This window comes from Alcanivorax hongdengensis A-11-3, from assembly GCF_000300995.1.
In the GTDB taxonomy this organism is placed as follows: Bacteria; Pseudomonadota; Gammaproteobacteria; order Pseudomonadales; family Alcanivoracaceae; genus Alcanivorax; species Alcanivorax hongdengensis.
Map to the genome: position 1 here is coordinate 57672 of NZ_AMRJ01000010.1, position 50500 is coordinate 108171.

Consider the following 50500-nt stretch of genomic DNA (forward strand, 5'->3'; position numbering starts at 1 on the left):
GGGCCCAGGTTTCCAGTTTGTCGTTGCCGAACTGGTGCGCCAGCCAGATCACCGGCAGGTTGGCGGCGATCATGCCCAGGGTGGAACCGCCCAGCACCGACCAGAACTGCCCCTGGAACTGTACTGCCAGGGCGACCGTGGCCAGCTGGGTCTTGTCGCCGATTTCGGCGATGAAGAACAGCACCAGGGTGGTCAGGAAAGGCCCGAAGCGGTTGTTGCTCCCGACGTCTTCGTCCTTGTCCGGGATCAGCATCCACAGGCCCAGGGCGATAAAGCTGCCACCGAGAATCCAGCGCATCCAGTCCATTGGCACGGTGTCGGCCAGCCATTCGCCGAACCACACCGAGGCGCCGTGGTTGACCAGGGTGGCAATCACCACGCCGGCGAGAATCGGCCAGGGTTTGCGGTATTTGAGAATCAACGCCAGCGAGAGTAGCTGGGTCTTGTCGCCGATTTCGCCCAGGGCGACCAGCATCAGTGAGCTGAGTAAGGCGTCCATGACAGGTTCCTGAGGGGCGGGATTGCGAACACAGAGACATCACCGGCCAATCCCGCCCCTAGCGGAATACCAGCGATGTCTCAGGTCTCGTCAATCCGTCGGGACGGGCGTGGACGCCATGCGCATGAGGCGCAACTATGTTGACGGCCACCAGGAGGCGTAACGGAATGGATCCGCTGCGTCGAGCGACTACTCCCCCAAGACGGGGCAAACCTTAGCGGCAAAGGGGCGCAGTGGCAAGTACAATGGGCGGGTCACGTCACCCCGTGGGAGCTTGCCTGCAAGCGATGGTCCTCCGAAAAGACACCCTCGCTTGCAGGCAAGCTCCTACAGTCGGTTGGGGGATATTCTCCTGCCCGCCATAGAGAGAGCCACCATGAGTGAAGAACGATTTCTGGATATCGAAACCAAGCTGGCCTACCAGGAAGACCTGGTCCATGCCCTGAACAAGGTGGTCAGCGACCAGCAGCGCCAGATCGACGAGCTGGAAAAGGCCTGCCGCAAGATGGTGGACCGGCTGGTGGATCTGGGCGAAGCCTTCGCTGCCGCCCAGGTCGAAGACGCCCCGCCGCCGCATTACTAGTCGGCAAGATGAGACAAACAAAGAGGCCGCGCCCAATGTTATGGGCGCGGCCTCATCCTCTCTGCTGGCACTGACCTTTCGCGCGCAGCTATTCACTGTTAATTATTCATTGCCGTTACTCCGTATCCTCGATGCTCAACCCGCGGGTGGCCACATCCAGGCTGGAGGCGTCCGTCTCGTTGCCGAGCTTGATCATCAGGCGCAGGTCGTTGGGCGAGTCGGCGTGCAGCATGGCGTCCTCGTAGGTGATTTCGCCGGCGGAGTAGAGGTCATAGAGCGCCTGGTCAAAGGTCTGCATGCCCTGTTCGCGGGACTTGCGCATCAGCTCCTTGAGCGCGTGCACCTCGCCCTTGCGGATATGGTCCTGCACCAGCGGCGTGCCCAGCAGCACTTCGATGGCGGCTCGGCGGCCCTTGCCGTCCGGGGTGGGGATCAGCTGCTGGGCGACAATGCCCTTCATGTTCAGGGACAGGTCCATCCACAGCTGGTCGTGCATGTCCGCCGGGAAGAAATGGATGATGCGGTCCAGCGCCTGGTTGGCGTTGTTGGCATGCAGGGTGGCCAGGCACAGGTGGCCGGTTTCGGCGAAGGCGATGGCCTTGTCCATGGTCTCGCGGGTCCGGATCTCGCCGATCAGGATCACGTCCGGCGCCTGACGCAGGGTGTTCTTCAGGGCCACGTCGAAGCTTTCCGTGTCGATGCCCACCTCGCGCTGGGTGACGATGCAGCCCTGGTGCTGGTGGATGAATTCGATCGGGTCCTCGATGGTGATGATGTGGCCCTTGGAGTTCTTGTTGCGGTGGCCAATCATGGAGGCCAGTGAGGTGGATTTACCGGTACCGGTGGCACCCACGAAGATCACCAGGCCACGCTTGGTCATGGCCAGTTCCTTGATCACCGGCGGCAGGCGCAGGTCATCCACGTTGGGAATCTTGGTTTCGATGCGACGCAGCACCATGCCTACCAGGTTGCGCTGGTAGAAGGCAGAGACCCGGAAGCGGCCCACGCCCCGGGCGGAAATGGCGAAGTTGCACTCGTGCTTCTCGACGAATTCGCGGCGCTGGTTCTCGGTCATCACGCCAAACACGATATCCCGGGTCATGTCCGGGGTCAGCGCGCTCTTGGTCACCGGCAGTATCTTGCCGTGCACCTTCATGCTGGGCGGCACGCCGGCGGTGATGAACAGGTCCGAGCCACCCTTCTGGACCATCAGTTTGAGAAGTTCTTCAAATTCCATGTCGTTTGCCTGCCTGCCCGGGGTTGTTAGCCCGGACGGTTGTTATCTGAGTTACCGGGTCAGATTGAGTCCGGGCTCTTGGCTTTTTCACGGGCCACGTCACGGGCCACCACCCCTTTCTGCACCAGGCCCTGCAGGCACTGATCCAGGGTCTGCATGCCCAGCGCGCCGCCGGTCTGGATGGCGGAGTACATCTGCGCCACCTTGTCCTCGCGGATCAGGTTCCGAATCGCCGGGGTGCCGATCATGATCTCGTGGGCCGCCACCCGGCCGCCGCCGTTCTTCTTCATCAGCGTCTGCGAGATCACCGCCTGCAAGGACTCGGACAGCATGGAGCGGACCATGGATTTTTCCTCGGCGGGGAACACGTCCACCACCCGGTCAATGGTCTTGGCGGCGGAAGTGGTGTGCAGGGTGCCGAACACCAGGTGCCCGGTTTCCGCGGCGGTCAGCGCCAGGCGGATGGTTTCCAGGTCCCGCATCTCACCTACCAGAATGATGTCCGGGTCCTCCCGCAGGGCCGAGCGCAGGGCCTCGGCGAAGCCCAGGGTGTCACGGTGCACTTCGCGCTGGTTGACCAGGCACTTCTTGGATTCGTGCACGAATTCGATCGGATCCTCGATGGTGAGGATGTGCTCGTAGCGGGTGTTGTTGATGTAGTCGAGCATGGCCGCCAGGGTGGTGGATTTCCCGGAGCCGGTGGGCCCGGTGACTAGCACGATACCGCGCGGGAATTCCGAGACCTTCTGGAACACCTTGCCCATGCCCAGATCTTCCATGGTCAGTACCTTGGAGGGAATGGTCCGGAATACCGCCCCGGCGCCGCGGTTGTGGTTGAAGGCGTTGACCCGGAAACGGGCCACCCCCGGCACCTCGAAGGAAAAGTCGGTCTCGAAGAACTCCTCGAAGTCCTTGCGCTGCTTGTCGTTCATGATGTCGTAGATCAGCGCGTGGACTTCCTTGTGCTCCATGGCCGGCAGGTTGATGCGGCGCACGTCGCCGTCTACCCGGATCATGGGGGGCAGGCCGGCGGACAAGTGAAGATCGGACGCGCCGTTTTTGGCGCTGAAGGCAAGCAGCTCGGTAATATCCATGGATGTTCCGCTATTGATTCTTGGTGTTGAAAGGGCGGTTTGCCGGGCCCTTTGTTATTATGGCGAGGGGGCTCGATTCCGGGCCGCCTCAGAAATTCGTCGCATGTCCTAAAGTAACCCGACCTTTTGAGCCATTCAATCATGACCCATCCCAAACCGCCTCTGGAAGGTATTCGTGCGCAAATTCGCTCAATTTGTGACCAGGCGGGCCGGGACGCCGACAGCGTGTGCCTGCTGGCGGTAAGCAAGACCTGCACCGCAGCGGAGCTGGCGGCCCTGGCGGACCAGGGCCAGCGCCATTTCGGCGAGAACTACCTGCAGGAAGGGCTGGACAAGATAGCGGCCCTGACGGGCCGGGATCTGGTCTGGCATTTCATCGGCCCAATCCAGTCCAACAAGACCCGCGACATCGCTGCCCACTTTGACTGGGTGCACTCGGTGGATCGCCTCAAGGTGGCCCGCCGGCTCAGCGAGCAGCGCCCGGCGCAGCGTGCGCCACTCAATGTCTGTATCCAGGTCAATGTGGATGACGAAGCCAGCAAGAGCGGTGTGTCGCTGGCCGAGGTGGCGGCCCTGGCCGAGGCCGTGGCGGCCCTGCCCAACCTGCGTCTGCGGGGGCTGATGGCCATTCCCCGGGCCGACAGCGACGACCACAACCGGGCCGCTTTCCGACGGCTCGCCATGACACTGTCACATTTGCGCAATACAATGCCGGCCCTCGACACCCTGTCCATGGGCATGAGCGCGGATTATCCGGTGGCCATCGAAGAGGGCGCCACCGTGATCCGGCTGGGCACCGCCCTGTTCGGCCCGCGCCCGGCCCGCCAGTAACGGTGTCGTCGCGTCACCAATAAAAAGGATTGCGCAGTTATGGCTCAACAACTCATCGGTTTCATCGGTGCCGGCAACATGGCGACCAGCCTGGCCGGCGGCATGGTGGCGAAAGGAATTCGCCCGGCCCGCATCTGGATGAGCGACCCCTCCCGGGATCGCCTGGACGAGGTGGCCCAGCTCCATCGTGTGCACGTGAGCAGCGACAACCGCGAGGTGGCCGGCCGCGTGGACGTGCTGGTGCTGGCGGTGAAACCGCAGATGATGAAGGACGTGTGTGAAGGCCTGCGCGATATCATCGCCGACCGCCAGCCGCTGGTGATCTCCATCGCCGCCGGCGTGACCGTGGCCAACCTGCATGCCTGGCTGGGCGAAACCCCCACCGTGCGCTGCATGCCCAACACGCCGTCGCTGGTACAGGCCGGCGCCACCGGCCTGTACGCGGCGGACGGTGTCAGCGACGAACAGAAGGCCATGGCCAAGGAGATCCTCGGTTCCGTGGGCCTGACCTTCTGGTTTCAGGCGGAAAAGGAGCTGGATGCGGTGACCGCGGTGTCCGGTTCCGGCCCGGCCTATTTCTTCCTGCTGATGGAGTCGCTGATCGAGGCGGCCAAGGCCCAGGGGCTGGAGTATAACGCCGCTCGCCAGATGGTGCTGCAGACTGCCTGGGGCGCCGCCCAGCTGGCCATCACCAGTGAAGTGGGCCCGGATGTGCTGCGCCAGCAGGTCACCAGCCCGGGCGGCACCACCGCTGCCGCCCTGCAGGTGTTCGAAGAGGCGGGCTTCCGCGAACAGGTACAGGCCGCCGTGGCCGCCGCCCGCGAGCGTTCCGAAGAGCTGGCCGGTTAAGCCGGGTTTTGCCGGTGCGCCGCTGGCGGCGCGATTTCAATATGGCGATCGCGCTGCCAGCAGGGCTCCCGCCTGCGGTGCCCCTTTGAAATTTCCGCCCCTTGCCCCAAACTCTGACCCCAGTTGTAACCAACGGAGTGATCCATGAACCCGCAGGGTGCCCTGGTTTATCTGCTGGACTTCGTGTTCAGTGCCTACATCTTTATCGTTCTGACCCGTTTCGTGCTGCAGCTGGCCCGGGCGGATTTTTATAACCCCATCTCCCAGTTCGTGCTGAAGGCCACCAACCCGCTGCTCAAGCCGCTGCGGCGCATCATCCCCGGCTATGGCGGCCTGGATATCGCCTCGCTGGTGCTGGTGGTGGTGCTGATCATCGTCAAGGTGGTGGTGCTGAGCCTGCTGCTCAGTGGCGCGGTGCCGTCGCTGGCGGACCCGCGGCTGATTCTCTATACCCTGCGAGAACTGGCGGCCCTGATTCTCAACTATGTGTTCTGGGCGGTGCTGATCCGGGTGATTCTCAGCTGGGTGGCGCCGGACCCGTACAACCCGGTGGTGCGGGTGATCGTGCAGATCACCGAGCCGATCATGGCGCCGGTGCGCAAGCTGCTGCCCCCCATGGGCGGGTTTGACCTCAGCCCGCTGCTGGTGTTGCTGGGCATCCAGTTATTGCAGATATTGTTCAAGCTACACTGACCGGGATCATGGATCGGAACAAAAGGCGCCTCTGGCGCCTTTTTTATTGGCGGCGAACGCGCTATGCAGTAAACAGAGTATCAATGCCGTCGTGCTGGCCGGTCCCCGGCCATCTGGCCGTAATGGATGAGGTGCCATGAGGTTCAGTCTGGAAGGTCTGCGTGAACTGCACCGGCTGTCGTTAATGCCCACGGACGACTTTGCGCAGCTTTACCAGGCCTACCTGGAGGTGGGCTGTCGCATGCTGGGGCTGTCGGTGGGTATTGTCAGCCGTATCCGCGACCAGGATTACCAGGTGCTGGCGGTGCAGCCCGCCGATGATGGCATCCGGGCCGGCGATCATTATGCGCTGGGCGACACCTACTGTTCGGCGGTGGTGAAAAAGCGCGGCAGCGTGGCACTGCACCATGTCGGTGAGCTGGAGCACATGCTCAACCATCCGGTGTATCTGGCCAAGCAGCTGGAGTCCTACATTGCCACGCCGATCTTTGTACAGGGGCGCATCTTCGGCACCCTGAACTTCAGCGATGTGACGCCCCGGGACGAGCCCTTCCGGGTGGATGAAATGGAGTTCCTCGAGCTGATGGCCCGTTCTCTGGGTCGCACGCTCGCCCTGGATCGGCTGGAGCGCCAGCGTCGCCAGGCCATCCGTCGTATGGAAGAGAGCGTGGCGCTGTTCGAGGGGGCATTCCGCCATGCCGCCATCGGCATGGCCATTGTCTCGCCGGACGGCAGCTGGCTGCGGGTCAACCCGGCTCTCTGCCGCATTCTGGGTTACGCCGAGGAGGCGCTGCTGGAGATCGACTTTCAGTCCATCACCCACCCGGATGACCTGGAAACCGACCTGGAGCATGTGCAGGCCCTGCTGGATGGCAGCAAGAACAGCTACTGGATGAAAAAGCGCTATTTTCACCATGATGGTCACGTGGTGTCGGTGGTGCTGGCGGTATCCATTGTTCGCAACGAGGATGGCTCGCCCCGCTATTTTCTGTCCCAGATCGAGGATATCAGCGCCCAGGCTTCCGCCGAGGAAACCCTGCGAGAGCAGAAGGCCCAGCTGGAAAAACTTAACCGCAAGCTGGCGGACATGGCCCGCACCGACCCGCTCACCGGCCTTTGCAATCGCATGGTATTGATGGACGCCCTGCGTCGGGAATACCAGCGCAGTCTGCGTTCCGGCGAAGCCCTGACGGTGGCGTTCATGGATGTGGACTATTTCAAGCAGTACAACGATGACTTCGGCCACGCCGAGGGCGACCTGGCGCTCAAGGCGGTGGCCGCCGTGCTGCAGACGGCAAGCCGCGGCAGCGACTTGCTGACTCGCTACGGTGGCGAGGAGTTTGTCGCCCTGCTGCCGGGGGCGGGCATCAACCAGGCCCGGGCCGTGGCCGACCGGCTACGGGTGGCGGTGTCGCGTATCGGTGACCTGAAAAGGCCCATCACCCTCAGTGTCGGCGTGGCCACCCTGCTGCCGGCGGAGTCGCCCTCGCGCTCCCCGGAAACGTTGCTCAGGGCGGCGGACAAGGCCCTTTATGCCGCCAAGGAGGCGGGCAGAAACCGGGTGGAGGCTGTGGTGATCTAGCGACAGGATACGGTGGCAATTGTAAGTTCTAAAAAAGAACCTACAATGGAGGGCCGCTGATTCTGATACCGAGGTAAACCATGAACCCCGCCACCCTGACCGGCCTGCAGATCATGCAGGCCTTTGCCGCCGGCAAGATTCCCCGCGCCCCCATTTCCGAAACCATCCCCATGGACCCGCACATCGTGGAAGAGGGCCGGGTAGTGTTTATCGCCACCGCCGACGAGCGCCACACCAATCCCCTGGGCGGTGTGCATGGCGGCTTTGCTGCCACCGTGCTCGATTCGGTCACCGGCTGTGCCACCCACACCACCCTGGCCGCCGGCGAGAGCTACGGCACCACTGACCTGAACATCAAGATGTGCCGGCCGCTGCCCTTCAATACGCCGCTGAAAGCGGAAGGCAAGGTGATCAACCGGGGGCGTAGCCTGGTGATCTCGGAAGGGCGCATCGTCGATGACGACGGCAAGCTCTACGCTCACGCCACCTGTACCTGCATGGTGATCGCACCGCGCTAACACCACCCTTCTGCCACTTGTGATGGTGTACCCCCTGTTTATGGGGGGTACACCCATGGGGCGGCGGCCTAGGATTGTGACCTGGTACTCAAAACACTAGAGGGAAGGTCATGAAGGCTAAGGGAGAAGGCCGCAGGGCAAAATGGTTGCCGAGCGCTGGCGTCATCGGATTCGGATTGCTGCTTGCCGCCTGCGGTGGAGATAGCAGCAGTGGCAGCCAGTCATCGTCACCCGGAGACAACAGTGGCACGCCGACGACGGACGCCACGCTGCAAGGGACCGCTGCCGTCGGCCAGGCGATTGCGAACGCCACGGTTACTGCGACCTGCAAGGATGGCTCCGGGTTCACCCTTTCGCCCGTTACCACCGATAACAACGGCAAATGGAGTGGCCAGATCGACAGCGATCAACTGCCCTGTGTACTTGAATTGAGTGGCGGCACGCCGGCGATTGATCTGACCAGTATGGCGTTTGCACCAGGCACCACCAATATCAGCCCGCTGACCCAGCTGGCCCTGGCCATGGCCGGTACCGATGCGAACCTGAACTGGAAAACCTCCGTTGCCAACTGGCCCACCAAGGCCCAGGTTGATTCTGCCGTTTCCGATTTTATCCAGGCGTTGAAAGAAAAAGGCTACGTGCCGGCATCCCTGAAGGGCGACCCGTTCGCCACCCCCTTTGACGCCAATGGCACCGGCTGGGATGCGGTGCTCGATAGCATTCGGGAGCTGGTGGAAAACCCGTCAGGTTCCATTGATGGCTATGAAGAACTTGCCCAGCTGCTGGCTGAGGGCAATCTCGATAGCCTGCCGGATTACGATACACAGGGTGACCCTGAACTTCCGGCCAACCTGGATGTGCTTACCGACTATGCGGGGACGTATACCGTGATGGGGTCGGGCAGCGGGGACCCGGGTTACTGTGGCAGTTGCGGTGTTGCCAATCGTGATCATAGTCGCGGTACCGTCATCATCACGGCCCAGGGGGATATCGATTTTGACGACGGCATCCTGCTTCCCGCTACGGATATTGTTGCCATCTATGATCGCAAAAATGTCGATACGGATCGACGCATAGCGGTCAACTTCGGCGAGTCCGATAGCGACGAAAGGGTTCGGTTGTACCTGAATGCTGACCTGGAAGTCATGGAAATCATTCACGATGACGGCCAGGGCACAACTACCCGTGCACGGATTCAGGAAGAGGCAGCGGAGCCCGCTGTTGAGGCCAGTGTCGATAGTGCCGATTTGGGTGGCAATTCCAGCCCGACACAAGCCGAGTTCCTCACCCTGATGACGGCAACCTGGCCGGTTGCCATTTATGAAACACCGTCATCCAGCCCGCAATGGTATGGCCAGGGCGCATTAACCATCAGTGGATCGACCACCAACTGGATGATGGAGCTTCAGGGCGCGGATGGCAGCACCATTTCCAGCGTGCATTCCAGTGGTGCCTTGCCCGGTACCGTGCTCACCCCCTTCTCTGAAACGGATTACGGCTTTGGCCCCATCTACATGCCGGGTCACCTTTTCATCAATCAGGGCACGGCGATTACGGAATTCCTGAACACCTATGCCGAATGGGACAGTGGCCTGATCGAGGGCAGTGCCGGCGGTAATGGTGAAGTGAAATTCCGCAACAGCATGGTGGCTTATGGCGCGGCAGTGCCGGACGTCTTTACGGATCTGGCAGGGACCTGGAGCGGAACGGCAAGCGTGGCATGCGGAGGTAACCCTTATGTGATTACCGATACGGTTACCAACACCATGACGATTACTGCACAGGGCCATTTTACCCTGCAAGGTCAAACCCAGTTATGTGGCGGGACCTTCCCCCAGGAAATGGAATGGGGCGGCAATGATGATTTCCTGATTCCGGGCCCCGAGGAAAGTGACGGTGCCTACCTGATGCATATCGATGCGCAGGACTTTGCCAATGTCAGTGCCGGGAAAATACAGATCCGTTTCAACGATGACATGACGGTAAAAAGCTTGAGTGCCTGGGTCAACGGTGAGCTTTTCGAGATGAAAAACGCCACCCGGCAGTAAGGTTTTACAGGGAATAAATTAACAACATTTTCAGGAAAATATTATGAACATGACCTTATGGGGAAAGGCGCTGCCGGCAGTTACCTTGGTTGCCATGGTGTCGGGCTGCGCCACTTCCGGCGGTGACGCTCCCGAGTATGATGCAAAGGGCAGTGCCGCAAGTCAGGCGGACACCTTTATTGAATCCGAAAACGAAAAGTACATGGCCAATGTCGACAAGGTTGGTGTGCTGTCATGCAATGTCATGTTTGGTGTGAAGAGTGCGGCATCCGCATCCACCAGCGGCGGTTTTCGATCTGATGCTACCCGGGCGACAGGCACGACACGGCGCTCGGATGTCAAGGTAACGGTCACCTACACGGCTGAAGGGGTGACCGAGTCGCAAATGCAAAGCCTGGCCAACCGTGCCTGTGACAATGCGGAAAAGGCGCTGGCAAGCGCCGGTTTCCAGGTTACGCCCCATGCGGTTATCAAGGCGAATCCCCATTACCAGGCGATGCATGCTGGCGGAAGAGAAAGTCCCTTTGAGTATAAAGGCAGTGGAGACACCCGTTATCTGGTAATGGCCCGTGATGGCGAAACCATTTCCGATCCGCGTTACATCGGCGCCGCGGGCGGCTTCGCTCAGGCGTTCAAGTCCGTCGGCGGTGATGCGTCGTTGCAACATGAAAGCCTGTTGATCAAGGATCTGGGTGTCACGGGGGTGAACATCAATATTCTGATTGATTTCGCTCAGCTGCAATCCGATGGCCATGGCAGCTTTGGCGGCTTTGCCAGCAAGAATTCCGCCAAGGTGGATGGCAAGGTGCAATTGGCGGCCACCGGCGACTTGCGCTTTCTGCCCATCGACAAGCAGAAATGCTGGAGTCAGTTCGGCAAGGAACAGTGCATGATCAAGACCAATCACCAGCCTGTGTTCAGCACCCGACAGGCGGTTGCCAGTTCCGGGACTTTTTACAGCAGCATTGAGGACGTAACCACGACCACCGACAAGGCAACCTCCGGTATCACCAAGGCCATTGGTATGCTGAGTGCGTTTGGTGGTACCTCCAGCAGTGTTGCCCGTGATATTACCCGTTATCAGGTCAATCTGATCCCCGCCTCCTATGATCAGGAAACCCGAAAACTGTCTTCCGGGGTGGTTGCCATGGCGGCAGAAAAGGCCGCCGCTTCGCGCTGAAGCAATAATCCTTGTAACAAAAAGGGGCCGCAACGCGGCCCCTTTTTGTTTTTCAACTCAACGCCTTTTCAGCTGAGACGGGATGCAAGAGGAATGCAGAGTATCAGCCGCCAACGATCACTATGGCTTTCATGGCGAAAGCTGCCGCCCAGCTTCCGCGCCCGGCTTGTCATGATGTCCATTCCTCTGCCTTTTTTCAGTGCCTGATCCACAGCAACGCCATCGTTTTCAATCGTCAGCTCCAGTGTCCCTGCCTGGCTATCCAGAGTGACAACCAATTCCGTGGTTGATGCGTGCTTGAGGGCATTGGTGACCGCTTCGCGAAGGATGCGCGTCAATTCGCTGAATTCACTGGCACTCAATACGGTGGCGCTGGTGCGTGTCTGCCACTGTAGTTTAGTGCCATGGTCATTGCAGCGTTGCTCGGTTTCTTCGTACCACTGCAGTACGGCAGCCTCCAGGGAGAGGGACTCTCCTTCCATGTCTTTCAGGAGGTCACGTAAATCCTGAATGGCCTCTCGTACCAGGGGCTTGGTGCCGTCTGTTGAACGATGCAGGAGCTGAAGCAGTTTGGCGCCCAGATCATCATGCATGTCTCGCCGGATGCGAAGCCGTTCTTCCCTGGCGCCCAGGGCATGGGCTTCATGGGCCTGGTTGACCAGCTGATTCAGGGAAAGCACCAGGCCGGCGGTACGTATGTCATCGCGGTTGAATACACGCTCTCCCTGTTGGGCGTGATGCAGAGACCAGGTTCGGCGCGCCAGCGGATCCGGAATATTGAGGGTTTCTCCCCGGTCATGGATGCTGATACCGGTATCCGTCAAGGGCTGGCTTTCCATGGCGAGAGGTTGGAACACGGCTTGAAGGGCTTCCTCCATGCCGGACTCGGACTGTGTTTTGCGTTGCACCTCCAGCATGGCGGGCAGCGCCTGTGACAACCAGGCCTCCAGGCCCTGATGGTTGCTCAGGAAGAGTGTCTTCCAGAGATGCTGGCGCAAGGGGAAATACAGCCAGCCAATCAGGGCAACGGACAGCGTCAGGGTTACCGGGCCGGAAAGACTGAGAATCATGGCCAGCACCAGGTCGGTGAGCATGATGAACAGCCCGCCCAATAGCCAGGACCATAATGAAAACCACCACTTTTCCAGGTTAAAAAGGCGATGCCGTACCACCCCCAGGGCCATGCCCAGATACATCAGCAGGAAGGTGGTGAACAGTATCCCCTGGGAGGCGGGTTCGGCGACCTGAAGCATGGCCGGCAAGATCATACCTCCGGCAAAGAATACGGTGCCGGTGATGATGGAAATAACCACCCAACGCAAGGCTGAGCGGTGCTCCGGTTGCTGTCGGGTTTTTAGCCACTGCCAGACCGCGCCAAGCAGGCCGGCAAGAAAAATAGCCATGACCCAGGTATGAAAGCCTTCCACCGGGCTGGTGACCAGCTGCAATTGGTCTATGGCAATGGCGATGGCGAATGCCAGGTAAAACCCGGCGGTGATCCAGACGGAAGGTGCCTTGCGCGGATAATTCCAGAGAAACGCGCCAAGTGAGGCGGAGAAAAGTAGAGCGCCAAAATGATTCAGCCCTGACAGCCAGACGAAAAGCGGCCCGGCCATGAAAAAATCACGGGTGCTGTAGATAGCCGCCGCCGAGGAAAAAAGCACATAACTCAAACCGGTAATGGCAAAGGAGTTTATCGCCACTTCCCGTTTTGCCGGCACCCAGACAAGCACGCAGATCACCATGCCGGCCAGGCCGCATAAAAGCTGCAGCCAGAACAGACCGGGTAAATGGGTTAGTGTACGAGCCTGGGGGCTGACGACATGGGGCTGCCCCCTGTCGTCGATAATGAAAAGGGCGTCATTGGCCAGCCATGTGGCCAGCTGCTGGTGAATATGGAAAAAGCGGTTCAGGTCGTCATAGGTGGCAAGCACATCCGGCTCTTCCAGTAACAGGAAGGTATCGGCAGGTAGTTGCGATGTGCCATCGCTAAAGGCGGTGACAGTAATAGGCGGGCTTGCCGGTGGCTGCGCCAAAAGCTGGCTATCGCTTTGGGAAAATACCTTATTGCTGGCAGGGAGATTCACCGCCATGCCGATAATCATAAAGCCATAAAGGGCCACCAGGGTAAGCCCGATAATAATTCTTGTCTTGAGTGACAGCATGCCTCTTCCCTGTTTGCGAGGGCCTTAATCCAACCCCCTTTTTCGGGGGGTTGATCCCCGGAAAATCACCGATAAGCTTCACAGAATAATCTGTTTTTATGACGTTCAAGAATATATGATTTCCGTTATTTATTTCACGATTTATATTCAGTGATTTCAGGAGCAATAGCATGGATGCAATCAGGCAGGTATTGATTGTGGAAGATCTGCCTGATGTGGCCGACTGGTTGCATTTACAGGTGACGCAGTTGTTGGCACCGCAAGCCATTGACCTGGCGGTCAGCCGGGAAGAAGGGCAAGAGAAAATTACTGGCAAGGACTATGATCTGGCCTTGATCGACCTGGGGCTGCCCGATGGCAGTGGCATGGATCTGGTTCGTCCTTTTAAGGAAAAAAACCGCCATTCATTGTGTGTGGTAACCACCATTTTTGATGATGCCGAGCATCTTTTCGGTTCACTGAGGGCAGGGGCTGACGGGTATCTTCTCAAGGATGATGTGGAGTCAGAATTCAGCCAGCAGTTATCCGGTATTCTGGCCGGAAGACCGCCACTTTCTTCATCGATAGCCCGTAAATTGCTGGAGCAGTTTCACCCCATTTTCGGTGAAAAGGAGGTGACACTGACCCGCCGCGAAAAAGATATACTGACCCTGATCGCCAAGGGGTTAAGCGTTAAACATACCGCGGAAAAACTGGGTATTTCGCACTATACTGCCGCTAGCTACATGAAAGACATTTATGCCAAATTGCAGGTTAACAGCCGTGCCGAAGCGACCCTGAAGGCCATCCATATCGGACTGGTCAATCCTACCTGAAAACGGCCCCTCCCCGGCCGATTCCCCCCCCCTTGTTTATGGGGTGATGAAAAAATATCCCTGCTCTTATTCTGATGGAATCCATTTCAATCGATCAGCGTGGGGAAAGGGAATGAGGCCAGTAAAAGGAACGTTAATCGTGGGGGCCGGACTGCTGAGCATCACGTTGGCAGTGGCCGGTTGTGGCGGAGATAGTGATGGCCGTGGTGGGACTGGTACGAGTGGCGACGGGCCTTCCGCGCCTTCCACTTCGACCCTGGCAGGCACCGCGGCAGTGGGTGCCGCAATCCAGGCGGGAACAGTCACGGCAACATGTTCCGATGGCAGTGGTTTCACAGCCGCGGTCACCACGGGCAATGACGGTTCCTGGAGTGGCCAAATCGGCAATACGGCCTTGCCCTGCGTATTGAGCGTTACCGGTGGGGCGCCGCCGGTCACCCTGCGTAGCTATGCGAGCCAGGCCGGGACCATCAACATCACACCGATCACTGATATGGTGCTGGCTCTGGCCACGGGCGTTGCGGACGGTAGCTGGGTGGCGACGCCGACCAGCTGGCCGAATGCCGGCGCCATCGCGTCTAGTCAGGCCGAGCTGCTGACCGCCATGACCAATGCCGGCTTCGCGTTGCCTCCCGGTGGTCCTTTTACGACAGCCTTTAATATCGGCGATGCCTGGGACAGGGTGCTGGACGATATTCAGGACGCTATCGATGGCGATGGCAGCGTGGCCGACTATGCCGCGCTGCTGGACCTGGTCAAAGACGGCAATCTCGATTCGTTCCCGGATGCGCCAGAGGAACCCCCCACCGACCCGGAACTGCCCGCCAATCTGGATGTACTGACTGACTATGCCGGTACCTATACGGTTATCGGTAGTGGCAGTGGCGATCCGGGTTACTGTGGCAGTTGTGGCACGGCCAACCGGGATCATCTGCGTGGCACCGTGATCCTTTCCGCCCAGGGGGATATCGACTTCGATACGGGCATCACTTTTACGGCCGCTGACATCGTGGCCATTTACGATCGCAAAACCGTGGATACGGATCGTCGCGTGGCGGTGAACTATGGCCAATCCGACAGTGACGAGCGCATCCGCCTGTACCTCAACGCGGATCTGCAGGTGATGGAAATCATTCATGACGATGGTCAGGGCACGATTACCCGAGCGCTCATCCAGCAGGATGTCACGGAGCCTGATCCGGAGCCCGGCGAGGAGCTTCTCGAGGGGCGAAATGGTGTAGCGGTGATGCATGAGGGGCATGTCTGGGCCATGGAACAGCCATTCATTGAAACCTTCATGGCTACCACGGCAAAACGCCAGATTCGCGCCAACAACTATGATGCCAGCGGCACCATCCTGGATAGCACGCCATTTGCCGGCGAAGAACTGGTCTGGGCGCAGGTCAATGTGGCACACGGTGCACTGGGCACACAGCTGTGTGGTGACGATACCGGCGTATCACTGATGACCATCAACACGGATGCCTCGCCGCCCGTACAGAAGATCTGGACCGCCACGCAATGCGAGCTGGATGTGGGCTATCACTTCAGTAATGGCGCCACGGAAGGGCGACTCATCAGCGCCACGCTCGGCAACGACAAGGATGCCGCACAGGTTAGCCTTGGCGGTGGTCAGTTCCGCATATACATTCATACCGGCAAGGAGGGCGAGGCTCCGGCGCTGACGGATGATATTCGCGATATCCTGGTGGTAGACAGCGGCACCCGGGAAATACGCTCAGGCTATTTTGTGGCGGGTAAGCCCCTGGAGGATGGTTCTCACCCGGACCATTACATTGATTTTGTGGCCTCTGCGGGAAGTTCCAACCCGGCGGTGGGCGACTATCTCTGTGGTGAATCCTCCGCGTCGGTGACGTTGCGAATGGGCTGGGTGACCACCTCGGGGCCACTGTTCAAATTCCAGACCGCGAATGGCGGCGCCTGCACCGTCAGCATTGAGCAAAGCGCGGGCCGCAAATACGTGGGCTCCTACAGCGCCACCCTGAAGGGGCCAAGCGCCAGCGCGTTTGGGTCCGGCCTGGCAGCGGGCGATACCGAGTTGCCGGAAGCCGAACGCACCCTGGTTGTGCATGGCAAGTTCCGCAATTTCACGACCCAGACCTTCCACGCCGGCAACAACGGCGATGAAGGGCCACTGGGCAGTGACGCGCAGGGCATTACCCTGACCATTGATGATGGCAACACCCATTTTCAGGCCGGCGAGACGTTCCTGCTGACGTCAGAGCCGTCATCCAACGGCAATAATGGCTATTTTTATCGGTTGTTTGATGACCTGGAGGCCCCGAATAATCAGCTACGCATGGTGTGGTCGGGTATTCCGCTGGCGGTGGGCAGCTATGCCTGTAATGACGACGTGGGGGGTCAGAAGCCGACCATGAGCCTGTCGACACCGGCGAACATACCCTACGGGGTGACGTACACTCAGTCCGGCTCGCAGAACCTGACGGAGGGGGCGTCGTGTACACTGAATGTGACCAGTGTGGCGGACGGTGTGGTGTCGGGGACGTACATGGCAACGCTGGTGGCACGGAATATAGCGCCGGTACTGCCCGGCAATGACGGCACGATTTCCGTCTCCGGTGAGTTCCGTTATGCCAATCAGGCTCTCTGAGCTTGGCTGAGGGTCGATAACACCGGGCAGCGTCGCTGCCCGGTGTTTTTATTGGTGCATTACCACAGACAGGGCGTCTTGCCCTGTTTCTCCTGGGAGGCCATCCAGTCAAGAATGCGCCCGCCCAGCGGTCGTTGGGTGGCCTGCTGGGCCAGGGCCACGGCGGCGCGCAGTTTTTCCACATCAATCCCGGTTTTCAGGCCGGCACTTTCCAGCAAATAGACCAGATCCTCGGTGGCCATGTTGCCGGTGGCGCCGGGCGCGAACGGGCAACCGCCCAGCCCGCCCACGGAGGCATCAAAACGACGCACGCCCAGGTCCGCGGCGGCCCAGGCCATGGCGGCGGCCAGCCCGCGGGTATCGTGCAGGTGCACGTAGAACCGTTCGGCACCGAATTCGCGGATCAGCGGTGCCATGATGTCTTTCATTTGCTGCGGGTTGCCGGCACCGATGGTATCGGCAATGGCGACCTCGTCGGAGCCGGCGGCAATCATGCGCTCGGTGAGCTGCTGGGGCAGGGTCACCGGCACCGGGCCGTCGTAGGGGCAGGCAAAGGCGCCGGAAATATAGGTACGGGTAGCCAGGCCGTCGGCCCGGGCGGCGGCGATGATGACCTCGCAGCTCTGCGCCGCCTGTTCCAGGCTCATACGCAGGTTGCGCTGGTTGAACGAGTCGGTGGTGGACAGTACCAGTGCCACGGTTGGGTAGCCCGCGTCCCGGGCCAGCTGGTAGCCCTTCAGGTTGGGCACCAGGGCCGTGTAGTGTAGAGGGAAATGCAGGTCCTCGCCCCGGGGCAGCAGCGGCGTCAGGGCGGCGGCATCGGCCATCTGCGGGATCGCCTTGGGGCTGACGAAGCTCACCGGCTCGATATAACGCAGGCCCGCGTCCACCAACAGCTGTGCCAGCTGTGCCTTGGTGGCGGTGTCCACGGTCACCGGCTGGTTTTGCAGGCCGTCGCGCAGCCCTACCTCGTTGATGATTGCCTGGTCTGTCATATCGCTTGCCGCACTGCCTGTTGGGGGCTGCAAGTGTGCCACCGCCGGCGCGCAGCTGCACGCCGGGCTGACAAGTGGCCAGAACTGACAAGTTCTTGGTGGTTTCGGTTTTCAGTTCTCAGGCCCGCTGTGGCATCAATGGCGGCAGCATAGAAACAATAATCAGGAGCCCGCCATGAGCAGCCTGCCCCCCTGCGCCATGCTCAAGCATGTGCATCACAGCGCCTACCGCTGTCGCGATGCGGAACAGACCCGCTGGTTCTACGAGGACGTGCTGGGCCTGCCGCTGACCCTGGCCATGGTGTTCGACGAGGAGCCGGGCACCGGTCGCAAGATCGACTACATGCACCTGTTCTTCAGGATGGGGGACGACAACTTCATCGCCTTCTTCGATGCTCCGGAGGGGGCCGACGAGATGATGTTCCGCCCGCGCAGCGCCTTCGACCTGCACCTGGCCTTCGAGGTGGATACCCGCGAGGAACTCAAGGACTGGCGGCGGCGCATCAACCAGGCCGGCCGGCCCTGTTTCGGGCCCATCGACCACGATTTCATTCATTCCATCTATTTCTTCGATCCCAATGGCATCCCGCTGGAAATCACCATCAAGGATGCCAACTACGATGCCGTGGTTGCCGAGGACGCCGCCAACGCCCATGAAGTTCTGCAAGCGTGGACACAAAAGACCCGGGCCATGAAGGAGCAGGCCTTCGGCAAACAGGCGCTGGACATGCGTGGCCTGGATATGAGCAAGACCGATTTCTCCGGGGTGAAGGCGGCCATGGACAAGGGCACACAAGACGCATCGAAAAAGGACGCCTGAGCATGAGCAAGCATTACCACCGCACCCCGCACCTGATTACCTTCACCGAGACGTCCAGCTTCAAGGACACCTATGCCGGCCCCATGGATCTGGTGGCCCTGGAGGCGCATCTGCTGACGCCGAAAGCCGGCCCGGGCAAGACCGTGGTGATCTTCATGCACCCGGTGGGGGGCGGTGCCTACCTGCCCATGGTGTCGGCGCTGGCCAGGGCCGGGCTGTCGGTTATTTACTGCAACAGCCGCTATCGCGGCGCCGACAGTGCCCTGTTGATGGAAAAAGTGGTCGCTGACCTGGGTGCCTGTGTGCGTTATGCAAAAGAAAAGCTGGGCTTCGAGAGGGTGGTGCTGGGCGGCTGGTCCGGCGGTGGTTCACTGAGCCTGATGTATCAGGCGGAGGCAGAAGATCCGCAGATCACCGAGACCCCGGCGGGCGATCCCTATGACCTGGTATCGCAAAAGCTGATCCCGGCGGACGGCATCATGCTGCTGGCCGCCCATGTGTCCCGGGCCATCACCATGACCGAGTGGCTGGACCCGTCCGTGAGGGACGAAAACAACCCGGACGACCGCGATCCGGCGCTGGATATCTACCATCCCGATTGCCCCAATCAGCCCCCCTACAGCGACGCCTTCGTGGCCCGTTTCCGCCAGGCCCAGATCGATCGCAACCGTCGTATCACCGCCTGGGTAAAGGACAAGCTAGGGGACTTCCGGCGACGGGGGCTGGCCAATGAGGAGTTCGGCTTTGTGGTGCACCGCACCATGTGTGACGTGCGCTGGCTGGACCCGACCCAGGATGCCAACGGGCGCCCGCCGGGCACCTGTTATCTGGGCGATCCGCAAACCGTCAACAATGGTCCGGTGGCCCTGGCGCGCTTCAATACCCTGCGAGGCTGGCTCAGCCAGTGGAGCTATGACGACTCCCGTGCCAATGGCCCGGCCTGTGCCGCGCGTATCACCGTGCCGGCGCTGGTGATCGGCAATACCGCCGACAATGCCTGCACCCCCAGCCATACCGAGCGTCTCTATCAGGCCTTCGCCCCGGGCCAGGCCCGGCGGGTGGATATCGCCGGCGCCAACCACTACTACTTCGGCCAGAACGACAAGCTGGCCCAGGCCGTGGAGCACTGCCGTCAGTGGCTGGAGGACCAGGGGTTGCTGGCCTGAAAGCGGTTGCGCCGCACCAGCGGATACCGGAGAGTCTGGACTTTGCCAATAACAACAGGGGCGACGCCGTCGCCTGACAGGAGCAACACATGGGGCTGATCATCGCGCTGCTGGTGCTGGCGGCGCTGGCCGTACTGGGGCTGACACTGACCTTCTATATCTGCTGGTGGTATGACCGGCGCAATTTCCCGGAGCAGGCCGAACTGCCCGGTGACCGGCCCATCAGCGTGCTGCGCGCCGGCGTGGCGGTGCTGTGGGAATGGCTGTGCCTGAGTTTGCTGCTGGCCAGCTACCCGCTGCGTTTGCTCCACGATGCCTCGCCGGTGCGCTCTCGCCACCATGGTGAGCGGCCGGTGATCCTGGTGCATGGCTACGGCGGCAACAGCGCCAACTTCCTGCTGATGCAATGGCGTCTGCGCCGGCGCGGCTGGGCCAATGTCTACTCGGTGAGCTACACCCCGCCGCATATCAATGCCCGCAAACTGGCCGCCCAGGTGAAAAACCATGTGGAGCACATTCTGTCGGTGACCGGTGCTGACCAGGCCAACGTGGTTTGCCATTCCATGGGCGGCCCGCTGATCCGCTATGCGCTCAAGAATCTGGAACTGGAGGGCAAGGTGGCCAAGGTCATCACCCTGGGCAGCCCCCATCAGGGCTCCCGGGTGGCGGCGCTGTTCCCGCCCATGGGCGCGGCCGCCCAGCTGCGCTACCAGAGCCCCTTCATCACCGAGCTGGCAGAGGGCGGTAGCTGCCCCGGCGGCGCCCGTTACTACTCCATCTTCTCCAACATGGACAACTTCGTCCTGCCGGTGTCCACCGCCGTGCTGCAGGGCGCCGAGGAGAATATCCAGGTGCCGTACCTGGGCCATTGCGCCCTGTTGTACAGCCACACCGTGCTTGAGCACGTGGAGCGTTGCCTTCTGGCGGGCCCGAGGGAGTCTTGATCCGCAGCAAGGTTGCGCGGTGACGCCGGTGGCATCATGGTGGACGTGTTGATCAAGGATCTGTTCATCAGGAAGTAAGGAGACCACCATGAGCGAACACGGCGCCACCGTGGCCTGGCATCTGGGCCCGGATGAAAACTTCGAATACGAAACGTTCAAACGCGACCACGAATGGACCTTTGCCGGCGGGGAGGTGGTGCAGGCGTCGGCCTCGCCGGACTTCTTCGGCTGTGCCAATCGGGTCAACCCGGACGAGGCGGTGATCGCTGCCACCTCAAGCTGCCACATGCTCACCTTCCTGGCCATTGCCGCCAAGCAGAAACACAAGGTGCTCAGCTACATCGACCAGCCCCGTGGCACCGTGGAGAAGAACCGCGACGGCCGCATGGCCATCACCCGCATCGAGCTGCGCCCGCGGGTGGTCTTCGACGAAGATCTCTCCGACGAGGCCATCGAGCGCATGCACGCCAGTGCCCACCGCAACTGCTTCGTGGCCAACTCGTTGATGGCCGATATCACCATCCACCCGGCCTGACGGCGACCGGGCGGTCACTCGGGGTTGATGTTGGCATCACCCCGAGTGGCTAGAATGTTGGCCATTGTGCGCCCACCGGCGCGTTCAGGAACCAACAGGAAAGCCGTCATGCTTGATCAGAACGAAATTGAACTGTTCCGCGATAACGTCAAGAAATTCCTCGAAAACGAAGTGGCTCCCCATTACGACCAGTGGGAAAAGGCCGAGAAGTTTCCCCGCGAGCTGTGGAACAAGCTCGGCGAAGCCGGCCTGCTGTGTGTGGACGTGCCGGAAGAATACGGCGGCTTCGGCGCCACCTTCCGCCTGTCTGCGGTCATCGTCGAAGAAGCCTCCCGCGCCGGTTTCGGTGCCCTGGCCTCCAACATTTCCGTGCACTCCGACATCGTTGCCCCTTACATCCTGCACCTGGGCAGTGAGGAGCAGAAGCAGGCCTGGTTGCCGAAGATGGTCACCGGTGAAGCCGTGGGCGCCATCGGCATGACCGAGCCGGGTGCCGGCTCCGACCTGCAGGGCATGAAAACCCGTGCCGACAAGGACGGTGACGGCTACAAGATCAACGGCCAGAAAACCTTCATCACCAACGGCCAGCACTGCGACGTGATCGTGCTTGCCACCAAGACCGACCCCAACGCCGGCTCCAAAGGCATGAGCCTGTTCACCGTGGACTGCAGCCTGCCGGGCTTCTCCCGCGGCCGTAACCTGGAGAAGATGGGCCACCACGCGGCGGACACCTCCGAGCTGTTCTTCGAAGACGTGGCCGTGGGCGCCGACCAGATACTCGGCGGTGAAGGCAAAGGCTTTGCCAACCTGATGAACGAACTGCCCCGCGAACGCCTGATCCTGGCCCTGGGCGCCGTGGCTGCCTGTGAAGGCATGATCGAGCGCACCATCGAATACACCCAGGAGCGCATGGCTTTCGGCCAGTCGATCAGCAAATTCCAGAACACCCGCTACGTGCTGGCGGACCTGCACGCCCAGGTGGCCGTCAACAAGGCCTTCTGCAGCCAGTGCACCGACCAGTATGACCGTGGCGAACTGAGCACCACCAACGCTTCCATCGCCAAGCTCACCACCACCGAGCTGCAGGGCGTGGTGGCCGACAAGTGCCTGCAACTGCACGGTGGTTACGGCTACATGCAGGAATACGCCATCTCCCGCGACTACGTGGATGCCCGCATCCAGCGTATCTACGGCGGCACCAGCGAGATCATGAAGGAAATCATCGCCCGCGATATCCTCGGCCGATAATCCTTCCGGATTTGCGAATAAAAAACGCGGCTTCGGCCGCGTTTTTTTATGCCCGCCTTATCCGTCTCTGCATGATTCAGCGGGCTGGTGATCACAATGGCGCATAAAAGAATCGCCAGCTGGCGGGCTCTTACAGGACAGTGTTACAAGCCAAAAATTTTTGGCTCATGTTGGCCCTGCTTTGCAGGATTGGGTTTGCAGATATAAGCAGTGTCTTGGTGTAGGCTGATTCTATTCAAATCAGGGCCTGCATCCAGGCACCTCGGTAACAGGAAGCTGTTCGGCCCGTACATTTTCCGTGTGGGCGTTCACTGACTGTCTGCCCGATCCAGTGAGGCTAAACAACGATGGAAAAGTACCTGCTAACCCGGGAAGAGATTGACGCCTATGAAGGCATCCAGAAAATCCACTTCCTCAACGACAACGCCCGCCGTACCAATAAATCCCTGGGGGATCTGACTGGCCTGACCGGCTTCGGGTTTCATCTGATCGAGATTGAGCCGGGCCGTGAGTCCACCGAAAGACATCGCCACTACCACGAAGATGAGTGTGTTTACGTGCTGGACGGGCAGGGTGAGGCGGTTGTGGGAGACGAGACCTTTGCCATCAAGGCGGGAGACTTTCTCGGCTACCGGGCCGGCGGGCAAGCGCACAAGCTGATCAATACCGGCGCCTCTGTCCTGCGTTGCATCGTGGTGGGTGAGCGTCGGGATCATGATGTGGCGGATTATCCCGACCAGAATAAGCGCATCTTCCGCAACCGGGGTATGGAATGGAATCTGGTGGATAAGGATGCCATTGCCGAACCCAATGCCGGCAAGAAGATTTAGACAGAGAAAACGTCCCGGAGAGCCATCGTCATCGGTCAGCCGGTTACAAGGGCTGGCCAGCCGCCGCTGCCTGAGCGAAAAACGCCCAGGTGAAAGGGACATGACCGGTTCCCTCGTTGGGTGACGGGAAACCGCACGGCGTGCCTGTGTGGGCAGTGAATGGGGGTTGTGTGGCTACGGGGAAATGGCCCCCCCTCCCGGTGGGAGGGAGGTGTCCGGTTACCAGGCCACCGAGAAGCCGGTAACCCGGCCGCTTTTCCACAGGCTCTTGGCGGCGCTGCTATTCATGCAGCCGGTGCGGCGGGTGCCGTTGAAGCCGCAGATTGCCTCGTCCCATTCCGGTGAGCCGGAAACGTTGTAGCCGAAGCCCCGGTTGGCACCGGGAACGGCCGGATCCAGACGTACATAACCGTAGGTGCTGCCACTTTGCACTTTCAGCCAGATGACGGTGCTGCTGGGCAGGTCGCAACGATTGTCACCATTCCAGCGGTAGGAGCCGCCGACGATGGGCTCGCCCATCAGGCTGTCCAGCCGGTAGCGCACTTCCAGGCTGCTGGCCATGCAGTTGCCAATGCGCACATTAAACTGGCTTTGCGAGCCGGTGCCGGGGCCCACGGCCCAGCTGGTGGCCGGCAGCAGGCAGGCGCCCAGGGCGAGGGCAAGCAGGGGGCGACGGTATGACATGGTGAATTCCCTTCCTGATGATGAAGGCAATGACCATAGCGGGTGACGCCAGGCCCGGCATGCCCCATATGAGGGATGTCGGCCTGTCGTGTTCGGGTCAGCCCGGGGTCAGGCTGCGTTGCGCTTGGCGATGGCGCGCAGCACGATCTGGCACTGATTTTCGCCGTACTCGCGAATATCCGCGGCGGCGTCTTCTACCTTGCGCCCCACCACATTGACCAGCAGCCGCTGGAAGATCTGCAGTGACACATCAAACTCCGAGGTTTCTTCCTGCAAGGCGATAAAGGAGTAGCGCTTGAGCAGCGGAATCAGGTCGAGAATGTCCGTGGCCAGGTAACGGTTGCGGGCAAAGCGGTGGGTGGCGATCTCCACGAAACGGAAGGCCAGCTGGTGGGCGGCGCGCAGATCGTCATTGTTAAAGTGCTGCTCAAGCTGCGGCAGCATCTCCACCAGGTCCTCGATCTGGCCCGGCTGCCAGTTGGCGGCGGCACTGCCGGCCAGATGCGAAAGCAGCATGAACAGGAACCCGTACAGGTCGCGCACCTGCTCTTCATTGACCTCGCAGACCCGCGCACCCTTGCGGGGCTGCAACTCGATCATGTGCTGCTTTTCCAGCAGACGAAAGGCCTCGCGAAGTGAGTTAGTGCTCACATCAAGCTGTTTGGCCAGGTCGTTTTCGGGCAGGCGGGCGCCGGGTGGCAGCGTCCCGGTGATGATCTGTTCGCCAAGGTGCTGGGCGATCTGTTCGCTCAGACTGATGGCTTTCAGCGACATGACTCGATCCTTCCTGAAGATGCCGGGCGATTATCGGCGATGGGGAGAATTATGCCAATACCTGAGTTGTTTGACAATTCAAGAAATCAGGGATAATGTGACCGTCACATTGAAGACTGTTACTGTTTGGCTTGGACTAGCGAGGTATGAGCCATGTTCGAGAACATGAATCCCGATCTGATGCTAAAAATGAAAAAGTACGGTTACCTGGCGTTTTGGGTGCTGATGTTGCCGTTGGTGCCCTTTAGTGCTCTGGTGGGTGTGGGCAGTGGTACCCAGGACTACTGGGCCTGGTTCATGTACATCTTTATCTTCGGCATTATTCCGGTTCTGGATTATCTGGTGGGCAAGGACCCGAGCAACCCTAATGAAGAGGTGCAGGTGCCTACCATGAGCGAAGAGATCTTTTACCGGGTCTCTGCCATTGTCATGGGACTGGTGTGGATCGGCGTGCTGTTCTATGCCGGTTACATCTTCATGCACAATGATTATGGCCTGCTGGGCAAGATCGGCTGGATCGTGTCCATTGGTACCGTCGGCGGCATCATTGCCATCAATCTGGGCCATGAGCTGATTCACAAAGACCCGAAAATCGAAAACTGGATGGGCGGGCTGTTGTTGTCCACGGTGACCTATGCCGGCTTCAAGGTAGAGCACGTTCGGGGTCATCACGTACATGTATCCACTCCCGATGATGCCTCATCCAGCCGTTACAACCAGAGCCTGTATGATTTTCTGCCCAAGGCGTTCGTGCGTAATTTCAAGAACGCCTGGAAACTGGAAAAGCAGTATCTGGAGCGCAAGGGCAAAAAGAATCTCAGCATCTATAACGAGCTGATCTGGTGGTACAGCATCTCCGCGTTGTTCGCGGTGGCCTTTGGCGCCCTGTGGGGCTGGCAAGGCGTTGTGTTCTTCCTGGGGCAGAGTTTCTTTGCCGCCCTGGCGCTGGAGATCATCAACTATATCGAGCACTACGGTCTGCACCGTCGTGTTAACGACAAAGGCCGCTTTGAGCGGGTGACGCCGGCGCACAGCTGGAACTCCAACTTCCTGCTGACCAACCTGGCACTGTTTCAGCTGCAGCGTCACAGCGATCACCATGCCTATGCCAAGCGTCGTTACCAGGTTCTCCGGCATTATGAAGAAAGCCCGCAGTTGCCGGCCGGTTACGCCACCATGTATGTGCTGGCGCTGATCCCGCCGCTGTGGAAGAAGGTGATGAATCCGCGGGTGGAAGCCTATTACGAGGGTGAAATGGACCAGCTGTTCCGTGACAGCAAACGGGTCAACAATATCGCCTGATACGCGCGTCACTGCGTTGAAACGAAAAGCCCCGGTTTTGCCGGGGCTTTTTTGTGCGCGGTAAGAATCAGGAACGTGCCCGCTCCACTCTTTTTTGCTGGGCAATCATGTGCCGGGCCAGGTCGGTAAGGTCGGCGATGCTGTCGACCACCGCATCCGGACGATGGGGGTGCTTGATGGTGCCCGGAAAGATTTTGTCCAGCCAGGTTTGTTCCCAGCCGGCGCCGTTGTAGAAAATCGAGGTGACGCCGGCTTCCCTGGCGGCAATCACATCGGTGGTACTGTCGCCCACATACCAGCAGTTTTCGCCGGGTTGCCGGTGCAGGATTTCCAGTGCCCGCAGCAACATTTCCGGTGATGGCTTGCGCTTTTTCACATCACTGCCGCAGACAATCACATCGAACAGCTTGGCCCAGCGGCCGTTATCCACCAGCGCCAGTTCGTGCTCCAGGAAATCCCGTTTGCGATTGGAAATCACCCCAACCAGAACGCCCAGCTGTTGCAGATGGGCAATGCGGTCGGCGGTGCCTTCTTCCAGCGGGTGAACCGCCGAGACATATTTCTGATAAGCACTGTCGAATGCCTGGTGAGCCTGGGCCTTGGCATCCTGATCGCTACCGAACAGAACTTCAAAGATATCGGTGCGGGAAATTTTTCGTTGGGCGGTAATTTTCGGATGAAGACGTTGATGGTTTTTTACGTACATCAACAGCTTGGCGTCTTCGAGGGTTTTGGAGTCGTCCGGGTCCAGCAGCTTGTCCCAAAGATTCAGTTCCTTCAGGTGCGGCAGTACATCATCCACCGCGTGATACATGGCATCGTGGGTATCCACCAGGGTGGCATGCCAATCTATCAGGATGATATCAGGACTGGCGTGGGGGAGTTGCAGAATACTCATGGCATTGTTGCCTCGGGGTCACCTTTTGGGTTGGCCGGGGAGCGTGTCTACAGGGTTAACGAAAACCCGCATAAAGTATAGTGATCAATATAAATGGATGACCGTGATGAGAGAGTCACAAACCGATAAAGAAAATGGTAACCGGCGTGACTAATATAAAAAAGTATGCTCCTATCAATATCGATTGGACGTTTAACGTTGCCCCGGTGGTAAGCAGTTAAACTGACCCCGAGGGACGCGGTGGTTAAAAATCGATAATTAGGGATGATGACCATGGGTACGATCCTTCTCAAGCGGAGCCTGGGTGCAGCCTTGCTGCTGGCTCCCGTCGCGTGTTTGGCAGACTCTTCCTTCGAAATCTACGGCTTTGGCATGGTCGACTATGTGCAGGCCTTCGACCGACCCAACCCCAACTGGGAAGCGTCCCTGAGGCCGGGCAGAATCCCCTACGATCAGGATTCCGTGGGTAGCCCTGGCCAGGCGGTGCTCAGTGTGCGTCAGAGCCGCCTGGGCGTGAATGCCAGTACCCTGGCCGGTGACAGCCAGCTGACCACCAAGTTCGAGTTTGATCTCTACGGGGTTGGCCCTGATGAAGGGCAGACCACCATTCGTCTTCGCCATGCCTATGGCGAGTGGAAGTCCATCCTCGCCGGCCAGACCAACAGTGTCTTCATGGACGGTGATGTGTTTCCCAATGTGATCGATTACTGGGGGCCGTCCGGCATGGTGTTTCTGCGTAACCCGCAGATTCGCTGGACGCCGATCAGCGGCGAGCAAACCTTTGCCGTGGCGATTGAGACACCGGGTAGTGGTGTGGACAGTGGCAATGATACAACCGCAGGGGATCCGAATACGTCGGCGGATAACGAATACCCGGATCTCACCGCCCATTACCGTTTCGGCCGGGACTGGGGCCATGTGCAGGTGGCGGGCATTCTTCGCCAGGTGGGTTACGACACGCCGGGGGGCAATGATGGCAAGCCGGAGGACAGTGACATTGGCTGGGGCATCAACCTGACTTCCGTGATCAACGTGATGAAGAATGATCATATCCGCCTGGGTGTGGTGCACGGTGACGGTATTTCCAACTACATGAATGACGGCGGCGTGGACATGGCGCCGGATGGCAACCTGGCCGACCCGGATTATCAGGTCGTGCCGCTGACCGGTTTGCTGGCCTATTACGAGCATGGCTGGAGCGATACCTACAGCACCGCCCTTGGCTACAGCTCCACGGAAATCGACAACATGGATTTCCAGACCGACGACGCGTTTCAGAAGGGCGAATACGCCTCCATCAACCTGCTGCATGCGCCCAACGACAAGGTGCTGATGGGCGTGGAATATCTTTTCGGCAAGCGCACCGCCAAGGATGACACCGCCAGCTATGATCGGCGAGTGCAATTCAGCATCAAATACAGCTTTTCCAGTGGCAACCTGCTCTGAGCGTACGAGCCTGGTGATCAAGAGGGAGTTTCACAGATGCACTATTCACGAAAGGTTTTCAGTCTGATTTTTGCCGGCATGCTGGCCGTTGCCAGTGCCAGCTGCACCGCGGATTCCTCCACCGGCGGTGGGCTCGACAGCAAGCTGACACCGGATAATATCAACGCGGCCCTGAAAAAGGCCTATGACGATTACAAGGGTCTCAAGGAAGGCAAGAACGCGGATTATATTCCGGCACTTGCCAAGGTGGATTCCAACATCTATGGCATCGCCCTGGTGACCGTGGATGGCAAGATCTACACTGTCGGTGATGTGAAATCCGAAGTGGCCATCGAATCCATTTCCAAGGTATTCACCATGGCCAAGGTGATGGAAGAGTCCGGCGTGGAATCCCTGCCCCACAACATGGGCGTGGATGCCACCGGCCAGGTATTCAATTCCATCTATGCCATCGAGCAGCACAAGGGCGCGGAAATGAATCCGCTGGTCAATGCCGGTGCCATTACCACCACCAGCATGGTCAAGGGCAAGAGCTACGACGAGATCTGGAACAAGATTCTCAACTACTACGGTGAGTTTGCCGGTCGTAGTGATCTCAAGGTGATCGAAGACGTTTACAAGTCCGAAGCCGATACCAACCAGCGTAACCAGGCCATCGCCTACCTGATGTATGCCTACGGTCACATCAAGGGCGACCCGATGCAGGCCACCGATATCTATACCCGTCAGTGCTCCGTGGGGGTCAGCGCCAAGGACCTGGCGGTGATGGCGTCCACGCTGGCCAATGCCGGCGTCAACCCGGTCACCGGCAAAACCCTGATGAAAGCCGACGACGTGCCCGAAGCCCTGGCGGTCATGGCCACCGCCGGGTTGTATGACGACGCCGGCAAGTGGCTGTATGCTACCGGCCTGCCAGGCAAGAGCGGGGTGGGCGGCGGTCTGATTGCCGTGTCCCCGGGGAAATTCGGCATCGCCGTGGTGTCGCCGCCGCTGGATGAAGCCGGTAACAGTGTGCGGGGCCAGAAGGCCATTACTGACATTTCCGCTGCGCTTGGCGGCAACCCCTATTCGGTACAGCCCTTCAAGAAGTAAGCGGCGGGCGCCCTTCACCGGGCGCCATGCTCGTCAGTAAAGGTTTTCGGAGGTTATGAGTTCAAGCGCACGTGTGGCCATGACGGTATTCATGGCGGGAGTCACCCTGACGGGTATCAGCAGTAAGGTCTGGGCGGACACCACCTATACCCCGCCCAGCCAGGATCCCCGGGTATGGCGCCCGCCGTCGTTTGATCCGCAACGCTGGGACTGGATCCAGCTGGACACCGGTGAGTGGGTCAAGGGCCATCTGAAAGCCATGCAGGAGGAATCCGTCGAGATCGACAGCGACCATTTCGACGTGATTTCCATCGACTGGGAGGATGTGGCCTTTATCCGCACCGGGCGCACCATGTCCGTGCTGCTGGATGATGGTTCCACCGTGCTGGGATCACTGGATACCGAGGCCGGCAAGTTGGTGATCGGTGGCGGCGAGCCGGTGGATTTTGAGCGAGTGCTGGGCATCGCTTCAGCCTCGGCGAGAGAGTTTGATTTATGGTCCGGTGACGTGGCGGTGGGGGCCAACTTCCGCAGTGGTAACGTGGATCAAAAGGAATTCAATGCCACGGTCATGCTGAAAAGGCGCACCGCAGCCAACAGTACACGTATCGGTTATACCGGAAACTATGCGCAGAACGATGGCGTGGAAAATGCCAATAATCATCGGGCAACCCTGTCCCATGATTACCGGGTGTCACGCAAGTGGTTGTTCCGGCCCATTCAGGCCGAGTTCAATCGTGACCCCTTCCAGAATCTGGACCAGCAATGGTTGCTGGGTTTTGGCGCGGTTTACAGCGTGTTTGATACCTCCAAGCTGGATTGGGTGATTTCCGCCGGCCCGGGTTACCAACGCACACAGTTTGTGGAAGTGCAGGCAGGGCAGGACCGTACGGTCAGCACGCCGGCGTTTCTGGTGGGGAGTACCTACAGTCAGGATCTCACCGCCGCAGTGGATCTGGATGTGACCTACCAGCTGGTGCTGACCAACGAAGAGTCCGGCCGTGCCAGCCACGACCTGTATGCCGCCCTGGACGTGGACCTGACCAAGCGGCTGGATTTTCGGGTGGCGACCACCTGGAGCCGCATCGAAAACCCGCAACCGGATGCGGATGGCGTCACGCCGGAAAAAGACGATCTCAGGCTGACCGTAGGGTTGTCCTGGGATATATAAAAATCAACCAGGGAGAGCGGTCATGGAAACGAGCATCATGACCATCGAGGCTGGCACGGATTTGCCGGCCTGTTTGCGAGATCTTCTATCCATGTCGGGCCACGCCCGTGCCATGCCCCCCCCCCCTTGAGCGTGTTTGCTACTGCCGGCAATCGGTTGTCGGTGGGGCCTTGATAGCGCCTGTTCATACTAGTCGGTAGTGTGAACAGGCCTGGTTTTCTTTTCAGCCTTGTCGATATGGCGGCGGCATCAGGGATACGGATGCCGCCTTTTTTTATCCTTTCTCTATGGTTCCTGCCCCATCGGGGCAGTAAAAAAATCCTTTTGCTGAGCCGCGTGGCTAAAACGCATTAGCCAAAAGTGTGCTTGTTGGCGCTTTCGTAGCGCCACGCCTTGCAAGCTCCTATGCTTCTCCTGTGAGCTTTTTTCGTAGCGCCAGCCAGTGGAGGGCGTGATCATGAGAACGCAAGGATACGGGGGCAGGGTTTTCGTTTTTACGGGCATTTTTTTCGCTGCCATGACGGCCGCCGCCATGCCGACCTTTCAGGTGCGTATTCATACCGTCGGCAACGGCAATGTGGTTGAGCCCAATCAGCCATTCACTCTGACCTATGACGTCACGGCGACCAGCCATTCCGATCATTACTACTATGTGGACGACAGCCTGAAACTGGTGCGGGCCAACAGCATTACGGGCAGTGAGGCCGGGGTGTTCAGTGTGACCTATCCCGGTGGTTTCGCGAATGGCACCAGCAAGCGCATCAGGATCTGTCTGTTTGATGATAACGACGTGCCGGTCTGTGACGAAGTACGGGTGCGCGCCGGTCATGTGCTGGCCGTACCGCTGGCGGTGGAAATGCACGCCCTGGGGGTGGCCAACCAGGTGCCGGCCAACCAGTCGCTGGATATCCATTACGATGTGTTGGGGCCAAGCAGTTCCGATCACTATTACTCCGTGGACGGAGAGTTGAAGCTGGTGCGTCCGCAGGGTAGTCAGGCCGCCGGTGAATTCAGTGTCACCTATCCGGGCGGTTTTGCCGCCGGCACAAGTCATGAACTGAAGGCCTGTGTGCAGGATGGCGATGCCATGCGTTGTGGCAGCCGCCAGGTTGCCGTTGGCTCCGTCGGTGCCGGCGCCGATGCGCCCGCGCCCATCACGTCATCACTGCTGAATGAGCATTACACCGTGATTGGCAATTGCAGCCCGGTGTGTGGTTATTACGAAAACGTTTTCTACGGCGACAGCAGTGTGTCCTGGTTGCCGGTGGTGGGGCCGGACAGCGAGCCCAATGGGCTGCGCGCGGATATCTATTACCCGACGCCGGATGGGCGTATTCACAGTGGCAGTGAAAGAAACACTCTGCTGATTTATGCCCATTCAGCCAATCACAGCAAGGAGTCGGTGCGGGCCGACAAGAAGGGCATGCTGCTCAAGTATCTGAGCATCCAACAGGGCGGGGGTGGTGTCACAGTGGCGGCGCTGGACTTTCGTCACCCGCTCAAGGACCTGGATGAAAACGCCTACCCGCTGGCAAGGGATGATCTGAGCCATGCGGTGCAGTTTTTCCGCTATTACGCGGACGTCTTCAAAATCAATCCGGACGATATCTTTATCACCGGGTCATCGCTGGGCGCTGGATCCGGTATTCATGCGGCGGTGAAAGAACTGGCCAGCCCTGATGATCCGTCGCCGGTGCGGCGGGTGTCTTCGGCCATTCGCGGGGCCTTTCTGTCCAATGGGCAGAGTTCGTTCTCACCGCAATGGTTCCGGGAAAATTTTCTCGAACCGGCGGTCTGGCCCTATTACCAGAAGGGCTACCTGGATGATGCGGAGCGTGCCATCTACGGCCATGCGGTGGCCAACGTCACGGCCAGTGCGCCAATTCTGGAGCTGGTGTATGAAGGTACCTTCGTGGATCACAAGGTCACCTTGAGTGAATACCAGAACAAGGCGGTGGACTTGACGCACATGCCCAACTTCGGCCTGGCCATGTTGGCCCAGTACCGATTGCATGGGCTGGATGATCGAATCATCGTGCGCGATAACTACGGTGGCAACTTTGATCGCGAATCGATGAATTTCGTGGTTCGCAATCGCCTGTCCGGCGACTGATTCGATAAAAGCGCCACGCCCATCAGCGTGGCGCGATTCGGTCAGAGTTGTGCCAGTACGGTTTCGGCGCTGCTCTTGTCCACGCCTTTTTCGTCCACACCCAGATAGGTCACGACACCATCGTCGGCGATCAGTGCAAAGCGCTTGCTGCGAATGCCCATGCTGCCGCCAGTAGCATCCAGTTCCAGCCCCAGGGCTTTGGCAAAATCCGCGTTGCCGTCGGCCAGCATGGTGATTTGTTCAGCGTTCTGGTCCTTTTGCCAGGCATCCATCACAAAGGCGTCGTTGACGGCCATGCAACCGATGGCATCCACCTTTTCAAGAATGGCGTCGGCGTTGACCACAAAGCCGGGCATGTGCGTGTTGGAGCAGCCGGGCGTGAAGGCACCGGGCACCGCGAACAGCACTACCTTGCGGCCCTTGAAAAAGTCACCGGTGTTGAGATCTTCCGGGCCCTTGGCGCCATTGGTCTTGAGTGCGATGGCGGGCAGGGTGTCACCTACTGCAATGGTCATGATGTGCGTCCTTTGCCTGAAATGGATCACCACTGTAGCAAAGTCGCCGGGTGGGTCTGAACCGCAAAGACGAAAATGAGAAGGCCGCCCCGAAAGGGGCGGCCGGAAGGGGCGCTTGGCTGGCGGGTTTAACCCAGCAGACCCAGCAGGCCGTCCAGTACCGGGCCCAGCACCGGGATATCGGCCAGCGCATCGGTGAGCGGTGCCAACAGGGAGCTGGCCTGGGCTTCACCCAGCAGGGTTACCAGCAGATCGCCGATCAGGTCGCCAACCACCGGCAGGGATGCCACCAGGGAAGACAGGCTGGTCAGCAGGTTGCCGTTGCTGTCGGTGATGCCGCCCAGCAGGGCGCTCGGGTCACCGCTCATCAGGCCGTTGACCAGGCCTTCCAGCAGACCTTGCAGATCCGGGGCCTGATCCAGCAGGGCCAGGTCCGGAGACAGCAGGTCGCCGCCGGCACCGCCCTGCAGGGCAGTCAGAACCTGGTTGAGCAGGTCACCGGCCACCGGGATCTGGGACAGCAGGTCCGTGGCCGGGGCCAGCGGGTTGCCGTCAGCAGCACCGGTGAGGGTGGCCAGCAGCGGGTTGAGAATATCGCCGAGTACCGGCACCTGGGTCAGCAGGTCGCTGAACTGTTGCAGCTGACCGGCGGAGGCGGTCAGGCAATCCAGCGGGTTGGCGGCCTCGCAGGACACCGCGCCCAGCAGCTGGTTGACCACATCACCGAGTACCGGCACCTGGGCCAGCATATCGGTAACCGTGTTCAGCTGGTCACCGGACAGGCCGGCCAGCAGGGTTTCCAGACTCAGGTCGCTGGGCAGGCCCGGGGCGTCACCGCCGGCGGCGCCGTTGAGGATATCGCCGAGGACCGGAATCTGGGTCAGCAGTGCCGGCAGGGATTGCAGGTCCTGCAGGGAGCCGAAGAAGTCACCACCGTTAGCCAACTGGTCGGCCAGCTGCGGGCCGAGCACCGGAATCTTGCTCAGCAGGGTGGGCAGGGTCTGCAGCAGATCCATGTTGCCCGGCTGTGCCAGGCCGCCAAGCAGGTCGGTAAGAATGGCCGGGTCAATCGGGCCACCACCCAGCAGGTCACTGATCGGGCCCAGATTGTCGCCGGCCGCCAGCAGGCAGGTGAACGGATCGGCGCCTTCCGGGCACAGCTCACCGAGGCCGCCGGTCAGGTTGAGAATGGAACCCACGCCGCCCAGTACTTCGGTCAGGCAGTCCTGGGGCTGGTAGCTGTCAGCGCCGGTGGCAATCGGGCACAGGGCCATGGACAGGGCGTTGACGGTACCCAGCAGCGGCTCGCCCTGGGACAGGTTGTCGGCCACCTGGCTCAGGCACACCTGCGGGTTCAGCGCATCATCGCAACCCAGGTAACCGAGCACGCCTTTCAGGGTGCTGTCCGGCACGGTGTTGGCCACTTCCACAATGCAGGTCACCGGGTCTTCCGAGGTCGGGCACAGTTGCTGGCCGATGGCGCCACCGTTGTTGAGCAGGCCGCTCAGGGTGTCGGCCAGATAGGCGCCGCTTTCCATCAGACAGTTTTGCAGGAAGGTGGGTTCGGTGACACTGCCGAGCAGATCGGTGTCGGTGGCCGCCACGGTATCGGCACAAAGCAGGCCGAGCACGTTGTCGTTACCCAGGGAAATGTTGGTGAGTGCCTCGTTTTCACAGGCCAGTACATCAATAGCGCCACCCAGTTGGGTGCCGAGCACCGCCTGCGGGCAGACGGACACGGTGAACTGGTTGTTGGTGTCCACCAGCGTCAGCAGCTGTTGGGCTTGCTCTTCGGTCATCGGTGGCGTGCTGTCGCCATCGTCACCGCCGTTGTCAGTGGTATCGGTATTGTCGGTGCCACCGGTATCGGTACCGTTGTTTGGTGTTTCCTGATTTTGCAGGTCGTTCGGTGAACTGCCACCACCGCCGCCACAGGCGGCCAGTGTCGCGATCAACGACATAACGAGAATGGATTTGAATAGACGTAGCATGACTGATCCCCCTTTATCCTTGGGTTCAGGTCCTTGTTGTGACGGCTCAGCGCGAACCGTCCCCCTCGCGGCAAATATATAAAATTCCTTGCCCTGCCAATGTTGGCTAAAAATGTTGTTTTGTATCTGGAACTGCACTGTTTTGTAATGCACTTGGATGGCGCATGATGGACGCCGGAAGCAAGTGACTGGAGCACAAGCAAAAAGGAGAGAGCAATGAGCCAGACAATTGTAATCACCGGTGCAAACCGGGGCATCGGGCTTGCCATGGCACGGTGCTGGGCGCAACGCGGGGATCGCGTGATTGCTGCCTGCCGACAGCCGTCACAGGCACTGGCAGACCTGGGTGTGGAGATTGTCGACGGCGTGGATGTGAGCCGCAGGGATGGCGTCACCAACCTGGAAGCGGCCCTGGGCAACACCCCGGTGGATGTGCTCTACAACAATGCCGGCATCATGCTCAGTGAAACCCTGGACCACATGGACCTGGAACAGATCGAGGAGCAGTTCCAGATCAATACCCTGGGGCCACTGCGCGTCACCCTGGCGTTGCTGGATAACCTCAAGAGCGGCAGCAAGGTGGGCCTGATGACCTCACGCATGGGCTCCATCGCCGATAATGGCTCCGGGGGCAAATACGGCTATCGGATCAGCAAGGCCGGCCTCAATGCCGCCGGCAAGTCCCTGGCCATCGATCTGTACGATCGTGGCATCGCCGTGGCCATTCTGCATCCGGGCTGGGTGAAGACCGACATGACCGGCAACAGCGGCCACCTGACCACGGACGAAGCCGCCGCCGGGCTGGTGCAGCGCATGGATGAACTGACCCTGGAAAACAGCGGCACCTTCTGGCACTCCGACGGCAGCGTGTTGCCCTGGTAATGGCTCAGGCAGGTATTAGAGCCGGTTCTAGTTTGCGGGCGGTTTCATACAGGGCGGTCAGCCCTCGTTCCCGAAAGCGCGGTTCGTACTCGAGGATGTCGCGGCGGGACAAGTCGCCGATGCGGTAGCGGTCCGCATAGAGAGCCCGGACCGTGTCGGCGTCCACGGAAAATGGCGGGCCGGGCATTTGCGCCTGGCAATAATCCAGTGTGATCAGTAACTGCGGGGCGGCGTCGGTGAGAGCCAGCAGATGGCGGGCATATTGCTGGCGTAATTCATCCGGCAGGGCGATCAGGGCGGCCCGGTCATAAATGCCGTCCACCTTGCCCAGGGTTGGCCCGTCGAGGGTGAAGATGTCGCCCTGGAATACCCGCAGTGCTCCCTGCTGATAAAGCCGGCCACCGGCCCAGTCGCTGACGCCGGGATCAAGCCCGAGCTGTTGGAACAGGGCCACCACCGCCTTGGCGGACAGCTCCACCCCGGTGACGGTAAACCCGCTTTCCAGCAGATAGCCGATATCCAGGGTCTTGCCGCACAGCGGCACCAGAAGGTGGCTGCCCGGCGCCCATTCCATGGCCGGCAGAAAACGGCTCAGCAAGGGGTGTACCCGGTCCAGATGGAAGCCGATCTCGTTACGTTGCCACTTGTCTTCCCAGAATCCTTTTTCCATGCCTGTGTTATCCCCGGCGCAGCTGGCGGTTGGTGGCCTCGATCAGGGCCCCGAAGTCAGGTTTGGCCATCACGGCCAGCAACAGGGAATAGACGCCGTTGATCAGCGCCAGCAGCAGATCGCCCTGCAGCAGGCTGAAGGCAATGACGGCCATGGCCACGGTATCCAGCACCCCCAGCAGCAGGAACATGCCGGTCTGCACCAGCTGCACGGCACAGGCCTGCTGTGCATCCGGCGTGGCCGGTGCGGGCTTGCCGGCCAGACCGCGACTGACCAGCGCCTGCGGATTGAGGATCACGCCCCGCAGGGAGCCGGCGCTGACCAGCATCAGGGCCATGGCACCGATGGCGCCAGTGCGCAGGGTCTCGGTGGGCAGCACCTGGCTGACCGCCTGGTAGTGACCGAAATGAATCAGACCGGCAATGGCCAGGCCGATGAGCATGGGTGCCGAAAGTACCGAGAACCAGAGCAGCGAGAGTCGCCGGGAAGCCGCGGGCATGGGAGATCCTGTGATGGAGTGGAAGAGCCCAGAAAATAGCAAAGCGCCGGCAGATAAAAAAGCGTTGCCTGTTTTGGCGAGAGGATAGGGCAGAGCATGTCGTTAGCCGAATTGGCCGGGAGGAAGACAGCAGGATTGCCCTTGCGTCTCAGACGGTGTCGGCTGAACCATATTCGGGCATAATGCCGGGTTGCCACGTTGCGGCCCGTCTTGTTTCCGGTCGCAGTGTTACTTTGTTATCTGGTAAGAGCCTGCCATGACCGAAACCTCCCCGCCCCGTTCTCTCCTGACGTACCTGTTGGGTGGCTTTTTTGCGTTGGTCCTGCTGACATTCCTGCTGCGCGGTTTTTTTCTCTGGAGTGCCCATGATGTTTTGCATGCGCTGAGTGCCCGTGAGGCGGTGTATGCGATTTTCTGGGGTGTGCGCTTTGATATGGCGGCGGCCGCCTTGCCGGTGACGCTGATTACGCTGGTCAGTTATGCCTTGGTAAGGGTGCTGGGCGTCCGGCGCTTGCCGCTCTGGCCGTTTGCCCTGTGTGCCGTCCTGTTTGTGCTCGCCCAGGTCAGTGACACCATCTACTTTCTGGAAGCCGGCCGCCATTCCGGCTATGAGATCTGGGCGCTGTTTTCCGAAGCATCCGGCCTGGCCTATACCGCCGTGTCTGACCATGGCTGGCTGGTGTTGAGCGCGGTACTGCTGTCGGCATTGATTGTCTGGCAAACCGGCGCGCGCTGGATGACCGTGAAGGTCGGATTCCCGGCCACCGAGCTCGGTGTAGTGGTGATGCTGGTGATTCTGGTAATCAGTGTTCGAGGCAGTATTGATGAGCGCCCCATGAAACCGTTGCGGGTGTTCAATGTGGGCAATGATGAAATGGCTGCGGTGGCAGAGAATCCCAATTACACCATTCTCTATACGCTTTATGCCGGCAATCAGTTGAATGCTGCTTATCTGGATTTTCCCTCCTTGCCGGCCCCGCTTTACCGGAGCACGGTGAAGCAAACCCTGATACGGGAAAATCATTCACTGGTGCCGCCGTCGCATCAGTACAACGTCATCCTTTTTGCCCTTGAGGGCTGGCAATCCTACTTCATGAATGACACGCGCCAGGGCGTGCCGGTGACACCGGAATTCGACAAGCTGGCCGCCTCGGGTTTTTCCACGGATGGGCTGATTGCGGAAGGCCATCGTACCGTGGAAGGTGTGTTCAGCCTGCTTTGCTCGTACGCCAACCCCCTGGGGAATGCCGTGGTGAAAAACCGGCTGGTCGACATGCACTATGAATGTTTGTCGAAAATTCTCACCGACCATGGCTGGAATACCGCCATGTTTCAGGGCATGCATACCGGCATGGTGGGTGATATGACAAAGAAACTGGGCCTGACCCATTCCTATGGCAAGAATGATATCGAGCAGATTCGCTATCCGGAGAATGGCTGGGGACTGGATGATAATGACCTTTACCATTTTATTCTGGAAAAGGCAGAGTCGGACAGTAAACCGTTTTTCTATGTCATCAATACCACCTCTACCCACGATGGCACGCTACCGGAAGCGGTGCCCTACATCTTTGGCGATAAAACCGCCGAGGATCGTATCGAAAGCGCCCTTCATTATGCGGACAAGGCACTGGGTGATTTTGTCAGGGCGTTGCGCAAGGTGGTGACCAGGCCGACCTTGCTGGTGATTACCTCTGACCATACCCGAGGTCCCCTGCCGGATCGCTTCAGCAATTATCACACGCCGTTTGCCATGCTGGTTCTCAATGGCCCGTCACCGCAAAGGCAGGTCCCTGCTCTGGCTTCGCAGCGGGATGTGGCCCCCACCATTCTTGCCTGGCTGGGCGGTCATGCCCCCTGGTTTACCGGGCAATCGTTATGGGATCTGCCGGCGGAGGATTATCGGGCCAGTTATTACACGGCGGGCATGTATGGCTGGTTTCATGGTGATCGTGTCGTGGAATTTCCATTGGCCCGGCCAGATGCCCTGAGCTGTTTCCGGTGGCGACACGATGAAGGGGCACTGCGAAACGAGACCTGTAACGGGGCGGACAAGCGTGAGCAGATTCGCGCGCGGGCCTATATGGAGTACTCACAGGGCTTGCTGTTTCATGGAAAGACCCGTGACTACGGGCAGGCCGCCACGCTGGAAAACCGGTCCCGTTGAATATCGGTCGGCGGGATCCGTGGTCCCGCCGGCATCCCGTCAATCGCGGAAATTGTTGAATTGCAGCGGGACTTCCAGGCTGGATTCGCGCAGTAGCGCCATCACCGCCTGCAGGTCGTCGCGCTTTTTGCCATTGACGCGCACCTGGTCGCCCTGGATTGATGCCTGCACCTTGAGCTTGCTGTCCTTGATCATTTTGACAATGGTCTTGGCGGTGGGTTGGTCGAGACCCTGCTGGAAGGTCAGTGGCAGGGAGAAGGTCTTGCCGCTGTGTTCCGGCTTTTCCGGCTTGTCCGCACCGGCGGCGCTGATGCCCTGTTTGACCGCGGCCTTGGCAAAAATGTCCTCCAGCTGCTGCACCTGAAAGTCGGATTCGCTTTTCAGGGTCACGGTCAGGCCGTTCTGCTCGATGCTGGCCTGCACACCACGAAAGTCGAAGCGGTTGCTCAGGTCACGGTTGGCATTGTCCACGGCATGGCGCAGGGACACTTCGTCGATTTCGGAGACGATGTCGAAAGAGGGCATGGCGCTCTGTCTCTTGCTAACGGGGAATGCCGCCAAGTATAGCGCCGGCGCCGGCAAAATGCGCCTTCCGCAACCCCCATCACATTCGGTGAAATTGGTACGTTTGAAGCATATAAGCCTGCCCGGTAGCGGAGTATGTTGATTCGGGTCGCACCCCGGGGGTGCGTACTCATCAACCCTGCCAGGAGGCAAAATAATGTCACTCAAGGAACGATTGTCGCCGGACAATTTAATGGAGTCGCTGCCCATTTCCCGGGATCTGCTGACCCGCCTGGGGCTGCTCGGCGCCCAGGTCACCCGCAAGATCGCCATCGACCAGGTCAGTGTCGATAACGGTACCCTGCATAACCTCAAGGTGGAAAAGGTCGCCCTGGGCAGTGCCAGCATTGGCAGCCTGAAGGTGGAGAACGGCTCGGCCAGCGTCAACAATGCCAACGCGGTACTCAATCAGGTGCGTAGCATTGTAGAGCTGGGTTTTCACCTGGACTGGCAAATCGACCTGGGCTGGATCGGTAGTTGGGACGGCAGCGAAGACATGGGCAGTCTGGATATCCCGGTGGATCTGGGCACCATCACGGTCCCGGATCTTGGGGATATCGACCTGCAGATTCCCAGTATCGACATTCCCGGTCTGGTGGCGCAGATGAAACCCATCGATCAGCTGGATCTGGGCAATCTGGACCTCAGCGGGGTACGGCTGGACAAGCTCAGCCTGCCCAGCGCGGGCCTGTCCATTACCGGCATGGGCGTGGGCGATCTGACGCTCAGTTCGGTGACCGTGCCGTCCGCGGACGGTGAAGCCATGCGCGTCAACCGTGCCGCGCCGACCGGGACGCTCAACCTGCCCGGTGCCAGCCTGGAAAACGTGGCGATCCCGGCGATTAACATGCCGGCAGCCACCAGTGGTTCCTTCAGTGCCGACGCCACCGCGTCGGACAAGTCTCTGGGTATTGATATCGGCCTTCTCAAGGTCAGCATCCGGGTCACCCCCACCGTGCATCTCGATGTGGGCAGCATGACGCTCAGTGATGCCCAGCTGGCCGCAGACCTGGGCAAGGTGTCACTGGACGACATCAGCCTGCCGGTGTCCCTGGAAGGCATTAGCGGCGGCGAACTGGGGCTCAACAGTATCAGTGTCAACAAGCTGACATTCTGACAAGGAGGAAAACATGTCACTCAGTCACAAGGAATTTGAAAAACGCTGGGAACAGGCTCATCGCAAGTCGCGCCCGCAGCAGAAAAAGTCGTCCATTGCGCCGGTGATTCACCTGTCGGTGATTTCCGTACTGGATAACTACATGAGCCAGCTGCACAAGGCGGTGGAAGGTCACGCACTGAGCAAGGAAGAGTGCGATGCGGTGTGTGAAAAAATCGCCGAGCTGAAACCCCTGGCCAAAAAGGCGGATGCCAAGGCGGCCAAGTACCTGAAGGTGTGAGTAAAAGAACCGGCCCACCGCTGAGGGTGGGCCGGTTTTTTATCGCCCGTTACTGTGACTCCAGCGTGATACTGAAATCAAAGTGCGCGGTGGATTGATGGTCGCCGGTGGTTGGCTTGGTATTCGGGTCCGGCAGGGTCGGGCTCGGCAGGCCGAAACCGTCCTTGGGCAGATTGGCAGGGCTCACCTGCCAAAGCCCGCCGGCCAGTGACAGCACCACCAGGTCGTTGGCTTCGCCCTGGGGCGCATCCAGGGTAAAGCTGATATCGAACGGCAGTGTCTGGTTCGCCTGGGTGCAACTGAGCGTAAACAGCCCCGGGGAACGGTAATTGCCATTGGCATCGCGCACGCCGGTGTTGCCGGTTTCCTGGTCGGGGACGAAAGGCGTGACCCCGCCCACATAGCGAATCAGGGTGGCGCTGATGGGAATCTGGGTGATTCGCCCGGCCAGCCCGGCACAGTCCAGCTCACCATGCACCCGGTAGTCCGTTTCCGCGGACAGGTCGATGTAGTACATGCCGCCCAGGCCCGCGGCCGTCCCGCCACCGGCACAAGCCACATCGCCATCCTGATGTTCCTCACAGCTGGTGTTCAGCTGGGCATCCAGGGACGCGGACAGGGTGCCATCGCCGGTGCTGGAATAGACCACCGTGCTGTCATTGCTGCCGTGCAGGTTGACGGTATCGCAGGAGGATTCTCCACCATTGGGCGGGGTATAGAGCACGCTCCGGGTGGAGGTATGGGTGTAATTCTGCTGGATGCGCTCGCTGCGTGTGTACCAGAGCAGGTTTTCCGGGGGAATCTGCGGCGGTTCGATCACGTTTTCGGAGGGCGTGGTGATTTCCTCTGATTGGGTGTCATTGTGGTTGTCCGGCGGGCAGCGAGTGTCGGCAGTGTTGCTGTAGGTGCCGTTGCCATCCAGTGAAATGGTGGCGCCCGGGTACCACAGTTTCTTGATGCAGCTGTCCGAGACCGTGTACTCGGCGGTGTCCTTCACGGACGGGTCCGCATCGGCCTTGACGGTGACTTGTACCGTGCCGGTCTGGCCCGGGGCCACCAGGGTGGCGGTCAGGCCGCTGGCATCAATGATCTGGCCGCCACTGGTGCTGAAGGTGACATCCTGGTTGTCTTCGGCGAAGCCGTTCAGCTGCGCGCTCAGTGACAGCCGGTTGCCGGGCAGCAGGCAGGCACTTTGTGGCGTCAGGCTGATGTCCCCTTCGGTATCGATGGTGACACTGTCACTGCGTTCGGTGCCTGCTGGCAGGGTGCGGCCCTGCCAGGTGAACGTCACAGAGGTGGGGTAGTTGTCCCGGTCATCCGGTGTCTTGAATTGCACATCATAGAAATCGCCATTGGCCGCGGCGGACTGTATCTGCCCCGGCCCGGTGGCCTGGGCCGCAAAGTTGGCCGCGTTCTTGCTGGCATTGGCGGCGGTGGCCGACAGGCTGGCCACCTCGCCCGGTTGCTGTACCCGGTAAAAGGAGGGCAGCAACGAGATGCGGATGGGTTTGACCGTTACCGGAAATTTTTCCAGGAAGATGCCTTCGTCGGCGAATTCGCCACTGTTGAGCTTGATCACCAGTTGCGAGGTGCCGATATCGATGCCGTGGTACTGGCGGTGGGAGTCCCGGGTCACGGTGGTGCCGAGGATCTTGGAGGTGGTCCAGGGTTCGTCGGTGACATCAATGGGGCCGTATTCCGGGGCGCGGATGCGCACGCAGGAGCCCTCGGTCAGTGAGTTGATGGCACTGGAGACGCCCTTGGAACCCAGGGTGCTGGCGGTGCCGATGCTGGCGCCCACCGGGCCCGGCACCATGCCGGCCAGGGTCACCAGACCATTGAGGAAGGTGGCGCCGAAATTGAAGCTCTTGCCCTTGGCTTTGACAAAGGCCAGATCCCAGAACGCCGGGTTGGCCGGGTCGCGGTCCTCGATCCAGCTCTGGTCCACCCGTCGCACTTCAAAGTCGGTGATGCTTTGTGGCTCCAGGGCCCGGCGCATGGCCTTCACTTCCGAGATCACCGACACGGTGGTGCCGGCGTAGCCGGCGGCCTGGCCGGTGTTCTTGTAGTTGACCAGCGAGGCATCCCCCAGCACCTGGCCACTGACCGAACCGTCGAACACATAGCCGGCGGCGGCGGATTTCATGCGTGCCGACAGCTCCGCCGCCCCGGATATGATCAGCTTGTCCGGGTCCACGGACTGCTCATCACAGCTGCCGTTGATCTTGACCCGGGTATGGGCGCGTTTAGTGGCGGCCTGGCTGGTCTGGCGCATGCCCACGGGCACGGTATCCAGTTCGTTGAGGGCATCGACCAGGTCGTCTTCCAGCCCCGAGGCCATCAGCAGCCGTTCCAGCAGTTTGTCCGGGTCGTCACTGGCCTGGGCCGCCAGGGCCTTGAGGCCGTCCGGACGGTCGCCGCTGACGTACTGCTTGACCACCCAGAAGGACAGGTCCTGTTGCGGCAGGGTGTCCGGGTCGGCATCGAGCAGCGTCTGCGGGTTGTAGCCGAGTACGGCCAGGGATTTGTCCACCCAGGTTTCCAGCCGCTGGCGCACGGTCCGGGTGTAGTCGTCCGGGGCCTGGGGCAGGGCATCAATGGTGAAGGCAAAGGCCGGGCAGTGTTGGTCGCCGTCGCCCAGTTCCATCATCACGTTGCCCCCTTCCGGATCACGGGTTGGCGCCAGGGGGGTGGTAAAGCGGATCGGGTCGCCCTCGTCACCGGCATTGAGAAACAGCGGATCGATGATCTGACCCGCGTCGCCGTCGGCGATCACCCGGATACTGGCTTCGCCGAAATCCGCGGGCAGCCCGGTGACTGTAATCACCGTGCCGGGGCTGCCATGGGTGGCGGACAGGGTCAGGCCGGGGCAATCGGTGCGGTGGCCCAGGGGGTTGGCCACCGCGGCTTTCAGCGGGTTGGCGTCGGCGGCGGGCGGACTGTCATTGCCGCCGTCTCCTCCTCCGCCACCACCGCCACCGCAGGCGGTCAGCAGCAGGGCAAGGCCGGCCCCGGTCAGCCAGTGATGATGGCGGGGATGGCGAATGTTGCGATCGGCAAAGCGCATGGACTCTCTCCTTGATAATGCAGACGGGCTGGTCGCCCCGATTCCCTTAATTCAAGGCTACGCTTGCGACGTTGGCAGCGGCATCCTGCGCTTGAGGGGGCCAGGGGGGTTCCAACCCCCCTGAATGAGGGGGCTGACTTTGCAGGGCGGCCCGGACTGGCTATGGTCGGGGTAGGCAAGCCTTTGCAGCGAAAGGGAGAAATGGCGGTGAGTTTTCAGCCCGATGTGCATCTCAACCTCAATGTCCGCGGCCTGGGGCTGTCTGCCACCCTGGCCATCAACGAGCGCAGCAATGCACTGCGCCAGCAGGGGCGAGAGGTGTTCAAGTTCGGGCTGGGGCAGTCGCCGTTTCCGGTGCCGGCACCGGTAGTGGCGGCCTTGCGAGAGCATGCTGAAGAAAAGGACTATCTGCCGGTAATGGGGCTGCCGGCCCTGCGCGAAGCCATCGCCGGTTATCTCGACCGCGAGCACGATGTGGCCTTCCGGCCCCAAGACATCATGATCGGCCCCGGCTCCAAGGAACTGATGTTCATTCTTCAGCTGGTCTACTACGGCGACCTGGTCATTCCCACCCCCAGCTGGGTGTCCTATGCGCCCCAGGCCAGTATCATCGGCCGGCGGGTGCACTGGCTGCCTACCCACCGGGCCAATCACTGGAAGCTGACGGCGGAGAGTCTTGATGCGCTCTGCCAGCGTGACCCGGGTCGTCCCCGTCTGGTGATCCTCAACTACCCGGCCAACCCCCATGGCTATACCTTCACCGGTGACGAGTTGCAGGATATTGCCCGGGTGGCCCGTTACCACCGGCTGATCCTGCTCAGTGACGAAATTTACGGGCAGCTGCAATTCGATGGCCGGCACCGTTCCATTGCCCGCTATTACCCGGAGGGCACCATCATCAGCGATGGCCTGAGCAAATGGTGTGGCGCCGGTGGCTGGCGGCTGGGGGCGTTTGCCTTCCCGCAGAATCTGTCCTGGTTGCGTGATGCCATGGCCACGGTGGCCAGTGAAACCTATACCTCGGTGGCGGCGCCGATTCAGTATGCGGCGGTGACCGGCTTTCAGGGCGGCGGCCAGATGGACAGCTATCTGCAGCGGGCGCGGGCCATCCTGCAGGGGCTGGCCCGTTACCAGGTGGAGCTCTATCAGCGGGCCGGGTTGCAGTTGGCCATGCCGGACGGCGCCTTCTACCTGTTTCCGGATTTCACGCCGCTGGAAGACCGGCTCCGGGCGCGGGGGATTGAGGACAGTGTCACCCTGTGCGAAACCCTGCTGGAAGAGACCGGCGTGGCCACCTTGCCCGGTGAGGCCTTTGGCCGCCCGGCCGGGGAGTTGAGCCTGCGCCAGGCGCTGGTGGATTTTGACGGGCAACAGGCGCTGGACCATGCCGACCAGGGCGTGGACGAGACGTTTTTGCGGCAATACTGCGGCCGTTGTGTGCAGGCCATGGAGCGAATGGTCGACTGGCTGGGCTAGCGCCGCCGGTCTGGCCGGCGGCGGGCCGGATCAGAAGGCGAGCACAAAGTCGGTGGTGAAGGCCCAGCCGTTGGCACCCACGGAGAAGGGCACACTGCTGTAACCCACCGGAGAGTCCTTCAGGTAAAGCCCCTGGACTTCCACGCGCATTTCCTTGCGTTTGAACGGGAACCAGTTGATGCCCACGCTCACGTCACAGGGGTTGCCGTATTCGCCGTTGATTTTGGAATACTCCAGATAGGCCTGCAGGGTTTTCGGGATCACCATGTGCGAGCCCTGCACCTGGAACCCCTTGTCATTGAGTTCATCCACCGGCAGCGGACCGTTGGCGGAAAAGTTGTCTACCCAGCGCTGATAGAACTCCGCTTCCAGATACCAGCCCCGGTACTTCAGGCCGGCGTTGGCGGCGGCCATCTGGTAGGTGGCGCGGTTGATCTGGGTGCCATTACCAAACGGATCGGCGCTGAAGATCAGGGTGCCGTCGGACAGACGAATCTGTGAGTTTTCGAAGGTGTTGGTGCCCGGCTGGGCCTGGGCATCTTCGCGGCTGTGGGTGAAATGCAAGCCCAAGCGGGTGGCCATCTGCTCGTGGAACTCGTAGTCACCGAAACCTTCGCCGGGGCCGAATTCGCCGGTGGTGGGCATCCACCACAGGGCCGCGGCCACGGTGTTGAAGCCGTCATCCAGCTGTGCCCCGTCGACGCCCAGCTGGCTCAGATTGTTGCCGATCATGGCGCGGTACTGCACCCCCGGCGCCAGCTCGCCCTCGGCCCAGAACCCGGAGGTATAGGAGCCGCGGAAGTATTCGTCAGCAATGCTGCGGTGGTCGTTCTTCAACCAGTTGGGAAAGGTGTTGTTGGTAGTGCGGGTGGTGGGCAGGGCGCCGATACCACCATAGACCGTCAGTGCCTTGCTGAAGGTATAACCCAGGTTGCCGCCCACCACTACCTGGGCCGGGTCGCCCTGACTGGTGTTGGACGTCCAGGTGTAGAACAGGTAATGGAATTTGGGGTCGAAGATCCAGCCCTTGAAGCTGATGTTGACCTTCTGGAACTGGACATCGTTGCGGATATCCATGTCCTTGCTGTTGCCAAAGGAATCAGTGTAACTGTCGTCGAAGTCCTGCTGATTCAGATAGCGCACGTAGCTGAAAACGCCGAAGTTCACTTCGCCCTGATCAGAGCTGAACAGGTTGAACCCCTTGCCCGGGCGATAGCCCTTGCTGACGCCGGGCATGGGCGTGGATCGCGATGCCGCATCTTCACCGTAGAGTTCGGTTTCCAGCTGATAGATGCGTTGATCAAATGCCTTGCTCTGTTCGGACAGATCCTGGCGCATCTGCTTCAGCTCCTGTAGCTGTTTTTCCACATCGGCATGGCCAGGGGCGCCACGGCTACCTTCCGCCAGGCACAACGTGGGGGCAAGCAGGGCAGCGCACAGCGCCGCCCCGCTCCGGGTCCTTATCTTCATGGGCAAGCTCCTTGGTTCCCTGTCAATCAGCTGGACGTCTTGTTGTTGTCAGCGGGGCAGACATTGGGGGCGTGGTAATCCAGATTCATCAGCCGGAAGTAGTTGGCCCCCAGAGCGATGTTCCGGAATGCCTCATCATTCAGAACGCGCAGCACGCGACTGGTGACTTCCAGTTCCTTGCCGTATTCATCGTCGGGCTTGCTGGCCGAGGCGACGAAATCCGTACCTGGCAGAATGCGAGTGGAGTAGGCATTGAGGAAGGGTACATAGATGCTGCCCCACTGGTGGTACTCGTTGTAGAGCACGTCCCAGGAGATATCCAGCATCAGGTTGGGGTACTGATCGAGCAGGCGTTTGAGGATGGCCACGTGCTGGGCCGGGTCCATGGTGCCCAGCTCCTTGGAGAGCCCCATGTGCGCCCAGACGATCTTGTTGTCCGGGTATGTTTCCAGAATGTGTTCCATCAGCGGCAGGAACTGGGTGGGGTGGGCATCATTGCCCAGGTCGGAATGGAGGGTCACCGGAATGCCCCGGTCGCGCAGTACCTTCATGAAGGGCGCCCACTGATCGATGCTCGCCAGGGTGGCCGGTTCCGCCTTGTTTTTCAGTAGCGCCTGTTTCATCACGTTGAGCTCGCCGCTCCAGGCGAACATGCCGGGGAACTCCTTGTCATACAGCGCGATGGTTTTGACGATGTCGTCCGGGTGGGCCAGGTCCATGAAGGTCATGGACAGGGTGATGTGCAGATCATCCGGCGGATAGGCCACGGTCTGCATGCCATTGACGACATCGTTCTTGATGCTGGGTTTGGCAGCGACGCCGGGGCAGTCCAGGTAATAGCTGCAGCCGGAATCCAGCTCCAGGATCTGGCCGATACCGAAGTAGTTAACAAAGCGAATGCCGTTGTCTTGCAGCATGGCATGGAGTTTTTGCGGTGGGATCGGCGCGCCACCAAAAGGCCGCGGGTGCATGTGGGCATCCACCAGCGGCGTGTAGGGTTCCCTGTCTCGGTCGTAGCAGGCTTGCTGGTCGCTGGGCTGGGCCAGGGATTCCAGTGTACGTTCGTTGTGGGCGCGAACATCGGGCGTGCCGGACAGGGACGCACAGCCGGCCATCAGGGCGAGGAGGGGCAGAGCCGCAAGGGTGTGTTTATGACGGGAAAAAGACGAACTGAACGATGAAACAGCCCTGCCGAGACGATCCGTATCCATGGCGTCGTTCCTTCAGTTTTGTCGTAATGGCCCGATCCTGTTAGCCACTCCCTCCGGTATACAGGCCCGAATGGTTTATTCGATAGTAGGGCAAAACCCCTGCCCCCTCCAGTACGCCAGTGCACGGTAATGGCCCGCAATGTGACGGGGTGCTGAAAATCAAAAAAACCGGCAAGGCATAAGTAAATAATGCAGAGAAACATGTTCTTGATAACTGTTTCTTGTCACCAAAAAAACGGTCTGCGGTGGTGTTTTTCGTCAGGTTTGCCGGCGGCGGCACATGGTCACGCCGACAGGGCCGTGAAACACTCTGTCCCCTGACATTCCATGGGTCTGATAACAACAGGGAGGCCAGTGATGGGTGCGGTTCTGGAAAAAGAAAATGTTACCGGTGCCAGCGATTGGGCAGCCAGGGCGGTCGAACGTCAACGCCGTTACTTCGAATCCGGCGAAACGCGCAGTTATGCATTCCGCATTGCGCAGCTGAAAAAACTCAAGGATGCGGTGGTTCGCTATCAGGGCGAGATTCAGGATGCCCTGAAAGCCGACATCGGTCGCCCGCCGTTCGAGGCCTATATCGAGATCAGCACCGCCATCGAGGATCTCAAGCACACCATCAAACACCTGAAGGGCTGGATGAAACCCAGGAAGGTGTCCACCTCCATGTGGGCCCAGCCCGGTCGCAGCCGCATCGAATCCACCCCCCAGGGGGTGACTTTCCTGCTGGGCCCGTACAACTACCCCTTCCTGTTGCTGGTGCAGCCGCTGATCGGTGCCATTGCCGCCGGCAACACGGCGGTACTCAAGCCGTCGTCATTGAATCCCACCGTGGCGGATGTGGTGGAAAAGATGATGAGGGAGTGCTTTGCCGACGACTACGTGAGTGTCTTCAAGGGCAGCACCGACGTGACCAATGCCCTGCTGGAGCAGCGTTTTGATCATATCTTCTTTACCGGCAGCCCGCGGGTGGGGCGTATCATCATGGCGGCGGCAGCCAAGCATCTGACCAAGGTGACCCTGGAGCTGGGCGGCAAGAGCCCCACCATCGTGCACAAGGATGCCAACCTGAAAGTGGCGGCCCGCCGCATTCTGGCCGGCAAGATGCTCAACGTGGGCCAGACCTGTGTGGCACCGGATCATATCCATGTGCACCAGGACATCCGCGATGCCTTCGAGCAGCAGATGATCGCCACCATCAAGGAATTCTACGGTGACGATCCGAGCAAGAGCCCGGATCTGGGCCGCATGATCAATGACCGTCACTTCCAGCGGGTGGCCGGCCTGATCGACAAGGCCAAGGTGCTTGTCGGTGGTCAGACCGACGCTGGCCAGCGCTACATCGCGCCAACCCTGCTCAAGGATGTGAGCATGGATGATGCGGTCATGCAGGAAGAAATTTTCGGCCCGGTACTGCCCATGCTCACCTACGCCTCCATGGAGGAGCTGATCGGCAACCTGAAAAAACTGCCGGAATACCCGCTGGCGCTTTACCTGTTCACCGCCAGTGAAGCGGTGGAAAAACAGGTGCTGGCCAACACCCAGTTTGGTGGTGGCTGCATCAACAATACCGTGATGCAGGTGGCCAACCCCAATCTGCCCTTCGGCGGCGTGGGCGAGAGTGGCATGGGCGCCTATCACGGCCGCAACTCCTTTGATGTGTTCTCGCACCAGCGCAGCATTCTCAAGGCCACTACCTTGTTCGATATCAAGTTCCGCTATGCGCCCTACAAGGACAAGGTCAACCTGATGAAGAAGCTGATAAAATAGCCGTTGTCCTCGTCTGAGAGTAAAGCCCGGCCCTGAGCCGGGCTTTTTTAGGTTCATCGCGGATTAGGGGGAAATCGGCC

General features: G+C 60.2%; 43 protein-coding genes (1 of these 43 running past the window's edge). 27 read left to right on the forward strand and 16 right to left on the reverse strand.

Annotation, left to right across the window (positions count from 1 at the left end):
* On the reverse strand, positions 1-499 hold the 5' portion of the coding sequence (locus A11A3_RS08050) for a TMEM165/GDT1 family protein (RefSeq protein WP_008928787.1). Its footprint begins 53 nt before the window's first position; 499 of the gene's 552 nt are visible here — the first part of the coding sequence; the start codon lies at positions 497-499; the stop codon falls past the left edge of the window.
* Positions 500-875: 376 nt separating this feature from the next.
* Here A11A3_RS08050 and A11A3_RS08055 point away from each other — a divergent pair, with 376 nt between their 5' ends.
* Positions 876-1082 (forward strand): SlyX family protein, encoded by a 207-nt coding sequence (locus A11A3_RS08055; RefSeq protein WP_008928788.1) that lies wholly within the window; start codon positions 876-878, stop codon positions 1080-1082.
* Between the two features lie 115 nt (positions 1083-1197).
* Here the strand turns inward: A11A3_RS08055 and A11A3_RS08060 are convergent, their stop codons facing one another.
* The gene (locus A11A3_RS08060) at positions 1198-2319 is read right to left on the reverse strand and encodes a PilT/PilU family type 4a pilus ATPase (RefSeq protein WP_008928789.1); all 1122 of its coding nucleotides are present in this window, start codon (positions 2317-2319) and stop codon (positions 1198-1200) included.
* A gap of 59 nt (positions 2320-2378) precedes the next feature.
* A complete protein-coding gene (locus A11A3_RS08065; protein ID WP_008928790.1) occupies positions 2379-3413 on the reverse strand; it encodes a type IV pilus twitching motility protein PilT in 1035 nt (344 codons plus the stop codon).
* Positions 3414-3554: 141 nt separating this feature from the next.
* Between A11A3_RS08065 and A11A3_RS08070 the strand changes: the two genes are divergently transcribed.
* From A11A3_RS08070 to A11A3_RS08100, 7 genes are all read left to right on the forward strand, one after another.
* Positions 3555-4244 carry a YggS family pyridoxal phosphate-dependent enzyme gene (locus A11A3_RS08070; protein WP_008928791.1) on the forward strand — a complete coding sequence of 230 codons (690 nt, stop codon included), beginning with the start codon at positions 3555-3557 and terminating at the stop codon, positions 4242-4244.
* A 39-nt stretch (positions 4245-4283) separates the two neighbouring features.
* Complete coding sequence (proC, locus tag A11A3_RS08075) at positions 4284-5093, forward strand: pyrroline-5-carboxylate reductase (protein ID WP_008928792.1); 810 nt, start codon at positions 4284-4286, stop codon at positions 5091-5093.
* A 144-nt stretch (positions 5094-5237) separates the two neighbouring features.
* Entirely contained in the window at positions 5238-5786 is a 549-nt protein-coding gene (locus A11A3_RS08080; protein ID WP_008928793.1) for a YggT family protein, read from the forward strand.
* A 136-nt stretch (positions 5787-5922) separates the two neighbouring features.
* Positions 5923-7368 (forward strand): sensor domain-containing diguanylate cyclase, encoded by a 1446-nt coding sequence (locus A11A3_RS08085; RefSeq protein ID WP_008928794.1) that lies wholly within the window; start codon positions 5923-5925, stop codon positions 7366-7368.
* A gap of 80 nt (positions 7369-7448) precedes the next feature.
* Positions 7449-7886, forward strand: a complete 438-nt coding sequence (locus A11A3_RS08090) for a PaaI family thioesterase (protein WP_008928795.1) — start codon at positions 7449-7451, stop codon at positions 7884-7886.
* Positions 7887-8062: 176 nt separating this feature from the next.
* Entirely contained in the window at positions 8063-9934 is a 1872-nt protein-coding gene (locus A11A3_RS08095) for a hypothetical protein (RefSeq protein WP_008928796.1), read from the forward strand.
* A 43-nt stretch (positions 9935-9977) separates the two neighbouring features.
* A complete protein-coding gene (locus A11A3_RS08100) occupies positions 9978-11114 on the forward strand; it encodes a hypothetical protein (RefSeq protein ID WP_008928797.1) in 1137 nt (378 codons plus the stop codon).
* Positions 11115-11182: 68 nt separating this feature from the next.
* Here the strand turns inward: A11A3_RS08100 and A11A3_RS08105 are convergent, their stop codons facing one another.
* Positions 11183-13279, reverse strand: a complete 2097-nt coding sequence (locus A11A3_RS08105) for an ATP-binding protein (protein ID WP_008928798.1) — start codon at positions 13277-13279, stop codon at positions 11183-11185.
* A gap of 170 nt (positions 13280-13449) precedes the next feature.
* Here A11A3_RS08105 and A11A3_RS08110 point away from each other — a divergent pair, with 170 nt between their 5' ends.
* Entirely contained in the window at positions 13450-14094 is a 645-nt protein-coding gene (locus A11A3_RS08110) for a LuxR C-terminal-related transcriptional regulator (protein WP_008928799.1), read from the forward strand.
* A 394-nt stretch (positions 14095-14488) separates the two neighbouring features.
* Positions 14489-16726, forward strand: coding sequence for a type 2 periplasmic-binding domain-containing protein (locus tag A11A3_RS17245; protein WP_157375494.1), 2238 nt, complete (start codon positions 14489-14491; stop codon positions 16724-16726).
* A 59-nt stretch (positions 16727-16785) separates the two neighbouring features.
* Here A11A3_RS17245 and A11A3_RS08120 read toward each other — a convergent pair whose 3' ends face one another.
* The gene (locus A11A3_RS08120) at positions 16786-17721 is read right to left on the reverse strand and encodes a hydroxymethylglutaryl-CoA lyase (protein ID WP_008928801.1); all 936 of its coding nucleotides are present in this window, start codon (positions 17719-17721) and stop codon (positions 16786-16788) included.
* Positions 17722-17896: 175 nt separating this feature from the next.
* Here A11A3_RS08120 and A11A3_RS08125 point away from each other — a divergent pair, with 175 nt between their 5' ends.
* The 6 genes from A11A3_RS08125 (at position 17897) to A11A3_RS08150 (ending at position 23264) form a co-directional block, all read left to right on the forward strand.
* Entirely contained in the window at positions 17897-18541 is a 645-nt protein-coding gene (locus A11A3_RS08125) for a VOC family protein (protein WP_008928802.1), read from the forward strand.
* Between the two features lie 2 nt (positions 18542-18543).
* Complete coding sequence (locus A11A3_RS08130; RefSeq protein ID WP_008928803.1) at positions 18544-19707, forward strand: alpha/beta hydrolase; 1164 nt, start codon at positions 18544-18546, stop codon at positions 19705-19707.
* Between the two features lie 89 nt (positions 19708-19796).
* Positions 19797-20651, forward strand: a complete 855-nt coding sequence (locus A11A3_RS08135) for an esterase/lipase family protein (protein WP_008928804.1) — start codon at positions 19797-19799, stop codon at positions 20649-20651.
* Positions 20652-20739: 88 nt separating this feature from the next.
* The gene (locus tag A11A3_RS08140) at positions 20740-21186 is read left to right on the forward strand and encodes an OsmC family protein (RefSeq protein ID WP_008928805.1); all 447 of its coding nucleotides are present in this window, start codon (positions 20740-20742) and stop codon (positions 21184-21186) included.
* A gap of 108 nt (positions 21187-21294) precedes the next feature.
* Complete coding sequence (locus A11A3_RS08145; protein WP_008928806.1) at positions 21295-22434, forward strand: acyl-CoA dehydrogenase family protein; 1140 nt, start codon at positions 21295-21297, stop codon at positions 22432-22434.
* Positions 22435-22781: 347 nt separating this feature from the next.
* Positions 22782-23264 carry a cupin domain-containing protein gene (locus A11A3_RS08150; RefSeq protein WP_008928807.1) on the forward strand — a complete coding sequence of 161 codons (483 nt, stop codon included), beginning with the start codon at positions 22782-22784 and terminating at the stop codon, positions 23262-23264.
* Positions 23265-23483: 219 nt separating this feature from the next.
* Here A11A3_RS08150 and A11A3_RS08155 read toward each other — a convergent pair whose 3' ends face one another.
* Together A11A3_RS08155 and A11A3_RS08160 are read right to left on the reverse strand one after the other, a co-directional pair.
* Positions 23484-23948 carry a hypothetical protein gene (locus A11A3_RS08155; protein ID WP_008928808.1) on the reverse strand — a complete coding sequence of 155 codons (465 nt, stop codon included), beginning with the start codon at positions 23946-23948 and terminating at the stop codon, positions 23484-23486.
* A 108-nt stretch (positions 23949-24056) separates the two neighbouring features.
* Entirely contained in the window at positions 24057-24722 is a 666-nt protein-coding gene (locus A11A3_RS08160; protein ID WP_008928809.1) for a GntR family transcriptional regulator, read from the reverse strand.
* A 153-nt stretch (positions 24723-24875) separates the two neighbouring features.
* Between A11A3_RS08160 and A11A3_RS08165 the strand changes: the two genes are divergently transcribed.
* Positions 24876-26024 carry an alkane 1-monooxygenase gene (locus A11A3_RS08165; protein ID WP_008928810.1) on the forward strand — a complete coding sequence of 383 codons (1149 nt, stop codon included), beginning with the start codon at positions 24876-24878 and terminating at the stop codon, positions 26022-26024.
* Between the two features lie 67 nt (positions 26025-26091).
* On the opposite strand, the gene A11A3_RS08170 is transcribed toward A11A3_RS08165, so the two are convergent.
* Positions 26092-26922 (reverse strand): HAD family hydrolase, encoded by an 831-nt coding sequence (locus A11A3_RS08170; protein WP_008928811.1) that lies wholly within the window; start codon positions 26920-26922, stop codon positions 26092-26094.
* Between the two features lie 273 nt (positions 26923-27195).
* Between A11A3_RS08170 and A11A3_RS08175 the strand changes: the two genes are divergently transcribed.
* The 4 genes from A11A3_RS08175 to A11A3_RS08195 all read left to right on the forward strand — a co-directional run bounded on the left by A11A3_RS08175 (position 27196) and on the right by A11A3_RS08195 (position 32744).
* Positions 27196-28368, forward strand: a complete 1173-nt coding sequence (locus tag A11A3_RS08175) for a DcaP family trimeric outer membrane transporter (RefSeq protein WP_008928812.1) — start codon at positions 27196-27198, stop codon at positions 28366-28368.
* Between the two features lie 36 nt (positions 28369-28404).
* Positions 28405-29460, forward strand: coding sequence for a glutaminase A (glsA, locus tag A11A3_RS08180; protein ID WP_008928813.1), 1056 nt, complete (start codon positions 28405-28407; stop codon positions 29458-29460).
* Positions 29461-29515: 55 nt separating this feature from the next.
* A complete protein-coding gene (locus A11A3_RS08185; protein WP_008928814.1) occupies positions 29516-30631 on the forward strand; it encodes a DUF481 domain-containing protein in 1116 nt (371 codons plus the stop codon).
* Positions 30632-31163: 532 nt separating this feature from the next.
* Positions 31164-32744: a hypothetical protein gene (locus A11A3_RS08195; RefSeq protein ID WP_157375497.1), complete on the forward strand. Its 1581-nt coding sequence runs from the start codon at positions 31164-31166 to the stop codon at positions 32742-32744.
* A 41-nt stretch (positions 32745-32785) separates the two neighbouring features.
* Here the strand turns inward: A11A3_RS08195 and A11A3_RS08200 are convergent, their stop codons facing one another.
* Positions 32786-33259, reverse strand: a complete 474-nt coding sequence (locus A11A3_RS08200; RefSeq protein ID WP_008928817.1) for a peroxiredoxin — start codon at positions 33257-33259, stop codon at positions 32786-32788.
* A 128-nt stretch (positions 33260-33387) separates the two neighbouring features.
* Complete coding sequence (locus tag A11A3_RS08205; protein WP_008928818.1) at positions 33388-35250, reverse strand: hypothetical protein; 1863 nt, start codon at positions 35248-35250, stop codon at positions 33388-33390.
* A 216-nt stretch (positions 35251-35466) separates the two neighbouring features.
* On the opposite strand from A11A3_RS08205, the gene A11A3_RS08210 reads away from it, so the two are divergent.
* The gene (locus tag A11A3_RS08210) at positions 35467-36132 is read left to right on the forward strand and encodes an SDR family oxidoreductase (protein WP_008928819.1); all 666 of its coding nucleotides are present in this window, start codon (positions 35467-35469) and stop codon (positions 36130-36132) included.
* Between the two features lie 4 nt (positions 36133-36136).
* On the opposite strand, the gene tmpT is transcribed toward A11A3_RS08210, so the two are convergent.
* Together tmpT and A11A3_RS08220 are read right to left on the reverse strand one after the other, a co-directional pair.
* Entirely contained in the window at positions 36137-36802 is a 666-nt protein-coding gene (gene tmpT / locus A11A3_RS08215; protein WP_008928820.1) for a thiopurine S-methyltransferase, read from the reverse strand.
* Positions 36803-36809: 7 nt separating this feature from the next.
* On the reverse strand, positions 36810-37301 hold the full coding sequence (locus tag A11A3_RS08220) for a hypothetical protein (protein ID WP_008928821.1): 492 nt from the start codon (positions 37299-37301) through the stop codon (positions 36810-36812).
* Positions 37302-37557: 256 nt separating this feature from the next.
* On the opposite strand from A11A3_RS08220, the gene A11A3_RS08225 reads away from it, so the two are divergent.
* Positions 37558-39468 (forward strand): LTA synthase family protein, encoded by a 1911-nt coding sequence (locus A11A3_RS08225; protein WP_008928822.1) that lies wholly within the window; start codon positions 37558-37560, stop codon positions 39466-39468.
* Positions 39469-39507: 39 nt separating this feature from the next.
* Here the strand turns inward: A11A3_RS08225 and A11A3_RS08230 are convergent, their stop codons facing one another.
* The gene (locus tag A11A3_RS08230) at positions 39508-39993 is read right to left on the reverse strand and encodes a YajQ family cyclic di-GMP-binding protein (protein ID WP_008928823.1); all 486 of its coding nucleotides are present in this window, start codon (positions 39991-39993) and stop codon (positions 39508-39510) included.
* A gap of 196 nt (positions 39994-40189) precedes the next feature.
* Between A11A3_RS08230 and A11A3_RS08235 the strand changes: the two genes are divergently transcribed.
* Both A11A3_RS08235 and A11A3_RS08240 read left to right on the forward strand, forming a co-directional pair.
* Positions 40190-41149 (forward strand): hypothetical protein, encoded by a 960-nt coding sequence (locus tag A11A3_RS08235; protein ID WP_008928824.1) that lies wholly within the window; start codon positions 40190-40192, stop codon positions 41147-41149.
* A 13-nt stretch (positions 41150-41162) separates the two neighbouring features.
* Entirely contained in the window at positions 41163-41429 is a 267-nt protein-coding gene (locus A11A3_RS08240; RefSeq protein WP_008928825.1) for a hypothetical protein, read from the forward strand.
* A gap of 49 nt (positions 41430-41478) precedes the next feature.
* Here A11A3_RS08240 and A11A3_RS08245 read toward each other — a convergent pair whose 3' ends face one another.
* Positions 41479-44496 carry a COG1361 family protein gene (locus tag A11A3_RS08245; protein ID WP_008928826.1) on the reverse strand — a complete coding sequence of 1006 codons (3018 nt, stop codon included), beginning with the start codon at positions 44494-44496 and terminating at the stop codon, positions 41479-41481.
* Between the two features lie 201 nt (positions 44497-44697).
* Between A11A3_RS08245 and A11A3_RS08250 the strand changes: the two genes are divergently transcribed.
* A complete protein-coding gene (locus A11A3_RS08250; protein ID WP_008928827.1) occupies positions 44698-45972 on the forward strand; it encodes a pyridoxal phosphate-dependent aminotransferase in 1275 nt (424 codons plus the stop codon).
* Between the two features lie 30 nt (positions 45973-46002).
* Here A11A3_RS08250 and A11A3_RS08255 read toward each other — a convergent pair whose 3' ends face one another.
* Both A11A3_RS08255 and A11A3_RS08260 read right to left on the reverse strand, forming a co-directional pair.
* Positions 46003-47442, reverse strand: a complete 1440-nt coding sequence (locus A11A3_RS08255) for a hypothetical protein (protein WP_008928828.1) — start codon at positions 47440-47442, stop codon at positions 46003-46005.
* 26 nt (positions 47443-47468) lie between these two features.
* Entirely contained in the window at positions 47469-48653 is a 1185-nt protein-coding gene (locus tag A11A3_RS08260; RefSeq protein WP_008928829.1) for an amidohydrolase family protein, read from the reverse strand.
* A gap of 357 nt (positions 48654-49010) precedes the next feature.
* Here A11A3_RS08260 and A11A3_RS08265 point away from each other — a divergent pair, with 357 nt between their 5' ends.
* The gene (locus A11A3_RS08265) at positions 49011-50420 is read left to right on the forward strand and encodes an aldehyde dehydrogenase (RefSeq protein ID WP_008928830.1); all 1410 of its coding nucleotides are present in this window, start codon (positions 49011-49013) and stop codon (positions 50418-50420) included.
* Positions 50421-50500 lie beyond the last annotated feature (80 nt).

What these genes read in the sequence shown, in the direction of transcription:
- A11A3_RS08210 (WP_008928819.1), top strand. Translation starts at nt 35,467, where the DNA reads ATGAGCCAGACAATTGTAATCACCGGTGCAAACCGGGGCATCGGGCTT.
- A11A3_RS08230 (WP_008928823.1), bottom strand. Translation starts at nt 39,993, where the DNA reads ATGCCCTCTTTCGACATCGTCTCCGAAATCGACGAAGTGTCCCTGCGC.
- A11A3_RS08265 (WP_008928830.1), top strand. Translation starts at nt 49,011, where the DNA reads ATGGGTGCGGTTCTGGAAAAAGAAAATGTTACCGGTGCCAGCGATTGG.
- A11A3_RS08235 (WP_008928824.1), top strand. Translation starts at nt 40,190, where the DNA reads ATGTCACTCAAGGAACGATTGTCGCCGGACAATTTAATGGAGTCGCTG.
- A11A3_RS08245 (WP_008928826.1), bottom strand. Translation starts at nt 44,496, where the DNA reads ATGCGCTTTGCCGATCGCAACATTCGCCATCCCCGCCATCATCACTGG.
- A11A3_RS08225 (WP_008928822.1), top strand. Translation starts at nt 37,558, where the DNA reads ATGACCGAAACCTCCCCGCCCCGTTCTCTCCTGACGTACCTGTTGGGT.
- A11A3_RS08080 (WP_008928793.1), top strand. Translation starts at nt 5,238, where the DNA reads ATGAACCCGCAGGGTGCCCTGGTTTATCTGCTGGACTTCGTGTTCAGT.
- A11A3_RS08150 (WP_008928807.1), top strand. Translation starts at nt 22,782, where the DNA reads ATGGAAAAGTACCTGCTAACCCGGGAAGAGATTGACGCCTATGAAGGC.
- A11A3_RS08200 (WP_008928817.1), bottom strand. Translation starts at nt 33,259, where the DNA reads ATGACCATTGCAGTAGGTGACACCCTGCCCGCCATCGCACTCAAGACC.
- A11A3_RS08085 (WP_008928794.1), top strand. Translation starts at nt 5,923, where the DNA reads ATGAGGTTCAGTCTGGAAGGTCTGCGTGAACTGCACCGGCTGTCGTTA.
- A11A3_RS08140 (WP_008928805.1), top strand. Translation starts at nt 20,740, where the DNA reads ATGAGCGAACACGGCGCCACCGTGGCCTGGCATCTGGGCCCGGATGAA.
- A11A3_RS08100 (WP_008928797.1), top strand. Translation starts at nt 9,978, where the DNA reads ATGAACATGACCTTATGGGGAAAGGCGCTGCCGGCAGTTACCTTGGTT.
- A11A3_RS08175 (WP_008928812.1), top strand. Translation starts at nt 27,196, where the DNA reads ATGGGTACGATCCTTCTCAAGCGGAGCCTGGGTGCAGCCTTGCTGCTG.
- A11A3_RS08105 (WP_008928798.1), bottom strand. Translation starts at nt 13,279, where the DNA reads ATGCTGTCACTCAAGACAAGAATTATTATCGGGCTTACCCTGGTGGCC.
- A11A3_RS08170 (WP_008928811.1), bottom strand. Translation starts at nt 26,922, where the DNA reads ATGAGTATTCTGCAACTCCCCCACGCCAGTCCTGATATCATCCTGATA.
- A11A3_RS08185 (WP_008928814.1), top strand. Translation starts at nt 29,516, where the DNA reads ATGAGTTCAAGCGCACGTGTGGCCATGACGGTATTCATGGCGGGAGTC.
- A11A3_RS08135 (WP_008928804.1), top strand. Translation starts at nt 19,797, where the DNA reads ATGGGGCTGATCATCGCGCTGCTGGTGCTGGCGGCGCTGGCCGTACTG.
- A11A3_RS08065 (WP_008928790.1), bottom strand. Translation starts at nt 3,413, where the DNA reads ATGGATATTACCGAGCTGCTTGCCTTCAGCGCCAAAAACGGCGCGTCC.
- A11A3_RS08250 (WP_008928827.1), top strand. Translation starts at nt 44,698, where the DNA reads ATGGCGGTGAGTTTTCAGCCCGATGTGCATCTCAACCTCAATGTCCGC.
- A11A3_RS08055 (WP_008928788.1), top strand. Translation starts at nt 876, where the DNA reads ATGAGTGAAGAACGATTTCTGGATATCGAAACCAAGCTGGCCTACCAG.
- A11A3_RS08070 (WP_008928791.1), top strand. Translation starts at nt 3,555, where the DNA reads ATGACCCATCCCAAACCGCCTCTGGAAGGTATTCGTGCGCAAATTCGC.
- A11A3_RS08155 (WP_008928808.1), bottom strand. Translation starts at nt 23,948, where the DNA reads ATGTCATACCGTCGCCCCCTGCTTGCCCTCGCCCTGGGCGCCTGCCTG.
- A11A3_RS08165 (WP_008928810.1), top strand. Translation starts at nt 24,876, where the DNA reads ATGTTCGAGAACATGAATCCCGATCTGATGCTAAAAATGAAAAAGTAC.
- A11A3_RS08255 (WP_008928828.1), bottom strand. Translation starts at nt 47,442, where the DNA reads ATGAAGATAAGGACCCGGAGCGGGGCGGCGCTGTGCGCTGCCCTGCTT.
- A11A3_RS08160 (WP_008928809.1), bottom strand. Translation starts at nt 24,722, where the DNA reads ATGTCGCTGAAAGCCATCAGTCTGAGCGAACAGATCGCCCAGCACCTT.
- A11A3_RS08260 (WP_008928829.1), bottom strand. Translation starts at nt 48,653, where the DNA reads ATGGATACGGATCGTCTCGGCAGGGCTGTTTCATCGTTCAGTTCGTCT.
- A11A3_RS08240 (WP_008928825.1), top strand. Translation starts at nt 41,163, where the DNA reads ATGTCACTCAGTCACAAGGAATTTGAAAAACGCTGGGAACAGGCTCAT.
- A11A3_RS08195 (WP_157375497.1), top strand. Translation starts at nt 31,164, where the DNA reads ATGCCGACCTTTCAGGTGCGTATTCATACCGTCGGCAACGGCAATGTG.
- glsA (WP_008928813.1), top strand. Translation starts at nt 28,405, where the DNA reads ATGCACTATTCACGAAAGGTTTTCAGTCTGATTTTTGCCGGCATGCTG.
- A11A3_RS08125 (WP_008928802.1), top strand. Translation starts at nt 17,897, where the DNA reads ATGAGCAGCCTGCCCCCCTGCGCCATGCTCAAGCATGTGCATCACAGC.
- A11A3_RS08205 (WP_008928818.1), bottom strand. Translation starts at nt 35,250, where the DNA reads ATGCTACGTCTATTCAAATCCATTCTCGTTATGTCGTTGATCGCGACA.
- A11A3_RS08130 (WP_008928803.1), top strand. Translation starts at nt 18,544, where the DNA reads ATGAGCAAGCATTACCACCGCACCCCGCACCTGATTACCTTCACCGAG.
- A11A3_RS08145 (WP_008928806.1), top strand. Translation starts at nt 21,295, where the DNA reads ATGCTTGATCAGAACGAAATTGAACTGTTCCGCGATAACGTCAAGAAA.
- A11A3_RS08060 (WP_008928789.1), bottom strand. Translation starts at nt 2,319, where the DNA reads ATGGAATTTGAAGAACTTCTCAAACTGATGGTCCAGAAGGGTGGCTCG.
- A11A3_RS08220 (WP_008928821.1), bottom strand. Translation starts at nt 37,301, where the DNA reads ATGCCCGCGGCTTCCCGGCGACTCTCGCTGCTCTGGTTCTCGGTACTT.
- A11A3_RS08090 (WP_008928795.1), top strand. Translation starts at nt 7,449, where the DNA reads ATGAACCCCGCCACCCTGACCGGCCTGCAGATCATGCAGGCCTTTGCC.
- A11A3_RS08120 (WP_008928801.1), bottom strand. Translation starts at nt 17,721, where the DNA reads ATGACAGACCAGGCAATCATCAACGAGGTAGGGCTGCGCGACGGCCTG.
- proC (WP_008928792.1), top strand. Translation starts at nt 4,284, where the DNA reads ATGGCTCAACAACTCATCGGTTTCATCGGTGCCGGCAACATGGCGACC.
- tmpT (WP_008928820.1), bottom strand. Translation starts at nt 36,802, where the DNA reads ATGGAAAAAGGATTCTGGGAAGACAAGTGGCAACGTAACGAGATCGGC.
- A11A3_RS08110 (WP_008928799.1), top strand. Translation starts at nt 13,450, where the DNA reads ATGGATGCAATCAGGCAGGTATTGATTGTGGAAGATCTGCCTGATGTG.